Consider the following 55,303-nt stretch of genomic DNA (forward strand, 5'->3'; position numbering starts at 1 on the left):
CAGGCGCGGATCCCGAAAGGGAGATGCCGATGGTCACGGTATCCGGATCGGCAACGGCCGCCGTCATCTGCTGCATCTGCCCGTCGATGTGGGCGATAGCGGGAATGGAGAAGCGGAACAACCGGTTCTGCAGTTCGATCGCGCCGAGCGACGAGATGCCGCCCGAACCGTAGATGTAGACCTGCCGGGCCTTCGACAGTCGCTCGCCGGCCGTCATGATCGTTCCCATGCTGACATCCTTGCGGACAGCGACGATGGTTTCGATCGCGGCGTCGCAGACGGCCGCGGCGATCCGCTCCTCCGGCGAGTTGGTGCTGGGCGGCGGCGGCACGAGATAAAACTCGCCGATGGCCAAAGCCTGGGCGAGCCGCAGCTTGAAGTCGCGCAGGCCGGTGCAGTTCAGCGCCCGGCACAGCCGGGTGATGCTCGGCTCGCTGACGCCTGCCTTGTCTGCGAGAACGGCGATCGATGCGCTGCAGGCAAAATGAAGATCGGAAAGAAAAACCTCTGCGATCTTCCGCTCGACCTTGCTTCCATTTCGCGCAATATTGCGAATATCCATAATAATATCAGGCGTCACGCTCATTTCCTGAATCCCCTCAGTCAAACGCTGCTCCAATCCATGATTTACTTGACGCGCACCGCAGTATCGGCGGACAGTGCGTCGGGAAGCCGGCCTTGTCCATAGTCCCGGGCGGTGACGGGCGCGCCACGCCGGCGGATGATTGCGACGGGGCGGTATCATCGATTTTCTGTTTTGCCGATAGTCTCGCAATGTCGATGCAATGCGCGGCGATTGGGCCCGGCCAGGCCGGACCTGGGTGGCGGGCTTGGTCCAATATGTAATTTAGACACATTTTGAACGAGATGTCGCACTTGCGATTTGAAAAATGTTGCTATATTTCTCGCGGTGACATTCCAATGGTCATGGACTTCAGGAGGAGCACACGGTGAGCGAGCATCAGGCGCAGAACGACGGATCGCATACGGCGGAAGAACTGCTGCGCATGCCCTACCAGAAGCAGCAGTGCGCGGAGATGCTGCCCGACCTGGTTGTTCCGAATGCGATTCCCCTCGACGAGCGTATCTGGGTCCCGCAGAACGAGAACGTCTGGTTTCGGCCGCTGTGCCTCAGCCGTTCGGGCGGATACTGGATGAACCTGCTGCGCGTGCGCCGTTCGGGCGTGGTCAGCCGGCATCGCCATCCCGGCCCCGTGCACGCCATGGTCCTAAAGGGGCGCTGGCGCTATCTGGAGCACGACTGGGAGGCGACCGAAGGCAGCTACGCGTTCGAGCCTCCGGGCGAGGTCCACACGCTGGTCGTCGACGAGGGCGTGCAGGAAATGATCACCTACTTCCAGGTCAACGGCTGCATGTACTACGTCGACCCCTGGGGCAACCACGTCGGCTACGAGGACGTCTTCACGAAGATCGACATGTGCCGCAAGCACTACGGTTCGGTCGGTCTCGGCGAGGACTACGTCGACCAGTTCATCCGCTGAGCGTCGAGCGGGTCCAGCGAAGGTTTGTCCGCCGACACGCTCCGTGTCGCGGCAGGTGCAGGCGACAGGGGGGATCGGTGAGCTTTCAACCGGATTTGTTCAAGGGCAAGATGGCCGTCGTGACCGGCGGCACGACCGGCATCGGCGCGGCGGCCGCGGAGGCGCTGGCGGTTCTTGGTGCGACCGTCCATGCGGTCGGGCTCGGGGCGGATGCCTGCGCGCCGGTTGCCGGCGTCGTCTTCAGCGAACTGGACGTCGCCGACAATGACGGCGTCCGTGCGTTCATCGGGAAGCTGGACGGGTTGGACATCCTCGTCAATTGCGCCGGCATCATCAAGCGCGTCGAAGAGCACGAGATCGAGGTGTTCGAGCGCGTCGTCGACATCAATCTCAACGGAACAATGCGGTGTTGCGCGGCCGCGCGCACCAAGCTGGCGGAACGCCGTGGCTGCATCGTGAACATGGCCTCGATGCTGAGCTTCTTCGGCGGCGGGCTGGTGCCGGGCTACAGCGCCAGCAAGGGAGGCGTGGCGCAGCTCACGAAGTCGCTCGCCATCGCCTATGCCGCCGAAGGTATTCGGGTCAACGCGGTGGCACCCGGCTGGATTGCAACGCCGCTCACCAAGGCGCTGCAGGATGACGCGCAGCGCTCCGAGGCGATCCTGTCGCGAACGCCGCTTCGCCGCTGGGGCGAGCCGAACGACGTGGCGCAGGCCATCGCGTTCCTGTGCAGCCCGGCAGCAGGGTTCGTGACCGGCGTCACCTTGCCCGTCGACGGCGGATATCTCGTCGCCTGACCGGTTTCGTCCGGCCGTTTCCGGACGGTCGGGCATGTAGCCCGGCGACATCCGTGTCGGGCGTCGAATTTCTGCGCCGTTCGCATGGCGGCCCGTCCTGACCCGGGGTCGGCGCGGGCGGAACCATGTTTGCGTCGTCCTTTCTCTCAAGTGCTGGAGATCTTGAAAATCCGGGATTTTTGACCGGTTGCGGACAGGAATGCTTGACACAAATGTAGGATAATGACATTGAATTTCGCGCATCACGTAAATGTCCTACACGATGCGCTGACACCATGCGGGAGGCGATATTCGGCAATGGCTGGCATTGCAAAACAAGCACCGAAACTGCGAATCGCCGGGGCCGGAATGGCCTATGGCCCGCGTGTCGCGTTGAAGGACTGCACCTTTGATGTCGAGCAGAACACGATCGTCTCGATCGTCGGCCCGTCCGGTTGCGGCAAGAGCACGCTTCTGTGGGCAATGTCGGGTCTGCGCGACCTGACCGAGGGCGAGATTTTCCTGGACGGGACGAAGATCAAGGGTCCGCATCCAGACATCGGCCTGGTCTTTCAGGAGCCCAACCTGCTGCCGTGGCGCAATCTCATGGACAACATCCTGTTTCCATTCGAGATAAGGCGCGAGAAGCCCGACATGGATTGGATCGGCCACCTGCTGGAGCGGTGCGGCCTGGTCGGCTTCGAGCGCAATTTCCCACGCGAGCTTTCGGGCGGAATGCAGCAGCGGGCATCGATCGTGCGCGCGCTTTCGCTGCGTCCGTCGGTGTTGCTGATGGACGAGCCGTTCGGGGCGCTCGACGCCTTCATCCGCGAAGAAATGAACCGGCTGGTCGAAGAGATCTGGCTGGAGACCAAGACGACGATCGTCTTCATCACGCACTCGATTGAAGAGGCGATCTTCCTGTCCGACCGCGTGCTGGTCATGGCCAACCGGCCCGGCCGCGTGCAGCAGGACCTGGCCGTCGACTTCGCGCGGCCGCGAAGCATGCAGGTCATGGCCAGCAAGGCGGCGTTCGACCTGTCGAACACGATCAAGGCGGGGATCTACGGCTTCGATCCGTCCGTCAACATGGCAGCGGAGTAGGCGCGTGAGTGTATCAGGTTCTGGCGTTTCCATGGCTGACGGCGCCGCGGGATTGACCAACATGTCGGCGCTCTCCGGCGGCGGAGCGCGCACGAGCGCCGAGGCGTTCACGATCGTCCTGACCGCGATCATTGTGATCGGCGCGCTCGAGACGTCGCTGCGCTGGTTCGAAGTGCCCGCCTACGTGCTTCCGACCCCATCGTCCGTGGCGGCCGCGCTGTGGACGGAGTTCCCGAGCATAGCGCCGCATCTGGGCTACACGCTGATCGAGCTGTTTTCCGGCTTTGCGATCGGCGCCGGCATCGGCCTGATCCTGGCGGCCGTAATCACCCAGTTTCCGTTCGCCGAAAAGATCATCGCGCCGTACATCCTCGTGCTGGTCACGACGCCGATGCTGGCGCTGGTGCCGCTTCTCATCCTGAGGTTCGGCTTTGGATTCGAGCCGCGCATCATCGCGGTCGCGCTGGCGGCCGGTCCGATGGTCATGATCAACGCCGCAACGGGTTTCCGGAGGGTCGACAGCGCGAAGATCGCGCTCGCCCGTTCCTATGGCGCCAGCACGCTGCAGATATTCTGGAAGATCCGCGCGCCGATGGCGCTGCCGATGATCCTGGTCGGCCTCATGATCGGGGCGATCTTCGGATTGTTGACGGCAGTCGGAGCCGAGATGGTCGGCGGCGGTTTCGGTCTCGGCAACCGGCTGACGACCTATTCCTCGATGATCGACATGCCGGAGTTTTTCGCGGTGATCCTCATCCTCTCGGCGCTGGGGATCCTCATCTACAGTTTCTTTGTCCTGGTCGGCAAGAAATGGGCGAGTTGGGAGTTGTGAGGTCGGACTCGCCCAAACTGAAATCGGTTTTCTCAACATTTTAGGGGAGTGAAATAATGACGTTTTCCTTGAATCGCCGGCATTTCCTGCAGGCAACTGCGACCGGCGTGGCGGTCATGGGCATGGGCCTGCGTCCGTCGATGGCAGCTCCGTATCAGCGTGCCTTCACGTGGATTTCGCCGCGCGGCAGCCTCGAGGTCGCCGGCGACTTTCCGTACTGGGTGGCCAAGAAGATGGGCTATTTCGGGGATCTGAACATCGACATTCAGCCCGGCCCGTCGGATGGAACCGCCACCGTCAAGTTCGTCGACGTCGGCCAGGCCGACATGGGCTTTCCGTCCCCCGGCGTCTTCTCCTTCGGCCTGCAGGCCGGCATGAAGCTGAAGTCGGTGTTCCACATGTGCCCGCGCGACTCCTTCAGCTTCGCCTTCCGCAAGGGCGAGGGCCCGAAGGACATCAAGGAGATGGCCGGCAAGACGATCCTGCTGGGTTCGGCGGCATGGCAGCCGATCGTGGAGCCGATGCTCGCCGCGCAGGGCGTCGACATTTCTTCGGTCAAGTATCTCGAGGCGGGCTGGCCCACCTGGGGCACGGCGCTTGCGGCCGGCGAAGGCGACGCGGCGCTTGCATGGGAAGGCCTGCGCGCCGAGTGGACCGCGAAGGGGCTGCCGTTCGAATACTGGCTCGGCGTGCAGAAGTCGCCGCTGCCCGGAAACACGTTCTCGGTGCGGGCGGCCGATGTCGACGACGCCGACAAGAAGGCGTTCCTGGAGCAGTACCTGCGCGGCTGGGCGATGGGGCTCGAGTTTTCCGAGCACAATCCCCGGGCCGCCGTGGACGCGGTGTTCGAGCAGTTCCCGACCCTGGCCGCGAACATGGGACCGGAGCTCGGCGTCACCTCTGTGCTGCAGGAAGCCAACGTGTTCCGCGGCGACTGGGACAAGCGCCAGGGCTGGGGATGGCACGACATGCAGTCGTGGCAGACATTCTTCGACCTGTCGGCTTCGACCTCCAAGGAAAAGAAGGATCCGCTGCAGGCCGCGGACGTCTGCACGAATGATCTCGTCCCGGCGATCAACGACTTCGACTTCGCCAAGGTCAAGGCGGATGCGCTGGCAGCGCCGGTTTCGGACGCCCTGGCCGGCGTCGACGTCGACGCGATCCGCGCCTCGCTGTTCAAGCAGGCCATCTGATCGATCGAACCAACGGGTGGCGGGCGTCCAACCGCCGCCACCAATGAAACGACACAGGGGAGAGCCACCGTGGCGGCACCAGTCAAAATTCTAGTCGTAGGCCTGGGTTTCATGGGCGCGTCGCATGCCAGCGCCTATCACCGCAATCCCGGTTTCGAGATCGTCGGCCTGTGCACGCGCACGGTCAAATCCAAGACCCTCCCGGAAGAACTGCAGGGCTATCCGCTCTACGAGGACTACGATGAGGCGCTGCGCGAATCCAAGCCGGATGCGGTGTCGATCAACACCTATGCCAACACGCATGCCGACTACGCCATCAAGGCGATGGAAGCCGGCGCGCATGTGTTCATGGAAAAGCCGATCGCGACGAACAACGAAGACGCACAACGCGTCGTCGACGTGGCCAAGGCGAAGAACCGCAAGCTCGTCCTCGGGTACATCCTGCGGGTGCATCCGAGCTGGATGAAATTCATCGAGCACGGAAAGACGCTGGGCAAGCCGCTCGTGATGCGTCTCAACCTCAACCAGCAGTCCTCTGGCGAGGCATGGTTCTGGCACAAGAACCTGCTCGACAGCCTGACGCCTCTGGTCGATTGCGGCGTGCACTATGTCGACGTCATGTGCCAGCTGACCGGGGCCAAGCCCGTGCGGGTGCACGGCATCGGGGCGGCGCTGTGGGAGGGGGCGGCCAAGCAGAACTACGGTCACCTGCACGTCACGTTCGACGACGGCTCGGTCGGCTGGTACGAAGCCGGTTGGGGACCAATGATGTCCGAGACGGCCTTCTTCGTGAAGGACATCGTCGGGCCGAAGGGGTCGGTCTCGCTTGTGCCGAACGAGAAGATTCGCTCCGAGGCGACCGATCTGTCCGGCAGCGCCGACATCGACGAGCACACCAAGACTGGCTCGATCCGGCATCACCATGCCGACGTGGGAGAGGACAAGAAGTTCACGCGCTCCGACGACATGATTTCGATGGACAATGAGCCCAGCCACCAGGAGCTCTGCGACCTCGAGCAGGCGTTTTTCCTGCGAACCATCGTCGAGGACCTTGACCTGACGGATTCGATGGAAGCGGCGCTGAATTCCCTGCGCATCGTGCTGGCGGCGGATCAGAGCATCGCCGAGGAACGCGCGATCAGGCTCGATTGACGATCAACGCCTGTCTCCCAAGGCAAATGGCCCGCCAGGTGACGCGTTCACCTGGCGGGTTTATGTTTTCAGGCGGAGCCAAAATTCCGGCAGGCTCGACCGAGGGAATGGCAAGGCGGGCCTTCGCAGACCAGCGCCGCAACCCTTGCCACTGCGGCGAGACTTTTCTCCGTGGAGGAGAACCATTTCGGGACCGGCTTTGTGGTCGTTGGATCAGCGTGTATAGGTACGCCGCAACCGATCGACGCGCCGCTTTGGGCGCATTGTCGCGAGATGGGGTGCACCCCGAACCGTGCAGCGTCCCGATACCAGGCAAGATGTACAGAAATCGATCTCCTAGGCTCGCCATCGCACCGATGATGGACTGGACGGACCGGCATTGCCGCTTCTTCCACCGGCAGCTGACGCGCGAGGCGCTGCTCTACACGGAGATGGTGGTGGCGGACGCCGTCATCCACGGGCAGCGCGACAGGCTGCTTGGCTTCGATGCGCAGGAGCATCCGGTGGCGCTGCAGCTCGGCGGTTCCGACCCCGCGAAGCTTGCCGAGGCGGCGGCCGTCGGAGCAGAGTTCGGCTACGACGAGATCAACCTGAACGTCGGGTGCCCATCCGACCGCGTGCAGTCGGGGACGTTCGGCGCCTGCCTGATGAAGACGCCGTCGCTGGTCGCCGAATGCGTCGCGGCGATGAAGGCGGCCGTGGCGATCCCGGTCACCGTCAAGTGCCGCATCGGCGTCGACGACCAGGATCCCGAGCCGGCGCTCGGCACGCTGGCCGACAAGGTCTTCGCCGCCGGCGCCGATGCGCTCTGGGTGCATGCCCGCAAGGCCTGGCTCGAGGGGCTTTCGCCGAAGGAGAATCGCGAGATACCGCCGCTGGACTACGCGCGCGTCTACCGGTTGAAGCAGGCCTATCCGGACCGTTTCATCGGCATTAACGGCGGGATTGGAACGCTCGCCGAGGCGGCCCGGCATCTCGTGCATGTCGACGGGGCGATGCTCGGCCGCGCCGCCTACCACACGCCCGGTATCCTGGCGGAGGCCGATGCGGCTCTCTACGGCGCACCCGCGACCCCGTTCGACCATGGTGAGCTGCTCCAGACGATGTGCGCCTACGCCGAGCGCCACATTGCCGCCGGTGGCCGGCTTGGGCATGTCACCAGGCACATGGTGGGGTTGTTCCACGGCCTGCCAGGCGCGCGCCGCTACCGGCAAATCCTGTCGGCCGAAGCGAACCGGCCGGGCGCCGGGTCGGACGTGCTTCGCGACGCTTTCGCGGCCGTCGACATGAACGCCGAGCGCGCCGCGGCCTAGCCGATTGAACCCAGGGAACTGATCTAGTCCCGCAGGACGAGGCGGTCGCCGCGCACGTCGAAGCCCGACAGCGTGCCGATGAAATTCATGCCGAGCAGGCTCTGGTCGAGGCGGCCGGCCTCAGCCACCAGGAGCGGCAGGCGGCGCCGCACGATCCCGCCGACCGCGACGTCGTCGGCGACCACGCGGGCGGCGGTTGTCACGCCGTTGGCGGTGGACACCGGGATGTTGAAGTGAAGCGTGGCGGGGTCGAACCCCACGCGCTCGGCGTCGGCGCGTGACAGCACGGTCGAGGTTGCGCCGGTATCGATCACCGCGCGGATCGGACGGCCGTTGATCTCGACCTCGGCGTCGAAATGCCCGTTCATGCCCTTCTGCAGCGTGACGATGGCGCGACCGTCGCCGTCCTGGGCGGAGAGCGGGCTGCCCGGGATCAGCCCGCCACTGACGCGGCTCGCCACGTCCTGCAACTCGTAGCGGTATTCGTATCCGGTCATCAGCGCGAGCACGATGAGCATCCAGATTGCCAGCGTCCGCACCGTCTGGCCGAAGCGTTGCCCGGAGAAGAGCACGCCGGACCCGACCACCGCGCCAAGCGCAACGAGGTAGACGAGGTTACCGAAACGGTCGGTGCTGAGGCCGAGGACTTCGCCATGCGGATCCGACAGCAGAAGCACGACCAGGCCGATCGCGAGAATGGCGATGCCGATCCAGAGGATGCGCATGGCGGCTACGCCAGCCCGCGTTCGCGCGCGATGCGGGCGCGGCGGGTCTCGCGGCGCGGCTTGCGCTCGACCGTTTCCAGCCGAGCGGGAAGAAGCTCCATGATCTCGCGCCGACGCTGCGGGGTCATGTCGAGCCAGCCTGCGATCTCGTCGCGGGTGCGCCCGCAGCCGAAGCAATAGCCTGTCTTCATGTCGACGGAGCAGACGAGGATGCAGGGGGATTCGATTGCCATCAAGGGTTCCGCTTGCTGCATCTCACATGGGACAGGCCGCGTCCGGATGCAAGCCTGACGCCGACGCGATCCGTCGCAGCGGGTCGGGCATGCCGGGCATTGTGCCGGCGCAGCTTCGCGTCTATGCCCAGCCAAACCGGAGAGGCAGGTATTTCATGACGAGTTCCACGAGCGCGCTTCCGTTCGATGATTTTCGCAACCTGATGCGGGAGCTTCCGGCCGGCGATGCGGCAGCCGCGGCGCGCGTGCGCGAACTTTTCGGCAGGGCCGACAAGCCCGCGGGTTCGCTCGGGCGGATGGAAGGCCTCGCCGTCTGGCTCGCCGAATGGTCGGGAGGTGCGCCGCCGGCGGTCAACAGGCCGCTCGTCGCCATCTTCGCCGGGACGCACGGCGTCGCCGGACGTGCCGTGTCGCCGAGGCCCATCGAAGCGACGGCGCGGGCCGTGGAACTCTGCGCGGCCGGCGGCGCCGCCATCAACCAGGTCTGTCTGGCCCATGACCTCGGCTTGAAGGTATTCGACCTCGCGCTCGACCTGCCGACGCAGGACATCACGCGGGACGCGGCGCTCGACGAGCGGGCATGCGCCGCGACCATGGCGTTCGGGATGGAAGCGGTCGGCGGCGGCGTCGACCTGCTTTGCCTCGGCGACATCGGCGTCGGAGGCTCCACCGTCGCGTCCGCGATCCTGTGCCTGCTGCATGGCGGCGCCGGAGCAGACTGGGTGGGAAAGGGTTCGGGCGCCGACGCGGATATGCTGCGCCGCAAGGCCGAGGCTGTCGACGCGGCGGTCGCGCTGCACGGCGCGCACCGACGCGACCCCTTCGAGGTGTTGCGGCGCGTCGGCGGACGCGAATGCGCGGCCATCGCCGGGGCGATCATCGCGGCGCGCGCCGAGAAGGTGCCGGTCATCCTTGACGGGCACGCGTCCATCGCCGCCGCCAGCGTCCTCCACGCCGTCAATCCGGCGATCCTCGGCCATTGCATCGTCGCCGCGCGTCCGGTCGATGCCGGGCTTGCCCGCGCCGCCGAGACGCTCGGCCTTGCTCCGCTGCTCGACCTCCAACTCGCTCACGACGAAGCCGTCGGCGCGGCGCTCGCGGCGGGCCTCGTCAGGGCGGCGGCAATGCTGAGCTCCGGTATGGCGGCGGCAGTCCCTGCCTGACGTCAGCGCCGGGCGGCGATTTTCGGTGCCGGCAGGGCGGGCAGCGCCTCCATGACCCGGGACGGCGGGAAGATGACGATCGCCTCCGTGCCCTCGCGCAGGCGCGAGTGCAGCTCGAACTCGCCGCCATGCAGCGCGACCAGCCCCTGGACGATGGGCAGGCCGAGGCCGGTTCCCTGCTCGGCGCTCTTGATCGCGATGGAACCCTGGCCGAACGCCGAGAGCACGACCGGGATCTCGTCTTCCGGGATGCCGGGCCCGGCGTCCTTGACCGAGATGTACTGGCCGCCGCCCGCCGTCCACCCGACCCGTACGAGTACGTCGGTGCCGGGCGTCGCGAACTTCACCGCGTTCGACAACAGGTTGAGCGCGATCTGGCGCACGGCCCGTTCGTCCGCCATAAGCCGCGGCAGGTCGGGCTCGAAGCGGTGCTCGATGCGGATGTCCTTGTTGCGCGCCTTCAGTTCCATCAGGTGGCAGCAGTCCTCGACGATTTCGGTAACCACCACCGGCTCCTCGTTGAGCTGGTAGCGGCCAGCCTCGATCCTGGAGAGGTCGAGGATCTCGTTGATGAGTTCGAGCAGGTGCTGTCCCGACGTGTGGATGTCGCGGGCGTAGTCGCGGTAGGTCTTGTTCTCGATCGGGCCGAGCACCTCGTCGCCCATCACCTCCGAGAAGCCGAGGATCGCATTGAGCGGTGTCCTGAGCTCGTGGCTCATCGACGCCAGGAAGCGCGACTTGGCGAGATTGGCTTCCTCGGCCCGGCGGCGCGCTTCGTCGGACATCGACTTGGCCGTATCCAGTTCGGCGATCAACGCATCCTTTTCGGACCTGAAGGAGAGCAGCGTCAGCGCGGCCCGGTTCATGTGGCCGGCGACATAGCCGAAGAAGGGAAGCGACGCGGCGAGCAGGCCGGCGACCAGAGCTTCCAGCGGCGTCCAGAGGTGCTGGGCAAACAGGATATAGGCGGCGACCGGTGGCACGAAAGTGACGGCGAGCGCGCCGCGCAGCAGCGAAGCGATCAGCGCGGTGGCGGCGATCGCCAGCAGCAGCACGATCGCCTTCATCACAGCCAACTGGTCAGGCACGCAGGCGCTGCAATCGACCAGCACGAAATAGATCCAGCCGAAACCGCTCAGGAAATGCGCGACCAGGAAATTGCGATGCGTCGTCGCGACATTCAGGCGGGATGTCTCGGTTCGGTCCGCATGGCGCGCGACCAGCGCCAGCACGGCATATCCGGAAAGCGTTACGACGGTCCAGGCCAGCATCTGTTCGCGGATGCCGGCGTATAGGCCGATGGCGGCAATGACGAGCACCATGGCCGGTATGGCCAACGCCACGCGCGCCATCGCCCTGGCGTGCAGTTTGAGCAGTTCGCGGTCGAAGCTCAGGTTTCCTGGCTGATGGGCAAGCTGGTCGCGCGTCTTGCGCACCGCGCGGGCCACGTCGCTGTTGCGATGCGGTTTCCTGCGGTCCACGATGATCTTGTCTGCCGTGTTCAAGCCTGGCAACGGCATTGGACCTTCAACTTCCGAAAGCGCTATACATCAGCCTGCGCAGGCTATTGCGGAATGATTAACGGACTGTTTGCCATATGCTGAGAATGCGCCGCGCCCGGCGCGCATCGGTGCGGCGCCGCAACGGCTGGCGGCGCGTCGGCGATGGGTTTCTGGCGGTCGCGCTCCTCGCACTGCTGGTACTCCTGGCCGCCCGTCTCGACCTTGCCGGGATGCGTACCCTCGAGGGCTCCGCCGTCGTCAACGACGGCGACACGATCACGCTCGGCGCGGAGCGCATCAGGCTGCGCGGGATCGACGCGCCGGAATACGACCAGATCTGCATGCGCGACGGGGCGGACTACCCCTGCGGCCGCATGGCGCGCCAGGCGCTGGTTGCGCTGGTCGGCAAAGGCGCGGTCGCCTGCAAGGGCAGCGAGCGCGACAAGTATGATCGGCTGCTCGCCACCTGTTCGGTCGGCGGCGTCGACCTCAACCGCAGCCAGGTGGCGGCCGGCTGGGCGGTCTCCTATGGCGACTACCGCGCCGAGGAGGACGCCGCGCGCGCCAAGGGCGCCGGCCTGTGGGCCGGCAGCTTCGACCGGCCGCGCGACTGGCGCCAGGCGCATGGCGGCATGGTCGAAATCGAGCACGCCGCGTCCGGTTTGCTCGGCTGGCTGAAACGCCTGTTTCGATTTTCGTGACGATGGGATTAAATCATCGCCATGAAGCTGTTTGACGGGGGCAGGGCGCCCAACCCGCGCCGCGTGCGCATCTTTCTCGCCGAGAAGGGCATTTCCGTTCCGCTCGTGCCGGTCGATATGGCGGCGATGGAGCACAGGGGCGACGCGATCGCCGCGCGCAATCCGTTGCGACGGTTGCCGGTTCTCGAACTCGACGACGGGTCGGTGCTGACGGAGTCGGTGGCCATCTGCCGATATTTCGAGGAGATCCAACCGGAACCGGCCCTGTTCGGGCGGGGAGCGCTCGGCAAGGCGCAGGTCGAGATGTGGCAGCGCCGCATCGAGATGAACCTCTTCTGGCCGGTCGCCCAGGCCTTCCGCCACATCCATCCGGCCATGAAGGAGTGGGAGGTTCCACAGATTGCCGAATGGGGCGAGGCCAACAAGCCCAAGGCGCTGGAGTTCCTGGCCATGCTCGACGCAGAACTCGCGCAGCGCGAGTTCGTCGCCGGCGACGCCTATTCGATCGCCGACATCACCGGGTTGGTGGCGATCGACTTCATGAAGCCGGCACGCCTGGCAGTGCCGGCCGAACTCGCCAACGTGGTCAGGTGGCACGCCGCGCTCGCCGCCCGCCCGAGCGCCTCGGCCTGATGTGGCGGGAGATCTTGCCCGCCTGACGCGGCAGATCCGCGCGTGCCGGATCTGCGTCGACGAGCCGATCGGGCCGCCGCTGCCGCACGAACCGCGCCCGGTGGTCGTGCCGTCGGCCAGGGCGCGCATCCTGATCGCCGGCCAGGCGCCAGGAACCAGGGTACACCTGTCAGGCAAGCCATTCACCGACCCGTCGGGCGACCGCCTGCGCGACTGGCTCGGCGTAACCGCCGCCGAGTTTTACGACACCGACAATTTCGCCATCGTGCCGATGGGGTTCTGCTTCCCGGGACAGGACGCGAAGGGCGGCGACCTGCCGCCGCGGCGGGAATGTGCACAGGCATGGCGGGCGCGGCTGATCGAGAAGATGCCGCAGGTCGAGCTGGTCCTGACGATTGGCCTCTATGCGCAGGCGTGGCACCTTGGCGCGGCGCGGCGGAGCTCCCTGACCGAGACGGTGGCCGGATGGCGCGAGATATTCGCAGAGCCACGGGTGCCCAAGGTGCTGCCGCTGCCCCACCCCTCCTGGCGCAACACCGCGTGGCTGAAGAAAAATCCCTGGTTTGAAATGGAATTCCTGCCTTTCCTGAAAACAGAAATCGTCCATCGCCTGTCCAATTGAGCGAGCAAATCGTTCTCCTTAACCCAGGTAGTGGGGGAATGGATTTCTTGCGAAGCGCTGAAAAGGTCGGGTAAATAGGCGACCATTCCGCCCGGGAGCCTCAACGATGGACCGCCTCGACCGCAAGATCCTGCGCCTGCTGCAGGAAGACGCCACGCTCGCCGTCGCCGACGTCGCGAAGAAGGTGGGGCTGTCGACCACGCCCTGCTGGCGGCGCATCCAGAAACTCGAGGAAGAGGGCGTGATCCGGCGCCGGGTCGCCATCCTCGATCCCGTCAAGATCAACGCGCGGGTCACGGTCTTCGTGTCGATCCGCACCAACTCGCACAGCCACGAGTGGCTGCGCCGCTTCTCCGAGGTGATCCAGGATTTCCCCGAAGTCGTCGAATTCTATCGCATGAGCGGCGACATCGACTACCTGCTGCGCGTTGTCGTGCCCGACATCGCCGCCTACGACGCCTTCTACAAGAGGCTCATCGCCAAGATCGAGATTCGCGACGTTTCCTCGTCCTTCGCGATGGAGCAGATAAAGTACACAACCGAAATGCCGCTCGACTACATGTTGGTGGAAAAGGACGGCAACGTGAACGCGGGCGGCGGCATCTAGGGCGGTGCCGGCCGGCGTCTCGTAAGGTTGTAGCTTTGGGGGAACCGGGGCGGCCTGGGCCGCTGCGGAAGGGGGCGGGCGGTCGTGGCGAATCTGGCGAAGTTGCCCTATGCGGTAGGCCTTCGTTTCTTTGAAACGCCCCCGCTGATCTGGTCGAAGCGGATCGGTGAACTTTGCGACGTCGCCGGCACGGCGGCCTATCGCGCGGCGGCAACCGAAGACACGCAGCCCGAAGGGTTCTTCGAGCGCCATTACCGCAACGCGCACGGGCTCGTCTGGGTGCGCCTTGGCACGGTAGCCCGGGACGAACGGAACTGCGACCTCGACAGCTTTGTCCGGGGCGCGCTGTCCTCCATCGACAAGCCGTTCGTCCTCCTCACGACCGACGGCGATGCCGGTGTGCCCGGCGACCTCCGTCCCGACACGGTCGCAGCCTTGTTCGGCAACCCGCATCTCGTCGCGTGGTACAGTCAGAACATCGACGGCACCGATGCGCGGGTCAGGCCGTTTCCGATCGGCCTCGATTTTCATACGCGCCGGAAATGGACGACGCCGTCGCGGCTGACATCCCTGCTCGACCGGATCGGCCGCGAAGCGCCGCCGGCCGCCCGGCGTCCGCTCCGGATCTTCAGCGACCTGCATCTCAGTCCAACCGCCGCGCGGGACGAAGCCTTCGAGGCGCTGCGGGGTTGCGGGCATGTCGATATGGCGCGGGCGAGGGTGCCGCAGGCCGAAATCTGGCGGCAGTATGCGCGCTATCCGCTCGTTCTGTCGACGCACGGCAACGGTCTCGACTGCCACCGGACCTGGGAACTGCTCCTGCTCGGCTGCATCGCCGTGACGAAGACTTCGTCCCTCGATCCGCTGTACAAGGGGTTGCCGGTGGCCATCCTCGACGACTGGCGACAGGCGAGGGTGCCCAGGATGATGGAACGTTGGGTGGAGGAACTCGGCCCCTTGACCGACCCCGACTACATCAGGACCCGATTGCGGAGCGACGCATGGATCGCGCCCTTGCGCCAGCTCCTGGCGGAAGCCTAGTCGGCGCGGCCCGTCGCGCGGGCCAGCCTCTCCCGTACCTTGGGGCCCGCCAGTTCGCGCTCGGCATCCCTGCCGATCCAGCGTGCCGTCCTGTCTTCGGAGCGCGCCAGGCGTCCGGCCAGAGCCAGCGCCTCGGCATTGAGGTGTGCGTTGCGCTTGCCGATCGAGCGCAGCGCCCAGTTCACAGCCTTCTTCACGAAGTTGCGCTCGTCGCCGGCACGCGCCTCGATCAGCGGCAGCAAGGCCAGGAACGTCGCGTCCGGTTCCTTCTTCCGGTGCACCACGGACCAGGCCATCATGGCGAAGGCCGCGCGCCTGACGAACTCCCGCTCATCCGCGGCGAATTCGCCGATCAGGTCGCGCCAGTGATCGGTATCGACAAAGAAGTCGGAGACGCCGTCGACGATATCCCAGGAATCGAACGCGGCCGCCCAGCGACGCGCATCCTCCCTGGTGAAGCGCCGGGGATCGGCTGTCACCGACGCGATGAACTGCGCTTCGACGATGCCGGTTGCCCAGAGTTCGAAGGCGCGCTCGTGGTTGCGCTTGATCTTCCGGGCGATCGCGCGCTGCACGCCGTGCGAAATGCCGAGCGCACGCTCGATCCTGATGCCGTAGCGCTTCATGCCCTGCCGGTTGTCCTCGGACCCGAGCCGGCGCAGGCAGGCAATGATGTCGGCGGCCGTGGACGCGGGCGAAAGCTCGTCCACGGCCGTATCCGGCTCTAGCGTTCCAGCCGCGCCAGAAGCGATGACGTATCCCAGCGTCGGCCGCCAATCTGCTGGACTTCCTTGTAGAACTGGTCGACCAGGGCGGTGACGGGAAGCCTCGCGCCGTTGCGGTCTGCCTCCTCCAGGCAGATGCCGAGATCCTTGCGCATCCAGTCGACGGCGAAGCCAAAATCATACTTGCCGGCGATCATCGTCTTGTGGCGGTTTTCCATCTGCCAGGAGCCGGCCGCGCCCTTGGAGATGACTTCGACGACCTTCTCGAGGTCGAGGCCGGCCTTGCGTCCGAAATGCATGCCCTCGGCAAGCCCCTGCACGAGGCCTGCGATGGCAATCTGGTTGATCATCTTGGTAAGCTGCCCGGCGCCGGCCGGGCCCATCAGCCCGACCATCCGGGCGAAGGATTCGATGACCGGCCTGGCCTGCTCGAAGGTCTTCTCGTCGCCGCCTACCATGACGGTGAGGACGCCGTTCTCGGCCCCGGCCTGCCCACCGGAGACGGGCGCGTCGAGCGCGGCGAAGCCGCGGGCGCCGGCCTTTTCCGCCAACTCCCGGGCGACTTCGGCGGAAGCGGTGGTGTTGTCGATGTAGATCGAGCCCTTCTTCATTGCGCTGAAGCAGCCGTCGGGGCCGATCGTCACCGAGCGCAGATCGTCGTCGTTGCCTACGCAGGTGAACACGAAGTCCTTGCCTTCGGCCGCTTCGGCGGGCGTCCTGGCGAAGGCGCCGCCGTGTTCGGCGGCCCATTTCTCGGCCTTGGCGGTGGTCCGGTTGTAGACGGTGACGTCGTGGCCGCCCTTCCGTTTCAGGTGTCCGGCCATGGGATACCCCATGACGCCGAGGCCGAGAAATGCAACCGATGCCATCTTCAAAGTCCTTTCAGTCCGATGATGGGGTGTTCATACAGCGCTGGACGAAGGGTGTCAGCGTTCCAGATGAACCGTGATCCGGCGCTCGATCCAGGCCACGAGATTGCGCAGCGTCTCGACCAGCGCAAAATAGATCAGTGCGGCCCAGATGTAGGCCTGGAAGTCGTAGCTGCGCGAGAAGGCAAGGCGGGTAACGCCCATCAGGTCGGCGACCGTGATCAGGGAGACCACGGCCGAACCCTTGACCATCAGGATGACTTCGTTGCTGTAGGGGCGCAGCGCCACGATCATCGCCTGCGGCAGGATGACCTTCCGTAAGGTCTGCAGCTTGTGCAGGCCGAGCGAGGCCGCACCTTCCCATTGTCCCTTGGGAACGCTGTTGATCGCGCCGCGCAGGATCTCCGCCTGATAGGCCGAGGTGTTCAGGGAGAAGGCAAGGATCGCGCAGTACCAAGCTTCGCGGAAGAACGACCAGAGGCCGATCGCCTCCAGTTGCGGCCGAAACGAGCCGAAGCCGTAGTAGATCAGGAAAGTCTGGGCGAGCAGCGGCGTGCCTCGGAAGAAATAGACGTAGCCGTAGCCGATCGCCGACAGCACCTTGTTCCCGGACATCCGGGCGTAGGCGATGGGCAGGGACAGGATGGCGCCGAGGACCGTCGATATGACGACCAGCATCAGCGTCACCTTCAGGCCCGAGAAATAGGTCGGGATGTATTTTTCGAACCAGACCAGGTTCCAGGCCGCCGCCAGATATCCGACAAGCGCGAGGCCGGCCAGGATCCAAAGTCCCATCAGGCAATAGCCGACGATGCGGGCGCGCGGCCAGCCGCGCGGCGGGCGGGGCGGCGGGGCCATGTCGTCGGTCGTTTGCTGGGCGGCGCTCATCGGGCCGGCTCCTGCGGTCCGACGGCCCGCTCGATCTTGTTGATCCCGAACGAGGAGATGATCGTCAGGCAGAGATACATCAGCGCGGCGAAGCTGTAGAACAGGAACGGTTCGCGCTCGACGCGCGCGGCAATGCCGGACCAGCGCAGGATGTCGTTGAGGCCGATGGCCGAGACCAGCGCCGTTTCCTTGAGCAGGATCAGCCAGAGGTTGGCGAGGCCGGGTAGCGCGATGCGGATCAGCTGCGGAAGCACGACCAGTCGCATGGTCTGGCCCTTGGTCAGCCCGATCGCGTAGCCGCCTTCGTACTGGCCGCGCGGAATGGCGCGGAAGGCGGACAGGAATACCTCGCTGACATAGGCAGAGAACACCACGCCGAGGGCGACCATGCCGGAAATGAAGCTGTTGACGTCGACGGTTGCGCCTGGCTGGACCGTACGGATGACCGCCTGGATGCCGATCTGGGCGCCATAGTATACGAGGAAGAGGGTTACGAGTTCCGGCAGCCCGCGAAAGATCGTCGTGTAGATGTTGCCGGCCATGCGCACGGAGGCCTCGCTCGACTGCTTGGCGAGCGCGACGAAGAATCCGATCAGCAATCCGAGGGGAAGCGTGGCGACCGCGAGCGAGACGGTGACGAAGACACCGTATGCAATCTCGTCGAGCCACCCATCAGAGCCCCAGCTCAGCAGAGTCCCGATGCTCCCCATTAGGCTGGCCGGCTCCGTGGTCGTCGATCACGAGAACGCGGGCGGCCGCACAGCGACCGCCCGCAATTGTGCTTAGTTTTCAGATCCGTAGACGTCGAAGCTGAAGTACTTGTCGTTGATCTCCTTGTACTTCCCGTTCGCACGGATGGCCTTGATCGCGGCGTTCAGCTTGTTGACGAGGTCGGTCTCGCCCTTGCGGACCGCGATGCCCGCGCCCTGGCCGAAGATCTCGTCGGGCTGCGGCGACGGCTGGCCAAGCAGCTTGCAGCACGCGCCGTCCGGCGTCTTCAGCCATTCCTCGAGCACGCTGATGTCGTCTTCGACGGCATCAAGGCGTCCGTTGGACAGATCCAGCAGGAACTCCTGGCTCGTCGGGTAGCCCTTGATGGTGGAGTCCGTGTAGGTCTGCGAGGCGTAGTTGAAGTGGGTCGTCGATGTGGCGACGCCGATCGTCTTGCCGGCGAGGTCGGCCTTGGTGACGCCCGTCAGCGGGGAGTCCTTCGGACCGGCCAGTGCGGACGGCGTGTTGTAGTACTTCTGCGTGAAGTCGACCTTTTCCGCGCGTTCCGGCGTGATCGACATCGACGCGATGATCGCATCGAACTTGCCGGCCTGCAGGGCGGGAATGATGCCATCCCAGTCCTGGGTCACGAACTCGCAGGTCACCTTCATCTCGGCGCAAAGCGCGTTGGCGATGTCGATGTCGAAGCCGACCAACTGGCCGTCCGCGGTCAGGTTGTTGAAGGGCGGATAGGCGCCCTCGGTGCCGATCTTCAGCATTGCGGGAGCCGAACCCTGGGTCGCCGGCTCGGCCGGTGCGGGTGCAGGTTCCGCCGGTGCGGGCGCCGGCTCGGCGGCGGGCGCCGGGGCGGGTTCGGCAGGCGCTGGAGCAGGTTCTGCCGGCGCAGGTGCTGGTTCAGCCGGGGCCGCGGGCTCGGGCGCCGGTTCGGCTGCCTTTTCCTGCGAACATGCGGCGAGCGTCAGCGCCAAGGCTGCGACCGAAGCCGCCAGCGTCAAGCGTTTCATCGTAAACATAGGAGACCCCTCATGATCACTCGCAACCGGCCAAATGCCGGCTGTGTCGGCGGCGGTCCTGCCGCGCGCCGGTAGCCGATAATCCGCCACTTTTTCCCGAAAAATCAATCCCAACGAGGCGGACCCGACAAAGTTATTGTACCGGATCGCCCGGATCGCCCGGATTTGCATGGAGTCCGGTGTATTTTTCGATGAAATCCGCGATCTCGCTGACCGCGTCGATGTCGAAGACCGGTACTTGCTCGCCGGCCGCCGGATGATCAGCGGCGACGGCGACGATGGAGTTGTCGTCGGCGCTGAGAGGCGCCCTGTCTTTCGCAGTCACGCGCCGCGTCTCGATCTTGGCGTGGCCTTCGCGCTTGTAGCCCTCGACAAGCACGAGATCGCACGGCGCCAGCCGCGACAACACCGCTGCCAGCGGCGGCTCCTGCTCGGCGCCGCGTAGTTCGTGCATCAGCGCCCAGCGCCGCGATGAAACGATCGCCACCTCGCTCGCACCCGCCTGCCTGTGGCGGAAGCTGTCGGCGCCCTCCCTGTCGATGTCGAACTCGTGGTGGGCATGCTTCACGGTCGAGATTTTCCAGCCGCGCCGCGTCAATTCGCTGACGAGGCGTTCTGTCAGCGTCGTCTTGCCCGAGTTCTTCCAGCCAGTGATGCCGAAGACGCGCTGGGTCATGCGGCAAGCATCCTGGCGATGGCATCGGCCTCGGCAAGGTCGGCTGCGGTGTTGATGTTGAAGAAGGGGTCCAACGGCTTGCCTCCCACCGTCGTCACAGGAAAATCGACATCCACCGAGGCGCGCCCGTGGATGAACGCGAGGACGCTGAGCCGGTCGCCGTGGTAGATAAAGTGCGCCAGTTCGTCCTCCAGCGAAACCGGCCAAAGCGCGAAGACCGGGTGGCTGCGGCCGCCGGAGGTCGCGAAAGCGATGCGCGGCAAGCCCGCGGCAGCTTCGAGCAGCCTTTCGGCGAGGCTGTCCGGAAAGAACGGGGTGTCGCCCGCGACCGAAAGCAGGTTGCTGCAGCCGATGGATTTCGCCCAACGCAGGCCGGAATGGATGCCTGCAAGTGGCCCGTGGCGACCAGGCGGGCCGCTGTCCGCGAGGATTGGAAGTCCATGGCTGGAGAAGCGACTGGGATCGCCATTGGCGCTGATGGCGAGCACGCCCACCTGCGGTCGCAGACGCTCGACGATGCGGTCGAGGATCGATCGGCCGGCGATTTCCAGCAGGGTCTTGTCTCCGCCTCCGAGGCGCGTCGATAGGCCGCCGGCCAGCACGATCCCGGCGAGGTGAGGCTGCGCGGTCATCGCACCGCGTCCTCAACTTCGGCGATGTGCATGAGATAGAGTGTCGTTGCCACCGCGGCGACCGACGAGGCGAGCATTACCAGTAGCAAAGGCGAGGGACCCGACAGCGGCGTTATCAGCGCTCCCGCCAGCACCGAAACCGCAGCGCCAATGCCGATCTGCAGTGCCCCGCCGAGTCCCGAGGCCGAACCGGCAAGATGAGGCTTCACGCTGACCACGCCCGCATTCGCACTCGGCAGCGTCAGCCCATTGCCGACGCCGGTGAAGAACACTGGCCCGAACAGCGAAAGCGGATGGTGGAAGTCCAAAGCGAAGAGCGCGAGGGCCAGCACCATGCCGGCGACGGCGATGAGGTTGCCTGCGAGCATCATGCGGTTGATGCCGACGATCTGGGAAAACCGGCCCGAAAGGAAGTTGCCGAACATATAGCCGACCGAGACGATGCCGAAGTAGAGGCCGTATTGCGAAGGGCTGAGCGCCAGCATCTCGGTTGCGACATACGGGCCGCCGCCGAGGAAGGCGAAGAACGCGCCGGCGGAAAACGACGCCGTCAGCGCGTAGGCCCAGAAGCGGCCCGAACCGAGCAGCGCGGGATAGGCGCGAAACTGCGCCGCAAAACTGTCGGAGCGGAAAAGATTCGTCTCGCGCAGGTCGACCAGAACGATGGCGAACGCAACCATGCCGAACGCCAGGGTCAGCCAGAAACCGGCCTGCCAGCCAAAAAGCTCGTCGAGCAGGCCCCCGATCATCGGCCCGACCATCGGAACGACGCTCATGCCCATGGTGATGTAGCCGATCTGGCTCGCCGCCGCCGTCGTGTCGACCGTATCGCGCACGACGGCGCGGGAGATGACCATGCCGGCCGACGAGAATGCCTGCAGCAGGCGGCAGAGCAGCAGCACTTCGACCGTCGGCGCATAGACGGCGGCAATCGTGCCGACCAGGAAAACGCCGATGCACGCCAGCATGACGGGCCGGCGGCCGAACCGGTCGGAGGCGGGGCCGATCAGGAGTTGCAGCGCCGCGGTCGCCGCGAGGTAGAAGGAGACGGCAAGCTGCATGACCGCATAGTCGCTCTCGAAATGGCGCGCCATGCCGGGCAGCGACGGCAGGAACACGTTCATCGCGAGCGGGCCGATCGCGGCCGCCATGACGAGCGTCAGCAGGTGCGGAGCCGCCGGTCGGACCGTGGTGGTCATAGGCCGTCCGGCGTCATTCCCGGCCCGACGCTCTCCGAAGCGGCCTTCGAGCGGCCGACGACGCGTTCGCGGTAGAGCATGTAGAGGCCGGATGAGACGACGATAAGCGAGCCGACCGTCATCGGCAGGTCGGGCACGTCGCCGAACACCAGGAAGCCGAGCAGGATTGCGAAGACCAGGCTGGAATAGCGGAACGGCGCGACGAAGGAGACGTCGCCGGATCGCATCGCACGAATGATGAACTGGTATCCGACGAGAAGCAGTCCCGCCGCCAGCGCGATCATCACCAGGTCATGCGCGGCCGGAGGCGACCAGCCGCCCATCGGCTGCACCAGAACGACGCCGCACAGGGTCACGGCAGCCGCCGTCATCGTGGAGACCAGCAAGGTCGGGATGTTTTCCGGTATGCGCTTGGTGGCGAGATCGCGCACCGTGCAGAAGCCGACGCAGACCAGCACCGAAAGCGAATAGACGCTGAATCCCTCGAGGCCTGGCCGGACGATGATGGCGACGCCGACGAATCCGACGGCGATCGACAGCCAGCGCCGCCAGCCGACGGTTTCGCCGTAAAACAGCGCTGCGCCCATTGTCACGGCGAGCGGCAGCGCCTGCAGCACCGCCGAGACATTGGCGATGGGAAGGTGAGCAAGAGCGACCAAAAAGGTGATGGTCGCCATCGCCTCGCAGGCGACGCGCAGGAGAACGAGCGGCTGCAGGGCTTGCCGCATGTCGGCCAGCGCGCCGTGACGCCAGGCGAGCAGCGCGATCAGCAGCGTCGCGAAGGCGCCGCGGATCAGCATCACCTGGCCCATGTTCATTGCGTCCGAGACGTATTTCGTGATCGCGTCGTTGACGGTGAAACCCGCCATGGACACGGTCATGAAGAGCGCGGCGCGCATGTTGGGCGAAAGGGGCAAGGCTGCAATCCGACGTTGCGACCGCCCGGGTGTATCAGCGAAGGGCCAAAGCGCAAACGGAAAGCTTTGGGCCAGGTCTAGCCGCCGGTGACGCTCATGTGGCGAGACACCGCGGGCCGGCTGGTGCGGCGGTCGATGACGAAATCGTGGCCCTTGGGCTTGCGGCCGATCGCCTCGTCGATCGCGGCCGAAAGGGCGTCGTTTGCTTCCGATGCGCGCAGCGGCGCGCGAAGGTCCGCGGCGTCCTCTTGGCCGAGGCACATGTAGAGCGTGCCGGTGCACGTCAGCCGGACGCGGTTGCAGCTTTCGCAGAAATTATGGGTCATCGGCGTGATGAAGCCGAGCCTGCCGCCCGTTTCCTTCACGTCAACATAGCGAGCCGGCCCGCCGGTCCGGAACGGGATGTCGCTCAGGGTGAACTCGCGCTCCAGATCGGCCCGCAGCAGGGACAGTGGGAGGTACTGGTCGGTGCGGTCCTCGTCGATCTCGCCCATCGGCATGGTCTCGATCAGGGTCAGGTCCATGCCGCGAGCGTGCGCCCAACGCAGCATGCCGGGAATTTCGCCGTCGTTGAAACCCTTCAGCGCCACCGCGTTGATCTTGATCTTGAGGCCCGCCGCCTGCGCGGCGTCGATGCCCTGGAGCACCTTGTCGAGATTGCCCCATCGCGTCACCGCATGGAACTTTTCGGCGTCGAGCGTGTCGAGGGAGACGTTGATGCGCTTGACGCCCGCGTCGGCCAGTTCACCCGCAAAGCGCTGCAACTGCGATCCGTTGGTGGTGAGCGTCAGTTCCTCCAGCGCACCGCTTTTGAGGTGCCGCGACAACTGGCGCACGAGATGCATGACGTTCTTGCGCACGAGCGGCTCGCCGCCGGTGAGGCGGAGCTTTTTCACGCCCTTTTCGACAAACACGGTGCAGACGCGGTCCAGTTCCTCGAGCGACAGCAAATCCCGCTTCGGCAGGAACGTCATGTCCTCGGCCATGCAGTAAGTGCAGCGGAAATCGCAGCGGTCGGTGACCGAAACGCGCAGATAGCTGACCGTGCGGCCGAAGGGGTCGATCATGTCCATGTCCGCAATCCAACTCCGTTCTGCGGCTTTGCAAGCGTTATATACAGCCATGTGATGCGCTCTGGCTATCCGGTCAAGGTTTGGCTGTCGCCTTCCTGCCGTCCGGCGGGCTTTCCCCGGTCCGGGAACAGGGGTACAGAACCGGCTGCAATCGAGGATTATCCGGATGAGCGCGCCCAAAGAGCTTCGAGTGTCGAAGGACCGCAGGACGCTGACGGTCGTCTACCACGACCACGAACCGTTCGAGCTGCCAGCCGAACTGCTGCGGGTGACGTCGCCGTCCGCCGAGGTGCAGGGTCACGCGCCGGACCAGCGCGTCACCGTGCCCGGCAAGCGCAATGTCTCGATTGCGCGAATGGAGCCCGTGGGCAACTATGCCGTGCGCATCGTCTTCGACGATCTCCACGATACCGGCATCTTCACCTGGTCGTACCTGCACCGGCTCGGGCACGACAAGGAACAGGTCTGGAGCGACTATCTCGCTTCGCTCGAAAGCAAGGCGCTGTCGCGGGACTGACCCGTCAAGTCGCCGTCATGCTGGCAGGGCAGGGTGCGAGGCAAGATCAATGCGAGACGCGGACATGACTGAAATCGAGAGGCTGAGCGGGGCTGCCATCCAGACAGTCGAAGAACTCGAGGCGCTGTACGGCCTGCCTGGCGAGACCTCGCTGGTGAAGGAGCTCGACCATGTCATCCCCGAATATGCGGCCTTCATCGAGGCAGCTCCCTTTGTCGCGCTTGCCACCAGCGGCCCCGAGGGCCTCGACTGCTCGCCGCGCGGCGACCTGCCGGGCTTCGTGCGCCTGCACGACCCGCGCACGCTGCTGATGCCCGACCGGCGCGGGAACAATCGCGCCGATTCCCTGAAGAACATCGTTCGCGACCCACGCGTGGCGCTGCTCTTTCTGGTCCCGGGATCCGGCACGACGCTGCGGGTGAACGGACGCGCGTTCATCAGCGTCGACCGCGATCTCTGCGCCTCATTCACGGTGGAGGGGAAGCCGGCGCGATCGGTGACCGTGATCTCGGTCGAGGCCGTCTATTTCCAGTGCGCGCGGGCGATCCGCCGTTCCGACCTGTGGAATCAGGACAAGCACGTCGATCCGTCGACCTTGCCGACGCCCGGTCGCATCCTGGAAATCACCAGCAGGAAGTCGATCGACGGCGAGGCCTACGACCGCGAATGGCCGGAGCGCGCCAAGGCGTCCATGTGGTAGGCTCGCCCGGTTCCGCAGGCTCGCCTCAAATTGATGTGATGTCTCTGCTGTAACAAGTCCGGCCATCTGACCGTACTTTGCCAACATGCACCGGAAACGCCTCATGTCGCCCTGGACCGACCGCTCGGGAAAATTCTCGCCGCTCAAGGCTGCGGTGCTGGCCGCAGCCTGCCTGCCCGCGCTGATGCTGGCGTGGTCGGCCTTCAGCGGGACGCTGGCTGCGTCCGCTCCGGTCGGCCCGCTCGGACCGCGGCCGATCACCGAGGCGATCCACGAGACCGGCGAATGGGCGATCCGCTTCCTGTGGCTGTCGCTGGCCGTGACGCCGCTTCGGCGCATCGCCGACTGGCCGAAGCTGATCCTCGTGCGCCGCATGCTGGGAGTGACGGCGCTCGCCTATGCGCTGGCGCATTTCGCGCTGTATGCGGTCGACCTTAAGCTGGATGTCGCGCGCATCGCATCGGAGATCGCCTTGCGCTTCTACCTGACCATTGGCTTTGTTGCGCTGGTGGCGCTGATCGCGCTCGGGTCGACCTCCACCGACGCGGCGATCAAGCGTCTTGGCCGCAACTGGGTACGGCTGCACAAGATCGTCTACGCGATCGGCCTGCTGGCGGCGCTGCACTTCTTCATCCAGTCGAAAGCCGACGTCTACCAGCCCACGCTGATGGCGGGGCTGTTCCTGCTCATGATGCTCTACAGGCTGGCGCACTGGCGCGGCTTCGCGATCAACTCGCCGCTCGTGCTTGCTGCGATTGCCGTGCTCGCCGCACTTTGCACAGTTGCGGTGGAATATGCCTGGTACGCCCTCGCTACCGGCGTTCCGCCGGGCCGTGTACTCGCCGCCAACCTGCAGTTTTCCTATTCCATCCGCCCGGCCTGGTGGGTGCTGGCAGTCGGCGCCGGCATGGCGGTCGTCGCCGGGGTGCGACGTTCGGGGGGGCGTCGCGAACCGTCGCGCGGTGCACGGGCGTCGAGGGTGCCGGCACAATGATGCCGGTAGGCTGACGTCTAGTCGGTCTTCAGCGCTTCCGCGATCCGCCTCATCTGGTCGCCCAGCATGTCGCATTCGGCCGGTGTGGACTGGCCCATCACCTGCTCGATCAGGGCCGTATGCACCTTCAGCGCCTTCATCAGCAGCTTTTCGCCTGCAGATGTCAGCTTCAGGCGCATGATGCGCTTGTCGTTGAGGTCGGCCTCGCGCTTCAGGAGATCCCGCTTCTCCATCTGCGGCAGCAGCATGGTGATGTTCGAGCGGCCGACCAGAAGCTTGCGCGCAAGCTCGTGCTGCGACATGCCCGGGTGCCGGAAGAGGTTCATCAGCACGTCGAGTTGCGCAGGCTTCAGATCCAGCGGGACAAGCGCCGCCGCCACGGCCCGCTCGACGGCATGGCAGGCGCGCGCCACCGCGACCCAGTTGCGGAAGCGGGGGTTGTCCCAGGGGAGTTCTTGTTTTTTGTTCATCCTTGAACTATTATGTTCACGCTTGAACTATTTGTCGGATAGCTATCATGTCATCAATCGGCGTCAAGGTCATCCGCAGCCTGTTTGGCGCGGCCGAGCGGATCGCGCCCGGACTGGGCGGGCGCGCGGCGTTCGAGCTGTTCTGCCGGACACCCAATCCGCGCCGGCTGACCGATGGCGAGAAGAAGGCCGTGGCGCGCGCGTCCAACTTCATGGACGAAGCGCGGCACCACCGGCTTGACGTCGCCGGCCGCTGCGTCGTCGTCCACGAATTCCGGCCGAGGGAAGGGCGGCCGCGCGCCGGAACCGTGCTCGTCCTGCACGGCTGGCGCTCGCGCACCGAATACATGAAGTCGCTGATCGAGACCTACCGGGACGCCGGTTTCCGCGTGATGGCGCTCGACCTGCCGGGACATGGCGGTTCCCAGGGGCGGCGCCTGACCATGGTCAGCGCCGTTCGGGCGGCGCATGCGGCTGGCCAGTGGTTCGGTCCCTTCGCCGCCGTGATCGGCCATTCCTTCGGCGGCGCCGTCGCGGTAAACGCGGTCGTCGGTTCGGTTGCCGGCATCCCGCCGCTCGCCGCGTCGAGACTGGTGCTGATCGCCGCGCCGGATTCGCTGCCGGAAGTCTTCGAACGGTTCGGGCACTACCTGAAGCTTGGTCCCAGGACGCGATCGGCCGCGGCCGAGCAGGTCCGCCGCATCGCCGGCCGCCCGCTCGACGATTTCGTCGGATCGCGCTTCCTGGCCCATACGCCGGTACCGACCCTGGTGGTGCACGCACCCGACGACCGCGAGGTTTCGCCGGAAAATGCCGAGATGTACGCGTCGGCCGGCGGCCATGTCCGTCTGCACTGGGCGCCGGGTCTCGGCCATCGGCGCATCCTTGCCGATCCGGCCATTGCAGCGGAGGCCCTGGACTTCGTTGCGCGACAGGGCGTGACCCTGCACTAGGTCGCCGCCGTATCCGCCCTGTTGGTTGAAAGGCGTCGGCCGGAAAGCCGAGCCGCTACCCGGACTCAGCCGTGCGGGGGCTTGGCGTCGGCAGACGGTGCCAGCGGCTCGGAGGGGTGCATGACCAACGTCACGTCGGCCGGTGCGGCGAGCGACCAGCGCACATGCCCGGGCCGATGCTCGAGCACGGCCGACCCGCTCAGCGATTGCGGCGTGACGCGCTGCAGGACGACGCTGCCGAATCCCTTCTTCGGGTCACCCTCTTCATCGCGTCCGGCGATCGACGCGGAGGTTTCGTCCCAGACCATCTGGAATTCGCGGTGGCCCTTTGGGGAGCCGACGAGCTTCCACTCGATGGTGATCCGGCCGTCGCCGGTCGACAGCGCGCCGTACTTGGACGAGTTGGTGCCGAGTTCGTGGATCGCCATGCCGAGATGCTGGACGGCGTTGGCCTGCAGCGTCAGCAGCGGGCCGGAAAGCGAAATCTGCTCGTCGTGGCCGAACGGCTTCAGATGTTCCTGCAACAGGTCGAGCAGGCTGGTTCCCGACCATTCCGACGAGACCAGAAGATCATGCGAGCGCGACAGCGCCATGATGCGGTCGCGCACCTGTTCCTCGAACTCCAGCGGGTCCTTGGCGCGCCGGCTGGTTTCGCGGATCACCGACAGGATCACGGCGAACTGGTTCTTCACCCGGTGATTGACTTCGCGCATCAGGAGCTTGATGCGGCGCTCGCTCTCCTTCGCGGCGGAGATGTCGCGGGCGATCTTGGATGCCCCGATGATCGTGCCGTCGGCATCCTTGATCGGCGAGATCGTCAGCGAGACCGAAATGAAGGTTCCGTCCTTGCGCCGACGCGTCGTTTCATAGCTCGCCACGCGTTCGCCGCGGCGGATTCGCTCGATGATGTCGACTTCCTCGCCGTGCAGGCCATCGGGGATCAGCATCAGCACGGAGTGCCCGATCGCCTCTTCGGCGGTGTAGCCGAACAGTCGTTCTGCCGCGCCGTTCCAGTCGGTGATGATGCTGTTGAGGTCCTTGCCGATGATCGCGTCGAACGACGAATCGACGATTGCGGCCAGACGTGCGGCGGCGAGCGGGTCCAGCGTATTCGGTTCGACCTTGGTCACGGGCGATAGCTAGCAGCGGCCTTCGGCCGGCACAATCGGTTTGGCGTCGACGCCGGGAACGAAATTCATGCTGCAGATTTGCGGCGAGCCGCCGGTTTCTTCGCCTTGTCGGCCTTGATGCCTTCCTTTTCGAGGCTCTTGCGCAGCACTTCGGCGAGATTGACGACGTTCTCCTTGGGCGCCGCCGCCGGCTTCGGCAGTTTCTTGCCGGCCTTCTTGGCCCCGATCATCTCGACCAGCGCGTTCTCGTACCGGTCCTCGAAGGTCGACGGATCGAACTTCCCGATCTTCTTGTCGATCAGCATCGTCGCGATCTCGACCATCTCGGGATCGGTCTTCGGAACCTTGATGCCGTCGAAGATCGATTTTTCGGAAACGACGTCCTTCGCGTTGCGCAGCGTCGTCATCATGAGTCCGTCGCCATGCGGGCGGATGACGACCTCGCGGCCGCGCTGGTAGAGCACGATGTTTGCGCAGGCGGCCGCCTTCTTCCTCGAAAGCGCCTCGCGGATGACCGCAAGCGGCTCTTCCGACATGGCGTCGGCCGGCACGACGTAATAGGGCTTGTCCAGATAGCGCTGGTCGACCGCGGCGAGATCGACGGTCTCGTCGACCTCCAGCATATGCTCGGAGGTCGGCTTCAGCTTCTTGATGTCGTCCGGCTCGATCATCAGGTACTCGCCGCTGTCGAGCTGGTAGCCCTTGACCTGGTCTTCAGGGCCGACCACGTCGCCGGTGACCTCGTCGACATAGGCCGCCTTCACGGGCTGGCCGCTCTTCCGGTTGAGGATGCGGAAGTGGATCTTCTCGGAATCGCTGGCCGCGTTGATGAGCTTGATGCCGCAGGTAACCGCGCCGAATTTCAGAAAACCCTTCCAGACCGCACGCAACGCCATGGGGAAACTCCATACGCAAGGTACAAGGCGCGTTGGCTGCGCCATATCGACTGAACTCACCGATGGGCCATCGGTTCCACGGCCCGGCCATGGAGTGTCCGCCCTGGCTCCAGCAACGTCAAGGCCGCCGCCACGGGCTCCCGACAGCCGGCTGACATGGCGCCAGCGGACCGGCCTTTCAGCGGCTCCCGTCGCGGCCATCAATTCTGGGTCTCCAGCTTGTTCCGCAAAGACTTTCGAAGGCGCTAACATCTGCTACCATGGCAATGCTCGGGTGGAGGGACGGCTCGTGAACAAGATCGCTCTGACTGTACTTCTGGCGCTCGCGCCCCTGCAGGCGTCCGCCGCCGTGCGGTACATGGTTCAGGGCATGACCTGCGCGGAAGTGCAGGGGGCGGTGAAGCGCGACGGCGTCGCGATCCTCTACCGCAAGGGTTCCGGGTCCGGCGTGCCGCTCTATGACCGCTACGTCGCCGACAAGTCGTTCTGTCAGGCCGGCCAGGACACGATCGCGGAGGCCGTGCCGACGGCGGATACGCAGAACTGCCGGGTCTACAAGTGCCTTGATGGATCGCGCTTCGGTGGCGGCGGCGACAATCGATAGGCTTGTTTCGCCCACAAATTAGGCAGAACGGATTTCTGCATAAAATGTCGCCAGATATTTGTGCGGTGCGCAAAATTCCCGCACGCATTGCCCGGCGAGGCTGGAAGAATCCGCCACGCCGACATTCATACCGTCTCGCAATAGGCTGATTTTACGACAGAAACAGTCGCCTCGTCGAAGCGCATTTCCAACTGGCACGCCCGTTGCTTCGTTTTTTGCGGTGCAACGCCCAGTGGGAGATTTCCGTATGAGGGGTAGCTTTTCGACGATAACCCAATGCCTGTCCGCCGGCCTGATCGCCGCGGGCATCGGCATCACCGCGCCGGCAATGGCGCAGGAAGACACGATCAAGGTCGGCGTCCTGCATTCGCTTTCGGGGACGATGGCGATTTCGGAGACGACGCTCAAGGACACGATGCTGTTCCTGATCGACGAGCAGAACAAGAAGGGCGGCCTGCTCGGCAAGAAGCTGGAAGCGGTCGTCGTCGACCCCGCCTCCGACTGGCCGCTGTTCGCCGAAAAGGCCCGCGAACTGATCGCCGTAAACAAGGTGGCGGCGGTATTCGGTTGCTGGACCTCGGTGTCCCGCAAGTCCGTTCTTCCCGTCTTCGAGGAACTGAACGGGCTGCTGTTCTACCCCGTGCAGTATGAGGGCGAGGAGAGCCAGCGCAACGTCTTCTACACCGGCGCGGCGCCGAACCAGCAGGCCATTCCGGCCGTCGACTACCTGATGAACGAGGAAGGTGTAGAGCGCTGGGTCCTGGCCGGCACCGACTACGTCTATCCGCAGACCACCAACAAGATCCTTCAGGCCTACCTCGAGTCCAAGGGCGTGGCCAAGGACGACATCATGGTCAACTACACGCCGTTCGGTCATTCCGACTGGCAGACGATCGTGACCGACATCAAGAACTTTGGCTCGGCCGGCAAGAAGACCGCCGTCGTGTCGACCATCAACGGCGACGCCAACGTTCCCTTCTACAAGGAACTCGGCAACCAGGGCATCAAGGCCGAGGACATTCCGGTCGTAGCCTTTTCCGTCGGCGAAGAGGAACTGGCCGGCCTCGACACCGCCCCGCTGGTCGGCCACCTGACGGCCTGGAATTACTTCCAGTCGGTCGACGTGCCCGAGAACGCGGCCTTCATCGACGCATGGCGCGCCTTCATCAAGGACGACAAGCGCGTGACCAACGATCCCATGGAAGCGCACGTGATCGGCTTCAACATGTGGGTCAAGGCCGTCGAAAAGGCCGGCACCACCGACCCGGACGCGGTCATCGACGCGATCGTCGGCGTGTCCGTGCCTAACCTGTCGGGCGGCTATTCGACGATGATGCCGAACCACCACATCACCAAGCCGGTGCTGATCGGCGAAATCCAGGCCGACGGCCAGATGGAGACCGTTTGGCAGACCTCGGGCCTCGTCGTCGGCGACGAGTGGTCCGACTACCTGCCGGACTCCAAGGACCTGATCGCCGACTGGCGCGCTCCGATGTCGTGCGGCAACTTCAATGTTGCGACCGGAAAGTGCGGCGGCAAGGGCACCACGAACTGATGCGGGCGAGCTAACCTCCCGCATGTCGCTCCGGACGATACACCCTCCGTTTCGTCCGGAGCACTTCCTGATAACAAGGCCCGCCCGTCCAGTGACGATTCTTCTTCGACGGATTTTGATCACGCTCTTGCTGTCGCTTGCCCTGGTGGCGCAGGCTTCAGCGGACGATGCGTCGCTTCGCGCTATCGTCGCCAAGTTCGCGACCGCCAAGAACTTCCAGGCGACCGAGGCGATCGTGCGCGAACTGGCGGGGACAGGTGATCCCTCGGTTGAACGGCCGTTGGCAGCGCTGGCGGAAGGCGATCTCTACTTCCGCAAGTCCGACAACGCCGTCTTCATCGGCAAGGAGGCCGGCCAGTCGGTCAGGCTGTCGGATCCGCTGACCGGCGAGAGCGCCGGCGAGGAGCCGAAAGGCGCGCTGACCAAGGTCCGCGTGAACAACAGCCTGCGCCGCACCGTGCGCGACGTGACCGGCACGCTGACGCTGGGCTCCGAGGACCCGGCGGTCAGGCTGGCCGCCGCAGAGACGATGTTCGGCAATCCCGACCCCGAAGCGGTAGACGGGCTCGCCGCCGCCATCGCGAAGGAAACGGTTGCATCGGTGAAGGCGAAGCTCGAACAGGCACGCGCCGCGGCTGTATTGCGGTCCGACCTGCCCGAGGCCGACAAGCTCGCGGCGATCGAGCGCATCGCGGCGCGTGGCGACAGGGCCGCGCTGTCGCTTCTCATCGGCTACGAGAATGCCGCGCCCGAAGGGGCGGTGAAGGACGCGACGACGGCCGCCATCGCGGACGTCAATTCGAGGCTCGCCGTCTGGGCCGCGGCCCAGAATGTCTGGTACGGGCTTTCGCTCGGTTCGGTTCTGCTTCTCGCCGCGATCGGCCTTGCCATCACCTTCGGCGTCATGGGCGTCATCAACATGGCTCATGGCGAAATGGTTATGATCGGCGCCTACACCACCTTCGTCGTCCAGGATCTGATACGCGGCTCCTTCCCGGGCCTGTTCGACTGGTCCCTTGCGATCGCGCTGCCGCTTGCCTTCCTCGTCGCAGGCGCGGTCGGGCTGGCGATCGAACGCGGCATCATCCGCTTCCTTTATGGCCGACCGCTGGAGACGCTGCTCGCCACCTGGGGTGTGTCGCTGATCCTGCAGCAGGCCGTGCGCACGATCTTCGGCCCGACGAACCGCGAAGTCGGCAATCCCTCATGGATGTCGGGCGCGTTCAATCTCGGCGAGATGTCCATTACCTGGAACCGGCTGTGGATCATGGCCTTTGCGCTCGCCGTGTTCTTCCTGCTGCTGTTCGTCATGAAGCGTACGGCGTGGGGGCTGCAGATGCGCGCCGTGACGGCAAACCGGCGCATGGCCGCTTCGATGGGCATTCGGACGCCCTGGGTCGATGCGCTGACCTTCGCGCTGGGGTCCGGGATTGCCGGCATCGCGGGCGTGGCGCTCAGCCAGATCGACAACGTCTCGCCCAATCTCGGCCAGGGCTACATCATCGACAGCTTCATGGTCGTGGTGTTCGGCGGCGTCGGCAATCTCTGGGGCACGCTTGTCGGCGCCTTCTCGCTCGGCGTCCTCAACAAGTTCCTGGAACCCTACGCCGGCGCGGTGCTCGGCAAGATTCTCGTGCTCGTCCTGATCATCCTGTTCATCCAGAAGCGCCCGCGCGGCCTGTTCGCGCTGAAGGGCAGGGCGGTGGAAGCATGATCGCCCGACGCCTCTTCGGCTCGGACCGCCGTATCCTGGTCATCATCGCGATCCTCGTTGCCGTCGCGCTGCTTGTGCCCGTGCTGAACCTCGCCGTCCCGCAGACCAGCGCGTTCCACGTACCGCCCTACATGGTCGCGCTGATCGGCAAATACCTCTGCTACGCGCTGCTGGCGCTCTCTCTCGACCTGGTCTGGGGCTATTGCGGCATCCTCTCGCTCGGCCACGGCGCCTTCTTCGCGCTCGGCGGCTATGCGATGGGCATGTACCTGATGCGCCAGATCGGCGACCGCGGCGTCTATGGCAACCCTGTGCTGCCCGACTTCATGGTGTTCCTGAACTGGAAGGAACTGCCGTGGTTCTGGCACGGCTTCGACAGTTTCTGGTTCGCCGCCCTGATGGTCATGGCCGTCCCTGGATTGCTGGCTTTCGTGTTCGGCTGGTTCGCCTTCCGCAGCCGCGTCACCGGCGTCTATCTCTCGATCATTTCCCAGGCGATGACCTACGCGCTGCTGCTCGCCTTCTTCCGCAACGACATGGGTTTTGGCGGCAACAACGGGCTGACCGATTTCAAGGATATTCTCGGCTTCAACGTGCAGGCCGATGCAACCCGCTCGGCGCTCTTTTCCGCCAGCGCGCTGGCGCTGGCACTCGGCGTGTTCGTCACCTGGCTCATCGTCACGTCGAAATACGGCAAGCTGCTGATCGCCGTGCGCGACGCCGAGAGCCGCACACGGTTCCTCGGATGGCGGGCGGAGAACGTGAAGCTGTTCGCCTTCACCGTGTCGGCAGTGATGGCCGGCATCGCCGGCGCGCTCTACGTACCGCAGGTCGGCATCATCAATCCCGGCGAATTCGAGCCTGGCAACTCGATCGAGGTCGTCGTGTGGACGGCCGTTGGCGGTCGCGGCACGATCGTCGGACCGATCATCGGCGCGCTGCTGGTCAACGCCGGCAAGAGCTGGTTCACGGGCGCAATTCCCGAACTGTGGCTGTTTGCGCTCGGTGGCCTGTTCGTGGCGGTCACACTGTTCCTTCCAAAGGGCATCCTCGGTCTCTGGGACCAATGGCGCGCGGGCGGGGCCGAACGCGCCGTGTCCGTCGCCAAGGAGGAGGGGCGCGAGCCCGACGAAACGCCGCCCACGATCGTGCGCGCGCAGTCCGACGAGTGGGCGAAACCGGCTCGCGGCCCCGAGCCGCAGCCGGCGGAATAGGGGCGCGCAATGTCGAAATCCGGAACAATCCTCTATCTCGACGGCGTCTCGGTCGCCTTCGACGGCTTCCGCGCCATCAACAATTTGTCGCTGGTGCTCGACAGGGGCGAGATGCGGGCAATCATCGGTCCGAACGGGGCCGGCAAGACGACGATGATGGACATCGTGACCGGCAAGACACGGCCGGACGACGGCGAGGTGTTTTTCGACGGCGAGGTCGATCTCACCAAGCACGACGAGGCCGAGATCGCCATGATGGGCATTGGCCGAAAATTCCAGAAGCCGACCGTCTTCGAGAGCCATACGGTCGAGGACAACCTGCTCCTGTCGTTGAAGGGGCCACGCTCGATCGTGCCGGCGCTGTTCTATCGCCGGTCGACGGCAGACAGCCGGCGCATCGACGAAATCCTCGGGATCATCCGGCTCGGCGACAAGCGCGACGAACTCGCGGCCAACCTGTCGCACGGCCAGAAGCAGTGGCTGGAGATCGGCATGCTTCTGGCGCAGGACCCGAAGCTGCTGCTGGTCGACGAACCGGTGGCCGGCATGACCGACGCCGAGACGGAGGAGACGGCGCGCCTGCTGAAGGACATCGCCCGAGAGCACTCCGTCGTCGTGGTCGAACACGACATGCACTTCGTTCGCGAACTCGGGGTCAAGGTGACATGCCTGCACGAAGGCTCGGTGCTGTCGGAGGGCTCGCTCGATTTCGTCTCGGCCGACGAACGCGTCGTCGAAGTCTATCTGGGGCGCTGACGATGATCTGGCGCATCGATCTCGACAGGTTCATGGGCTTCGACAGGACGAGCGCGCCGACCCATCGGTCGGCATCCCACCCCAGGCGCGACGCGGGGGAGGCTGGTGGTCGCCTAGCCCGCCGCCTCATCAATTTCACGAACCCCCTCTGGCGCGTCGGAAGGCGCGCCACCCCCGCTTCGGCGGGGGCGCGGGGGGACCAGGACGCCGTCATGCGCGCCGTTGCGGGAGGCGGACATGCTTGAGGTCAGGGACGCAACGCTTCACTACGGCGCGGCACAGGCGCTGCGCGGCGTGTCGCTGACCGCGCAAGCGGCCAAGATCACCTGCGTACTTGGCCGCAACGGCGTCGGAAAGACCAGCTTGATGAGATCGATCGTCGGCCACCACCGGCTGACATCGGGAACGGTTGCCTTCGAGGGGAAGGCGCTCGACCGGAGCGCGGCGTACGATCGCGCCCGGTCGGGCATCGCCTTCGTGCCGCAGGGGCGGGAAATCTTCCCGCTGCTGACCGTCCGCGAGAACCTCGAATCCGGCTACGCGCCGCTGAGGCGCAGTGACCGCACGGTGCCCGAGCATGTGTACGAGCTGTTTCCGGTGCTGAAGCAGATGCTGTCGCGCCGCGGCGGCGACCTCTCCGGGGGGCAGCAGCAGCAGCTCGCCATCGGACGGGCGCTCGTGATGCGGCCCAAGATGCTGGTGCTCGACGAGCCGACCGAAGGCATCCAGCCCTCGATCATCAAGGACATCGGACGCGCCATCCGTTATCTGCGCGACACCGCGGGCATTGCGATCCTGCTGGTCGAGCAGTATCTCGACTTCTGCCGCGAACTCGCCGACGAGGTGAACATCATGGACCGCGGACTGATCGTGCATACCGGCCCGGCCGAAGACCTCGACCTCCCGGACGTGAAACGCCACCTGACCGTCTAGGCGCGCCGGTCCCGAACGGGTTCCAAAGCCGTCAGGCGGGACCGGGGAAGGGCCCGATGCGGCACGGGCGATGCTCGGTCTGGAAGAGGTTGCTGTCCAGGTTGGCGATCCACTGCTTGCCTTCGGTGGTCAGCTCCAGGTAGCGGATCGCTTCCTGGATGTAGGGCTCGACCTGTTCCTTGAAGAAGCGGGTGTACATCGAGGCAAGGTCGGCCGGGGTCTTGCAGCCGAGCTTCTCCGTCATTCCGGTTTCCGCCATCTCCGCAAACAGCGCATTCAGCTTGCGGTGATAGTAGGGGTCGGCAAGCTGGCCGATAAGGTCGGCTGCCCGCACGAGAGCGCCTTCGGTGTCGGTTCGGCGGTATTCGGGGTCGGAGGGAACCGGAAAGCGCGTCATCTCGATCGCCGCGGCAATGCGCTCCTGGTCGACGAACTGGGACGAGGTGAAGCGCTGGCGGGCGTAGATCTTTCCGCGGTCGACATGGTAGGGCGCGAGGATGGCGTCGGACGCCCCGCGGGCCGGCGTAAAGTTCCTGCCGCTCTCGTCGATGACCATGGTGCTGTCGGTGTCGCCGGCGCACACGCCCCGGACCATGCCGATGTCATGGACGAGCAGGGCGCAGGTGTAATGAAGCCAGTCGTCGGGCGTCAGGGATTCGGACAGCAGGCGGCCACGGATGATCTGCTGTCCGCACAGCGTCACCATGATCGTGTGCTCGACGTTGTGGTAGAGCGCGTTGGAGTTTCCGATGCGCTCCAGGACGAGGCGCGCCGCGCCCCCCATGTAGGCGGCGTATTCCGGCCGCCGGTGCGCAAAGTACTGGAGATACAGTTCGGACAGATAGTCGCCCAGTCGATCTGCCATGATGGAAATGGGATTCAGCATCGAAGCCACCGCCCACCGTTTGGAAGTCTGACCGCCGAACCATCGGCCTCGGACCGGGCCGAGTCAATGTGTATGCTATGTCCGGCGTGATGGACGGAGGTGGCGGCCGCTCGCAATCCCGACGCCATGCGGCCAAGACACACGGCGGGCTGCGCCCGTTTCGCGGAGCGATGCGCCCGCCCGATGCCGCGAACAGGCCTACCCGGCGATTTCGCCGGACTGGATCCGGTTGATGCGCTGGCGCATCAGCCTCAGAATGCGCTTCTCGAAATTTGCGCTTTCGATGCGATCAAACTTGGCCTGGGCGCGATCGTGTTTCTTCAGGACGGCGTCAGCTGTGGCCTTGGCCTTTCCGGCTGCGATTGCACAGGATTTCTGCCTGCCGATCCTCATGAGTTTCCGTTCGAGCTGGCGTGCATAGTCGCTGGCGATCCGGACGTGCTGTTCCTCATGGCGCTTGATGTCGATCGAGAGCGAATCCCAAACGAGGCGTGTGTCCTGATCGGCGCGGGCGCGTTGCCGCCACCGAGGCAGGATGACCGTTGCCTTCACCGTGACCGTTGCTTCCGCGACACGGCACGTTCCTTTCTGCTCGGCGTAGCCGATGCGGGTGTTGAACTGCATCTGCGTCGCGCCGGGATGGCGCTGCCCGGTGCTCTTTACCGTAGGGCCGCGACGGTTCAGTTCGGCCTCCAACTCCTCCAGCGTCCTGCCGCCGACGGAGAAGTAGCTGTAGGTCTTGGACACGTTTTCAGCCGAAGCAGGCAGGATTGCCAGCCCCATGAAGGCGACGGCGAGCAGGGTTCGGATCATGCGGGTGCCTTATTTTCCTGAACTTTGCGTCAGCCGGGAACGGCGCGCAACGGAAATCGTTTGCCTCGACGTTTTCGTGAACCTGACGGACAAAGTCGTTGATTTTCCGCCGCGCTGGCCGCATGGCATCGCGCGGATGGGACAACGGCCAGCGACGATGACCGGCAAACGATGGCAACTGGCGCACGGACGCCACCTGGACCTCGGCGCGAAGGCCGAGGTCATGGGCGTGCTCAACGTCACGCCGGACAGCTTTTCCGATGGCGGGCGCTTCGACGACCCAGAGCGCGCGCTGGCCCAGGCGCGGCGCATGGCGGAAGAGGGCGCTGCCATCATCGACGTCGGCGGGGAATCGACGCGGCCGGGAGCCGAGGCGGTGACGGCGCTGGAAGAGCAGCGCCGGGTATTGCCGGTCATCGAGGCGCTTGCCGCCGAAGGCGCCTGCCTGGTCTCGGTCGACACCTACCGCGTCGAGACGGCGCGGCTTGCGCTTGCTGCGGGCGCCCATATCGTCAATGACGTCTGGGGCCTGCAGCGCGAGCCCGACATCGCGCGTCTGGCGGCGGAACAGGGGGCGGGGCTGGTTATCATGCATACCGGCCGCGGCCGCGAGAAACTGCCGGATGTGATCGCCGACCAGTTCGCCTTCCTGAACCGGTCGCTGGAGATCGCCGCAGCCAGCGGCATCGCCCGCGGCAGCATCGTCCTCGACCCCGGCTTCGGTTTTGCCAAGGAGGCGGACGAAAATCTCGACCTGATGGCGCGGTTCGGCGAACTCTCCGCCTTAGGGCTGCCGCTGATGGCCGGCACGTCGCGCAAGCGCTTCATCGGCAACGTCACCGGACGCGACCCGGGGCACCGGGACGTGGGAACCGCAGCGACGAGCGTCATCCTTCGGCTGAAGGGCGCCGCGCTGTTCCGCGTCCATGATGTCGCAATCAACAGGGATGCGCTGGCCTTCGCCGATGCTATGCTCGCGCGCGACAAGTCCGGACGATAGCCATGTACCAGATCCGCATGAAGAACTGCGCCTTCTTCGCCCGCCACGGCGTCTACGACGAGGAGGAGATGCTCGGCCAGCGCTTCTACGTCGATGCGACGCTGACCGTCGATCCCGGGCAGGCGCTGGAGAACGACGCGATCGACGGGACGGTCGACTACGGCGTGGCGTTCCAGGTGATCGAGAAGATCGTCACCGGTGAGCGGCGCTTCTTGATCGAGGCGCTGGCGCTCGAAGTCGGCAAGGCGCTGACCCAGCGCTTTCCGCAGATCGGCCGCGCCGAGATCACGGTGCGCAAGCCCAATGCGCCGGTGCCCGGCGTCCTGGACCATGTCGAGGTGACCGTTGCCTGGCCGCAGTAGGGAAAGGGTCTATCTCAGCCTCGGCGGCAATCTCGGCGAGCCGGACAAGGCGATGGCGGCGGCGCTGCGCATGCTCGACGCCGACCCGGCGACGCAGGTGGTCGCCGTGTCGTCGCTCTATCGCACACCGCCGTGGGGCAATACCGACCAGCCGGATTTCCTGAACATCGCCGCGGAACTGGCGACCACGCTGCCGCCGCGCGGCCTGCTCGACGCCTGTCTCGACGCCGAGCGGAGGCTGAAGCGTGTCCGGCAGGAGCGCTGGGGACCAAGGCTGATCGACATCGATATCCTCGTCTTCGGCGACCGCACCGTCCATGAGAGTGGTCTCGAAATCCCGCACCCGCGCATGCTGGAACGCGCCTTCGTGCTTGCGCCGCTGGCTGAGGTCGCCCCCGCCTTCGAGGTGAAGGGGCGTTCGCTGGCCAACTGGCTTGCGCACATCGACGCGACCGGCATCGAAAAGCTGCCATCGGAAACCGGCTGGTGGCGGCGCCTGGGCGCCTGAAGGGGCAGGGGCGGCGAGGTGGTTCGACGACCCTGCCGTCCCAGATCAGTGTAGACCGCCGCCGAGGGCGGTCACTCCGACGAAGCGGTTTTCCTGGTCGAGCTGGCACGCATAGGCTCTCGTCCCTTCGGTGCCCTTGTCGATGGCGACGTCGATGGTGATCGAACCATCGGCTGCGATCTGGCGCTCGCCGGCCCTGGCCAACTGCGGCGTGGCTTCGTGCAAGAAGGCGACCTGGTCGATGCAGAAGGCAACCTGCAGGTTCGGCTTGATCGGGCTGGTTCCCGTGGCCATGACCTTTGGCGGGTCCTCTTCGGCTGCCTGAGCCGCCGACGCCACGGCGCCCGGCGGCAAAGGCTTGTCCTTTGAAACGTCGAGTGCCGCCGTCGGATTGCCCGAGGACGTGCAAGCCGCGAGAATAATAGTGGCGAATGCAACGCCGATCGCGATCTTCATCCTGCCGCCTTCAGAATAGCGCCCCGCAGCCACCGAAACAAATAGTACTCTTCCAGTCTCGCTGCCAATCCACACCGGCGCGCGGGTCGCGTCGCCGGTTGGAATTCAAAGGTATTGCGCGACCTTCTTGCCCGCCTTGATGAAGCGGACCGGATTCAGCGCCTCGCCGTCGCGACGAACTTCGTAATGCAGGTGCGGGCCAGTGGAGCGGCCGCTGCTGCCGACCTTGCCGACGATGTCGCCCGCGGTGATCGCCTGGCCTTCCTTGACGAGAATCTTGCTGAGATGGGCGTAGCGTGTCGAAAAGCCGTTGGCGTGCTGGACCTCGACCATGCGACCGTATCCGCCATTCCATCCGGCCTTGATCACGGTGCCGCCGGCCGTCGCGCGCGCTGGCGAGCCTGTCGGAGCCCGGAAATCCATGCCTGAATGCATCGCCGGCATGCCCAGCAGAGGATCCTGGCGCACGCCGAACGAACTTGAAATCGAATGCCCGGGCGACGGGTTCGCGATCGGCAGGCCGCGTGCGTGCGACTTTATTCTGTCAAGCAGATCAATTGCTTCGTCGAGGTCTTTCACCTTACTGTCGAAAAGGGCAGGGGTGTCGATCGGAACCAGCGGGCCACCCATCGCGCTCTTGCCAGGGTCGTCTTCGATGTCCAGGCCTGCGTCGTCGAGGGCGTTCGAAATCGCGTCTGCCGTCTCGTAAGCGTCTTCGGCAAGCGCGTTGATCCGGGTCACCTGCTCCGCCTCAATCGCCTGCAGCGACCGGTTTATGGCGACGAAGACCCGGTCGGCTCGATCGGCTGGCGTTTCCCCTGTCATGGAAGCGGTTCGCGTCGACCACAGCGAGAACGATGCCTGCGTAGCTGCGGCCAGCGCGACGTCGTGGCTTCCAAGCTCGGACAGGCTGGCGCGAAGATCCGGTTGTCCCGGGACGGCCGGCGTCGGCTCGGCAGCCGTCGTGGAGGCACCTTCGACCCTGTCGAGCAGCGGCCCCAGGCGTCCGTGGCGTTGCGACAGTTGCGACTGGCGCTCGATGAGCTCGCCGACCCGCGTCTCCATCAGCTGCTGGTCGAGCATCTGGCGGCTGGTGATGCGATCGACCTGAGCGCGAAGGGCGGAGATGCGGTCCTCGTAGGCCTGCTGCATGCGCGCCTGCCGCGCCGTGGTGGCGTCGATCAGATCGTCCCTGAGCACGAGGTAGGAGGTGGCGAGGAGATAACCGATGGCGATGGCGGCGAAGGCCGATCCCGCCAATGCCACGATCCATGGCCTGACCTGGAAATGGCGTATGTCGTCACCGCGGGCGATGATGACCGTGTGCGGCTCCCTGCGCCTGCCGAAGACCGTTGATCCTGCCTCTTTCACCCGAACGCGCGCCCCATTCCGCCAGGATTGCGATGGCGCCGATTACACATTGTTAGGGTTAATAAAGCCCTTCTCCGGGGCGCCCGGGCCAGGGGAACGGGCGCTAGAGACCTGCGACGGCTTCGAGCACCTCCTCGGCATGGCCGGGAACCCTCACCTTCGGCCAGATGCGAGCGATTTTGCCGTCGCGATCGATCAGCACCGTGGTGCGCACGACGCCCATGTACTTGCGGCCGTACATCGACTTCTCGGCCCACACGCCGTAGGCCTCGATGGCGTCGCGCGATTCGTCCGACGCCAACTGGGTCGTGAGCGCGTGCTTTGCGCGGAATTTCTCATGCTTCTGCAGGGTGTCGGGGGAGATCCCGACCACCACCGCTCCCGCCTTGTTGAAGGAGGCTTCCAGTCGGGAGAAATCGATGGCTTCGCGGGTGCAGGAGGCGGTATCGTCCTGCGGATAGAAGAACAGCACCACGATTTTGCCGCGAAGCTCTGTCAGCCGGATCGTTCCGCCGCCATCGACCGGCAGCGTGAACTGCGGCGCTTCGTCTCCAACTGCCAGTCCGGCCATGGCCATGTCCTTGATCGGGTTACATGAAAGCCGCACAGATATAGTCTGCGGCAAGAGTCGTCTACGTCGCGCGTATCAGAACGGAAGTTTGGGTGGAGCACGAAACACCTCCGCACGAGAAGATAAGGTTCAGGCGAAACGAGATCACCGATCTCGCGCGCTTTCCGTCGGCTGAGCCAGGCGCGAGGCCTGCCCGGCAATGGCTGCCGAAGCGGTTCGGCAGGATGCTGCTCCGTGTAGCGGCGGGCACGGCGGTGCTGATTGCCGTGGTCCTGCTTGCCGTCTATGCGCTGGGTGTCTCCGGTATCGGCTCGGAGCGTCTGCGCGTCGCCGCCGAAAAGGCGATCGAGGAAGCGGCAGGTTTCGATGTCGATGCCTCGGTCGGACCGGCCCGCTTTGCGTTTGACGGGATTCGACTGCTGGCAATCGATGTCCGTGAGGTCAGGCTGCGGCGTGCCGACGATGGCAAGGCCATCGCGGATGTCGGCAAGATCAGGCTGGGCGTTCGGCTGGCGCCGCTTCTCTCGGGCGACGTGCGCATCTCGACGGTTGGCCTGTCGGACGCGCGCATCATGCTCGCGGCCATTCGCAACGGCGCCGATACCGACTGGGCGGCAGCCTTGCGCAACGGGGTTGGCCTGATCGAACCCGACCTGGTCACCAGCGCCGTATTCGCCTCCGCCCATCATGCGCTGGACGCCATGGGGTCGAAGTCGCTGAGGCGGCTCGCGCTCGAGAACGTCGAACTGGTCCTGCCGGCAGGCGATGGCGTCGCCAGCATTAACGTTGTGGACGCCAGGCTTGCGGAGTCGCGCGGCGACAGCCTCACCTTTTCGGCAACGCTCGACCTCGGTGGCCGCATGATCGAGGCGACGGCCAGCGCGCGTCGCGACCGGACGAGCAGCCTGATTTCGGGACTGGAGATCAGCGCCACGTCGCCCGCCGTCGAAACCGCGTCGAGCACCGCCACGCGCATCGGCGCGGTTGACCTGACGCTGAACGGCGCAGAGACGGACGGCGCCGAACCGCCCCGGCTCAGCGCTTCGCTCAAGCTAGCGGAGTCCGCTCTCGACCTGGAGCGGCGGGGCGTGCTTTCGGGCAATATCGACCTCGACGTCCACTTCGTCAGCGGATCCGACCGCATCGAGATAGACAAGCTGCGGGCGCAGATCGGGCGGTCCGTGCTCGATTTCAGGGGCCGCATCGGTCCGCGCCCGCCGACGGGCGAACCCGGCGACCAGCCGGGCTACAGGTTCAACCTGGTCAGCACCCGCTCGACCATCGCGCCCGAAGGCTCCCCCGAACCGGCTATGGTCACCGCTTTGCAGCTGACGGGCGCCTACCAGACCGTGGACAAGGTGCTTTCGCTCGACGACATCATCGTCAAGGGCGGGCGAGGCGAGGCGCTCGGCACGGCCTCGATGCGTTTCGTGGAGGGGCAGGCGCCAGGGCTGTCGGTAGCCTTCAACGTGCATGAGATGTCGGTTTCCCAGGTCAAGCAACTCTGGCCCTGGTTCGCCGGGCGGGGCGCCAGGAACTGGGTGCTGAACAACGTCTTCGGCGGCAGGGTCACCGATGCGCAGTTGCAGTACCGCGTCGAACCCGGAAGGCCGAGCGGTGCGGAGCTTCCGCTCAGGGCGAACGAGTCGTTCGGCACATTCAACCTCACCGGTACGCGCTTCGACACCGCAGGGCTGATCCCCCCGGTGCGCGATGCGACTGGAGCGGTCAACTACCGCGGCAACGACGTCGATATCACGTTGTCGTCGGGCACGGTGTACCTGCCAAGCGGCCGTACGGTTGCGGCGAGCAACGGCATCCTTTCGGTCAAGGAGGCCAATGTGCAGCCGGTCATCGGCGCGCTCGACATCGATGTCGCGGGCACAGCGCCTGCCGTGGCGGAGCTCGCCTCGTACGATCCGATCAACGCGATGCGCCATGTCGGCCTGGTGGCCGACGATTTTACCGTCGGCGAGGTCTCCGGCAAAGTGAAGGCCGACATCCCGCTGCAGAAAGGCGTTGATCGGGACAGGCTGAACTGGCTGGTGTCGCTGAACTACAATGGTCTCGCCATCGCCAAGCCGGTCGATGGCCAGATGGTCTCGGAAGCTGAAGGCACAATTGTTGTCGAGAAGACCAAGGCGGTGATCGCCGCGACCGCAAAGCTGAGCGGGGTCCCGGCCAGGATCGACGCGGTCGAGCCCCTCGGCGACGGCGATGCCGAGCGCAAGCGACTGATCACCCTGACGCTCGACGCCAAGGCGCGCGAGGCGGTGGCGCCGGGCCTGGCAGGCCTGGTGGACGGGCCGATCGAGGTGAAGGTCGATGCGATCGGCGGCGGCAAGCGCATGGTGGACGCCGACCTGACTTCGGCGCAGTTGAACATCCCCTGGGCAGGGTGGAGCAAGGGCCCGGGCATTGCGGGGCGTGTGAGCTTCCAGATCGAGAACGCCGGCGACGTCGCGACACTCTCCGACTTCAACTTGAGCGGCGCCAGCTTCGGCATTGCGGGCTCGGCGGTGCTGTCGAAGGGGAGCCTGAGCGAAGCGAGCTTCTCGAGTGTCAAGCTGAACCGCGGCGACGACGTCGTGGTGGCGGTCAAGCAGTCCGGAAACGGATACCGGATCGACATCAAGGGCAAGTCCCTGGACGCCCGCTCCGTCATCCGGCAACTGACGGCGGACGCCGACACCGCTGCGAAGGCCGCCGACGGGGGATCGGTCTCCGTCACGGTCGACGTCGACCGCGTGTCGGGTTTCCACGACGAGAAGCTGGATGGCTTCAAGCTGGACTATCGCGGGACCGGAGAAAAGGTCGACCGGCTCGCGGTCGACGCCACGACCAGTTCGGGCGCGAAGGTCGAGCTGCGCAACGGCAGCGGCGAAGGCGGCCGGCGGACGATGCGCATGGCATCCTCCGACGCCGGAGCGGTGCTCAGGTTCCTCGACATCTATCCGCATATGCAAGGTGGCAGGATCGACCTCGCACTCGATGGCGCGGCGAACGGCCCGATGACCGGCAAGGTCGATGCGCGCGACTTCGTGCTTGTCAACGAACCGCGCCTTGGATCCATCGTCTCGACGACGCCTCCCGGCGGCGACCGCAGCCTGAACCAGGCGGTCAAGCGCGACATCGACACGTCGCGCGTCAACTTCGAACGCCTCTATTCGCAGATCGAGAAGGGAGCCGGCTATCTCAGCCTGTCCAACGGCATCCTGCGCGGCCCGCTCGTCGGCGCGTCGTTCCAGGGCATGCTCTACGACAAGCAGGGCAACATGGACATGACCGGCACCTTCATGCCGGCCTACGGCCTCAACCGCATCTTCGGCGAGATTCCGATCATCGGCGTGCTGCTCGGCAACGGCCGCGACCGGGGACTGATCGGCGTGACCTTCAAGCTGGCCGGCGATGCCGACGCGCCCGCCATCCAGATCAATCCGCTGTCGGTGATCGCGCCCGGAATTTTCCGCTCGATCTTCGAGTTCCGCTGAGCCTCAGCCCGGCCGCACCAGGACGTGCTTCTTCTTGCCCAGCGACAGCTTGACGGCGCCGTCGGCGGTCAAATCCGCCGCGGTCACGAGCCGGCGCTCGTCGGAAACGGGCTCGTCGTTGAGGCGCACCGCGCCGCCCTGCACGTGTCGCCTCGCTTCACCGTTGGACGATGCGAGGCCTGCCGACACGAACAGCGCGAGGATGCCGACGCCTTCGTCGAAACGCGCCGTATCGACGGTGACGGTGGGCAGGGTGTCGGCGGTAATCCTCTCCTCGAAAGTCTTGCGCGCCGTCTCCGCCGCCTGATCGGCCGCCGCGCGCCCGTGCAGCATCGCCGTGACTTCGGTCGCCAGCACCTTCTTGGCCTCGTTGATCTCCGAGCCGCCGAGCGCGGCCAGCCTGGCGATCTCGTCCAGCGGCATGGTCGTGTAGAGTTTGAGGAAGCGCTCGACGTCGGCGTCTTCCGTGTTTCGCCAGTATTGCCAGAAGTCGTAGACGCTGAGCATGTCGGCGTTCAGCCACACCGCGCCGTTCATCGACTTGCCCATCTTCGCGCCCGACGCTGTGGTCAGGAGCGGCGAGGTCAGCGCGTAGAGTTGCGGCGTGCCGAGACGATGGCCAAGGTCGATGCCGTTGATGATGTTGCCCCACTGGTCGGAGCCGCCCATCTGCAGGCGAAGGCCGTAGCGCTTGTTGAGCTCGACGAAGTCGTAGGCCTGCAGGATCATGTAGTTGAATTCGAGGAACGACAGCGACTGCTCCCGGTCGAGCCGCTGCTTGACGGAATCGAACGAGAGCATGCGGTTGACCGAAAAGTGCTGGCCGACGTCGCGCAGGAACTCGAGGTAGTTCAGCGGCATCAGCCACTCGGCGTTGTTGACCATCATCGCGTCGCGCTCGCCGTCGCCGAAGGTCAGGTAGTTGGCGAACACCTTCTTGATGCCGTCGATGTTCTGCTGGATCGTCTCGACGGTCATCAGCTTGCGAGCTTCCTCCTTGAAGGAGGGGTCGCCCACCATGCCGGTGCCGCCGCCCATCAGCGCGACCGGGCGATGGCCTGTCTGCTGCATCCAGTGCAGCATCATGATCTGGATGAGCCCGCCGGCATGCAGGCTCGACGCCGTCGGGTCGAAGCCGATATAGCCCGACACGATCTCCTTGCGGAACAGGTCGTCGAGGCCGGTCTCATCCGATATCTGGTGGATGAAGCCGCGCTCCGAAAGAATGCGCAGGAAATCGGACTTGAAGGCGGACATTTCGTAATCCCGAGAGAGTGCCGGCGCTCCGGCCACATGGCAAGTTGGTGGCGGGCGTGTAGCATTCGCAAGCGGTGAATCACAAGAACGGCGGCGAAAATGACGACAATGCGCGCGATCGGCCTGATGAGCGGCACGTCGATGGACGGCATCGACATTGCCGCGCTCGAAACCGACGGCGAGACGGTGACCACGCGGGGGCCGACCCGCTTTGCGCCTTACGAGGCGGCATTCCGCCGGCGCCTGGAGGCGGCGCTCGAAACCGCGAAGTCGATCGTCGATCGCCGCGACCGACCAGGCGACCTGGCCGATCTGGAGCGCGAGATCACGCGCCGCCACGTGCAGGCGGTGCGGGACTTCCTGGCGGCGGTCGGGGAGGAATGGCGCAGTCCCTCCGTGGTCGGGTTCCACGGCCAGACCGTGCTGCACAGGCCCGGCCTGGGCGTGACGGTTCAGTTGGGCGATGGAGCGCTGCTCGCTGACGAACTCGCCGTGCCCGTGGTTCACGACATGCGCGCAAACGACATGCTCCGCGGCGGGCAGGGCGCGCCGCTCGTGCCTGCCTATCATGCTGCCCTGGCCCGTTCGCTGCCCGACGCCTTCGTCGCGCAACTGCCGATGGTGTTCGTCAACATCGGCGGCATCTCCAACATCACCTACGTGCCGCGGGACGGCGATCCCATCGCGTTCGACACCGGCCCGGGGAACACGCTGATCGACCAGTGGGTGTCGCGCGAGGCTGGCGTGCCGTTCGACGCCGGGGGCGCCATCGCAAGCGAGGGGAGCGTGGTGCGTTCCGTCGTCGCGCGCTACCTCGACAATGCGTTCTTCGCGAAGGAGGGACCGAAGTCTCTCGACCGCAACGACTTCAATCTCGATCCTGCCGAAGGGCTCGAACTCGCCGACGGCTCGCGCACGCTTGCCGCCGTTTCGGCCGAAGCAATCCTGAAGTCGGTCGAGCACCTGCCCGAGATGCCGAAGCTCTGGATCGTTTGCGGCGGAGGGCGCAAGAACGCGCGGATCGTCGACGACCTGCGCGCCGGCGCCGAGAGGATGCGGGCGAGCGTGGCGGTGGCCGAGGATGCGGGTCTTGACGGCGATGCGACCGAGGCCGAGGCGTGGGCGTTCCTGGCTGCGCGTTCGCTGCGCGGCCTGCCGCTGACTTTTCCGACGACGACGGGATGCAAAGAGCCTGCGACCGGCGGTGTGCTGAACAAGCCAAAGGGCGCGCGGTAGAACCACGCGCCCTTTAAAAAAACACAGCCGAAGCTGCGTCCTGTTACTTCTTGGCTGGAGCCTTCTTTGCCGGAGCCTTCTTGGCGGCAGGCTTGGCCGTAGCCTTGGCGGCGGGCTTCGCAGCAGCCTTGGCGGCAGGCTTCTTTGCCGGAGCCTTCTTCGCGGCCGGCTTGGCAGCGGCCTTCGCAGCAGGCTTCTTTGCAGCAGGCTTCGCGGCCGCCTTGGCAGCCGGCTTCTTTGCAGCGGGCTTTGCCGCAGCCTTGGCCGGGGCCTTCTTCGCGGCAGGCTTGGCAGCGGCCTTGGCGGCCGGCTTCGCAGCAGCTTTCGCGGCGGGCTTGGCAGCAGCCTTGGCGGCGGGCTTCGCCGTCTTCTTCACTGCAGGTTTCGCAGCAGCCTTCGCAGCCGGCTTTTTCGCGGCGGGCTTCGCCGTCGCCTTCGGCTTGGAAGCTACCGCAGCTATGGCACGCTTCTTGGTAGTTTCAGTCTTGCTCACGTGAGTTCCCCCTCGTCTAGGGATTGTGATTCGTCACCATCGGAGCGTGACACGCAGTAAGTCGGCTGTCGAGTATCTGTAATGCGCACGGCATAACTTTCCACCGCGCCCCTGTCGCCAAGGTCACGGCAGTCGATCGACGGGGATTATTGCCGCGCGCGCCGAAGCGCGCGATCAGCGCAGCCGCTTCGGTCGCGGATCGGACAGTTCGCCCGCCAGCCGGCGGTCGAGATAGTCGGCGCATTCCTCGATCAGCACATCGGTGTCGTTCGAGAAGAAATGGTTCGCACCGGCGAGCGTCTTCTGCGTGATCGTTATGCCCTTCTGCGTGTGCAGCTTGTCGACGAGCGCCTGCACGTCCTTCGGCGGCGCGACCTTGTCGGCGTCGCCGTGGATGATGAGGCCCGACGACGGGCAGGGCGCGAGGAAGGAGAAGTCGTAGGTGTTCGGTTGCGGCGCGATCGAGATGAAGCCTTCGATTTCCGGACGACGCATCAGGAGCTGCATGCCGATCCACGCGCCGAACGAATATCCGGCGACCCAGCAGTTCTTGGAGTCGGGATGCAGCGACTGGATCCAGTCGAGCGCGGCGGCCGCGTCGGAGAGCTCGCCCGTGCCGTGGTCGAACTCGCCCTGGCTGCGGCCGATGCCGCGAAAATTGAAACGCAGGGTGGTGAAGTTCCTCTTCTGGAACATGTAGAACAGGTCGTAGACGATCTTGTTGTTCATCGTCCCGCCGAACTGCGGATGCGGATGAAGGATGATCGCGATCGGCGCGTTCTTTTCCTTCGAAGGCTGGTACCGCCCCTCGAGGCGACCGGACGGACCCGCAAAAATGACCTCAGGCATGAAAACTCCATCACCGCTTCAGTACTGCCGTCTGGATCAATTCCTCCCGCAGCCTTGACGCGGGTTGTTCGCCTGCCTAGAAGCTAGTTTAGAATTGTTCAAAAGTGGGCGGCGTTACGCACCCAACCGGCAAAGCGCGTAAATAGGACGGCTGCGCTTGCAAATTCAAGGAAATAACGCGTCCTTCATCGATATTGCGCCGTGAGGCGACGGACCTCGACGACATGACCGGGCATCGCGCCTATCTCGACTACAATGCGAGCGCGCCGCTGCTTCCCGAAGCGCGGTCGGCGATGCTGACCGCGCTCGACGCGGCGGCAAACCCGTCGTCGGTCCACCGCGAGGGTCGCGCTGCGCGCGGCATCGTCGAGGCGTCCCGGCGCGACGTCGCCGCGCTGGTCAATGCGAGTGCGGAGCACGTCGTGTTCACCTCCGGCGCGACGGAAGCCGCGACAACGCTGCTGACGCCCAACTGGCGTATGGGGCGCGGCGACCTGCGGATGTCGAAGCTCTACGTATCGGCTGCCGACCATCCTTGTCTGCTGAACGGCGGACGGTTCCCCGCAGATGACATCGTGCGCGTCGGCGTCGGGCGTGACGGCGTGTGCGACCTCGATGCGCTTTCCGCCGCGCTCGCTGCCCACGACCGCACCGATGGCCTGCCGCTGGTCGCCATCCATCTCGCCAACAACGAGACGGGCGTCATCCAGCCTGTTCCTGCGATTTCGGCGATCGTGAAAGCCGCAGGCGGCGTGCTGGTGCTCGACGCCGTGCAGGCGGCCGGGCGCATCGCGCTCGACATCGCCGTTGGGGCGGCGGACTTCGTCATTCTCTCCTCGCACAAGATCGGCGGCCCAACGGGCGCCGGGGCGTTCGTCGCAGCGTCAGACCTCATGATGCCGAAGCCGCTCGTCACCGGCGGCGGGCAGGAGAAGGGCCATCGCGCCGGAACGGAAAATCTCGCCAGCATCGCCGGCTTCGGCGCGGCCGCCCGCGCCGCACGCGAAGCGCTGTCGCGCATCGACGGAATCGCAGCCCTGCGCGACGGGATCGAAAATACAATCCAGTCGCTCGCCCCGGACGCCGAGATCTTTGGACAGGGCGCCGAGCGTCTTGCCAACACGACATTCTTCGCCATACCGGGCGTGAAAGCCGAGACGGCGCAGATCGGATTCGATCTCGCCGGCGTCGCGGTGTCGGCGGGGTCGGCCTGTTCCTCGGGCCGGGTCGGGCCGAGCCATGTCCTCAAGGCGATGGGCAGGGAGAACGATGGCGGTCTGCGCGTGTCGATCGGGCACGGCACGACGCCGGACGATATCGAGCTATTCGCCTCCGCGCTGTCCGGCTTGCTGGCGCGCCGCGGCGGCAGGGCGAGCGAAGCCGCGTAGGCGGAGTTGAAGTTTCGGCCGATAGGCCGTGAGCCGGTGCGTTTTCGGGACGGTGTCATGCCGTCCGCCGGGGTGAATTCCCGGGAAGAGCGTACTATATTGAACTTACGCCGTTCCAGCGGCGCCATAGTTTGAAAACGGCCGGGCCTTGAACCCGGCATGGATGGAGAACGCGATGCCTGCCGTGCAGGAGACGATCGATCGAGTCCGCAAGATCGATGTCGATCAATACAAATATGGCTTCGAGACAGAGATCGAGACGGACAAGGCTCCCAAGGGCCTGTCGGAGGACACGATCCGCCTTATCTCTGCGAAGAAGGGCGAGCCCGAATGGATGCTCGAGTGGCGGCTCGACGCATTCCGCCGCTGGCTGACCCTCGATGAGCCGACCTGGGCGCGCGTCGACTATCCCAGGATCGATTTCCAGGACATTCACTATTATGCGGCACCCAAGTCGACGCCCGGGCCGAAGTCGCTCGACGAAGTCGATCCGGAGTTGCTGAAGGTCTACGCCAAGCTCGGCATTCCGCTGAGCGAGCAGGAGATACTCGCCGGCGTGCAGAAGCCGACCAGTGACGACGGGCTGGGCGAGGCGAACGACAACGCCGCGCCACGCCGGGTCGCGGTCGATGCCGTCTTCGATTCCGTATCCGTCGTAACGACCTTCAAGGACGAGTTGGCCAAGGCCGGCGTCATCTTCTGCTCGATATCAGAGGCCATCCGTGAGCATCCCGAACTGGTGAAGAAGTATATCGGCACGGTCGTGCCGACATCAGACAATTTTTATGCGACGCTGAATTCCGCCGTGTTCACCGACGGCTCCTTCGTCTTCGTGCCGAAGGGCGTGCGTTGCCCGATGGAGCTGTCGACCTACTTCCGCATCAACGAGAAGAACACCGGCCAGTTCGAGCGCACGCTGATCATCGCGGAGGAGGGCGCCTACGTCTCCTACCTCGAGGGTTGCACGGCGCCGCAGCGCGACGAAAACCAGCTGCACGCCGCCGTGGTCGAACTGATCGCGCTCGACGACGCCGAGATCAAATATTCGACCGTGCAGAACTGGTATCCGGGCGATGCCGAGGGCAAGGGCGGCATCTACAACTTCGTCACCAAGCGCGGCGACTGCCGCGGCGACCGCTCCAAGATCTCCTGGACGCAGGTCGAGACCGGCTCGGCGATTACCTGGAAATACCCGTCCTGCATCCTGCGCGGCGACGACAGCCAGGGCGAGTTCTATTCGATCGCGGTTTCGAACGGCTACCAGCAGGTCGACAGCGGCACCAAGATGATCCACCTCGGCAAGAACACCAGGAGCCGGATCATCTCCAAGGGCATCGCCGCCGGCTTCAGCCAGAACACCTATCGCGGCCAGGTCTCTGCGCATCGCAAGGCGACCGGGGCGAGAAACTTCACCAACTGCGACAGCTTGCTGATCGGCGACCAGTGCGGCGCGCACACCGTGCCCTACATGGAAGCCAAGAACGCGACCGCCAAGTTCGAGCACGAGGCGACGACGTCGAAGATTTCCGAAGACCAGAAGTTCTACGTCATGCAGCGCGGCGTTCCCGAGGAGGAGGCCATCGCGCTCATCGTCAACGGCTTCGTCAAGGAAGTCATCCAGGAATTGCCGATGGAGTTCGCCGTCGAGGCGCAGAAGCTGATCGGCATCAGCCTTGAAGGATCGGTCGGCTAGGCCACCCACCAGATACAGGCCTATGGCCGCAACGAGACAGAGACGGACTACAATGCTTGAAATCAGAAACCTCCATGCCCGCATCGCCGAAGACGGCACGGAAATCATCCGCGGCCTGAACCTCACGGTGAACAAGGGCGAGGTCGCCGCCATCATGGGCCCGAACGGCTCCGGCAAGTCGACGCTTTCCTACGTGCTCGCGGGACGCGAGGACTATGAGGTCACCGAGGGCGACATCCTCTACGACGGCGAGTCGATCCTCGAACTCGATCCGGCCGAGCGCGCGGCGAAGGGCATCTTCCTCGCCTTCCAGTACCCGATGGAAATACCGGGCGTGGCGACGATGGAGTTCCTCAAGGTGGCGATGAACGCGCAGCGCAAGGCGCGCGGCGAGGAGCCGCTGTCGATCCCGGAGTTCATCAGGCGCGTGAAGGAAGCCTCGGGCGATCTCTCGATGGACATGGCCATGCTCAAGCGCCCGCTCAATGTCGGTTTCTCCGGCGGCGAGAAGAAGCGCGCCGAGATCCTGCAGATGAAGCTGCTGGAGCCGAGGCTCTGCGTGCTCGACGAGACCGATTCCGGCCTTGACATCGACGCGCTGAAGATCGTCTCCGACGGCGTCAACGCGCTACGTTCGCCGGACCGTGCGTTCCTGGTGATCACCCACTACCAGCGCCTTCTGGAGCACATCGTGCCTGATAGCGTGCACGTGCTCTACAAGGGCCAGGTGATCAAGTCCGGCGACAAGAGCCTGGCGCTGGAACTGGAAGAAAACGGCTATGCCGGCGTCGTCGGCGAGGCGGCCTGAGGCCGGAGGTGAAGTCATGAACGTTCATGCTGCCCCTCAGCTGACGCCGGCCGAAACGGCCCTCGTCAGCGCGTTCGGCGAGCGCCTGTCGCTGCTGCCCGGCGACGGCCACATCATGGCGCGGCGCGACAGCGCCATCGAGGCGATCAAGGCCGGCCTGCCGACCAAGCGCGTCGAAGCCTGGCACTATACCGACCTGCGCCGTCTTCTGACCGACGTGCCTGCCTTCGACCAGACTGCGAGGGCCGCGGCGGTCGCGCCCGTGCTCAAGGGTTCGGTCGTCCTGCCGTTGCTGAACGGCGTCTCCTCGGCGAAGACCGACGCGCTCGAAGGCGTAACCGTCCGACGCGTCGCCGCCAGCCTGGAAGACGGCGGCCTGGCCGCAACGCTGGAGCCGCGCGGCTCCGACGACGCGGTCGGCATGCTCAACGCCGCATTCGTGGCCGACGGCTACCACGTCGATGTCGCCGACGGCGCCGAAGTCAACCAGCCGATCGAACTGCAGAACGTGCAGGCGGGCGGTCAGGCGCATGTGCGTCTGCCGGTGCGCGTCGGCGACGGCGCGAAGGCCGTCATCATCGAGCGCCAGACCGGAACCGGCAACGGCTTCGTCAGCTCGGTCGCCGACGTGACTGTCGGCGACGGCGCCGAACTGACCTGGCTGATCGTGCAGGAACAGCCCGAGACGGCCACGCACCTCGGCCAGTTCAACGCTTCGATCGGCAAGGATGCCAAGCTGACCGTGTTCGTCATGAACGCCGGCGGCAAGCTGGTGCGCCAGGAGATCAACGTGCAGGCGAGGGGCGAAGGCTCGACCTTCACCCTGCGCGGCATCAATCTTCTGGCCGGCGACACACACACGGACATGACCATGGTGCTGGACCATGCCGTGCCGCACACGGACTCCACCGAGGTCATCCGCAACGTGGTGACCGGCAAGGCGCGCGGCGTCTTCCAGGGGCGCATCAACGTGCACCAGTATGCGCAGAAGACCGACGCCAAGATGGCCTGCAACACGCTGTTGCTGTCCGACGACGGCGAGTTCTCGACCAAGCCGGAACTGGAGATCTTCGCCGACGACGTGCAGTGCGGCCACGGCGCGACCGTCACCGAGATCGACCGCAACCACCTGTTCTACCTGATGGCGCGCGGGGTCGACGAGAAGTCGGCGCGCGGCCTGCTGGTGAAGGCGTTCGTGGCCGAGGTCATCGAGGAACTCGAGGACGAGACGATCGTCGATGCGCTCGAGGCCAGGCTCGACGCGTGGTTCGCGGAGCACGGGTGAGGGGCAGTGACAGGCTGACGATGGACCAGAAAGTCGAAAACGCCCCCTACGACGTCGAGGCGATCCGCCGTGACTTCCCGATCCTTGCGCGCGAAGTCTACGGCAAGCCGCTCGTCTATCTCGACAACGGCGCCTCGGCGCAGAAGCCGCAGGTGGTGCTGGACGCCATCCAGCACGCCTATGCCAGCGAATACGCCAACGTGCACCGCGGCCTGCATTTCCTCTCCAACGCCTCGACCGACGCCTATGAAAAGGCGCGGGAAACGGTGCGCCGCTTCCTGAACGCGCCCAGCACCGACAACATCGTCTTCACCTCCAACACGACCGCCGCGATCAACACCGTCGCTTATGGCTTCGGCATGCCGAACATCGGCGCCGGCGACGAGATCGTTCTGTCGATCATGGAGCATCACTCCAACATCGTGCCCTGGCACTTCATCCGGGAGCGGCAGGGCGCCAAGCTGGTCTGGGTGCCGGTCGACGACCAGGGCGCGTTCCACATCGAGGAATTCGAGAAGCGGCTGACCTCGCGCACGAAACTCGTCGCGATCACGCAGATGTCCAACGCGCTGGGCAC

At 65.3% G+C, this 55,303-nt stretch carries 57 protein-coding genes and 1 pseudogene (2 of these 58 running past the window's edge); 34 read left to right on the plus strand and 24 right to left on the minus strand.

Annotated features, from left to right (window positions below):
• A protein-coding gene (locus ABUE31_RS20010) for a MurR/RpiR family transcriptional regulator (protein ID WP_367725502.1) crosses the window boundary here: on the minus strand, positions 1-775 show its 5' portion. Its footprint begins 296 nt before the window's first position; only the first 775 of its 1,071 coding nucleotides appear in the window; its start codon is at positions 773-775; the stop codon falls past the left edge of the window.
• A gap of 232 nt (positions 776-1,007) precedes the next feature.
• Here ABUE31_RS20010 and ABUE31_RS20015 point away from each other — a divergent pair, with 232 nt between their 5' ends.
• The 7 genes from ABUE31_RS20015 to dusA all read left to right on the plus strand — a co-directional run bounded on the left by ABUE31_RS20015 (position 1,008) and on the right by dusA (position 7,872).
• Positions 1,008-1,502: a 2,4'-dihydroxyacetophenone dioxygenase family protein gene (locus ABUE31_RS20015; protein ID WP_367725594.1), complete on the plus strand. Its 495-nt coding sequence runs from the start codon at positions 1,008-1,010 to the stop codon at positions 1,500-1,502.
• Between the two features lie 77 nt (positions 1,503-1,579).
• Positions 1,580-2,299 (plus strand): SDR family NAD(P)-dependent oxidoreductase, encoded by a 720-nt coding sequence (locus tag ABUE31_RS20020; protein WP_437344159.1) that lies wholly within the window; start codon positions 1,580-1,582, stop codon positions 2,297-2,299.
• A 348-nt stretch (positions 2,300-2,647) separates the two neighbouring features.
• The gene (locus ABUE31_RS20025) at positions 2,648-3,382 is read left to right on the plus strand and encodes an ABC transporter ATP-binding protein (RefSeq protein WP_367725503.1); all 735 of its coding nucleotides are present in this window, start codon (positions 2,648-2,650) and stop codon (positions 3,380-3,382) included.
• A 31-nt stretch (positions 3,383-3,413) separates the two neighbouring features.
• The gene (locus tag ABUE31_RS20030) at positions 3,414-4,214 is read left to right on the plus strand and encodes an ABC transporter permease (protein ID WP_367725504.1); all 801 of its coding nucleotides are present in this window, start codon (positions 3,414-3,416) and stop codon (positions 4,212-4,214) included.
• Between the two features lie 56 nt (positions 4,215-4,270).
• Entirely contained in the window at positions 4,271-5,407 is a 1,137-nt protein-coding gene (locus tag ABUE31_RS20035) for an ABC transporter substrate-binding protein (RefSeq protein ID WP_367725505.1), read from the plus strand.
• A 69-nt stretch (positions 5,408-5,476) separates the two neighbouring features.
• Positions 5,477-6,559 carry a Gfo/Idh/MocA family protein gene (locus ABUE31_RS20040; protein ID WP_367725506.1) on the plus strand — a complete coding sequence of 361 codons (1,083 nt, stop codon included), beginning with the start codon at positions 5,477-5,479 and terminating at the stop codon, positions 6,557-6,559.
• Positions 6,560-6,876: 317 nt separating this feature from the next.
• Positions 6,877-7,872, plus strand: a complete 996-nt coding sequence (dusA, locus tag ABUE31_RS20045) for a tRNA dihydrouridine(20/20a) synthase DusA (protein WP_367725507.1) — start codon at positions 6,877-6,879, stop codon at positions 7,870-7,872.
• Between the two features lie 23 nt (positions 7,873-7,895).
• On the opposite strand, the gene ABUE31_RS20050 is transcribed toward dusA, so the two are convergent.
• On the minus strand, positions 7,896-8,597 hold the full coding sequence (locus ABUE31_RS20050; RefSeq protein WP_367725508.1) for a TIGR02281 family clan AA aspartic protease: 702 nt from the start codon (positions 8,595-8,597) through the stop codon (positions 7,896-7,898).
• A 5-nt stretch (positions 8,598-8,602) separates the two neighbouring features.
• The gene (locus ABUE31_RS20055; protein ID WP_367725509.1) at positions 8,603-8,833 is read right to left on the minus strand and encodes a DUF1289 domain-containing protein; all 231 of its coding nucleotides are present in this window, start codon (positions 8,831-8,833) and stop codon (positions 8,603-8,605) included.
• A 152-nt stretch (positions 8,834-8,985) separates the two neighbouring features.
• Here ABUE31_RS20055 and ABUE31_RS20060 point away from each other — a divergent pair, with 152 nt between their 5' ends.
• Positions 8,986-9,993, plus strand: a complete 1,008-nt coding sequence (locus ABUE31_RS20060; protein WP_367725510.1) for a nicotinate-nucleotide--dimethylbenzimidazole phosphoribosyltransferase — start codon at positions 8,986-8,988, stop codon at positions 9,991-9,993.
• Positions 9,994-9,995: 2 nt separating this feature from the next.
• Here the strand turns inward: ABUE31_RS20060 and ABUE31_RS20065 are convergent, their stop codons facing one another.
• Entirely contained in the window at positions 9,996-11,513 is a 1,518-nt protein-coding gene (locus tag ABUE31_RS20065; protein WP_367725511.1) for a sensor histidine kinase, read from the minus strand.
• A gap of 77 nt (positions 11,514-11,590) precedes the next feature.
• Here ABUE31_RS20065 and ABUE31_RS20070 point away from each other — a divergent pair, with 77 nt between their 5' ends.
• The 5 genes from ABUE31_RS20070 to ABUE31_RS20090 all read left to right on the plus strand — a co-directional run bounded on the left by ABUE31_RS20070 (position 11,591) and on the right by ABUE31_RS20090 (position 15,099).
• On the plus strand, positions 11,591-12,196 hold the full coding sequence (locus tag ABUE31_RS20070) for a thermonuclease family protein (RefSeq protein ID WP_367725512.1): 606 nt from the start codon (positions 11,591-11,593) through the stop codon (positions 12,194-12,196).
• 21 nt (positions 12,197-12,217) lie between these two features.
• Positions 12,218-12,829, plus strand: a complete 612-nt coding sequence (locus ABUE31_RS20075; RefSeq protein ID WP_367725513.1) for a glutathione S-transferase — start codon at positions 12,218-12,220, stop codon at positions 12,827-12,829.
• Position 12,830: 1 nt separating this feature from the next.
• Positions 12,831-13,451, plus strand: a complete 621-nt coding sequence (locus ABUE31_RS20080; protein WP_367725514.1) for a uracil-DNA glycosylase family protein — start codon at positions 12,831-12,833, stop codon at positions 13,449-13,451.
• 106 nt (positions 13,452-13,557) lie between these two features.
• Positions 13,558-14,058, plus strand: coding sequence for an Lrp/AsnC family transcriptional regulator (locus ABUE31_RS20085; RefSeq protein WP_367725515.1), 501 nt, complete (start codon positions 13,558-13,560; stop codon positions 14,056-14,058).
• Between the two features lie 84 nt (positions 14,059-14,142).
• A complete protein-coding gene (locus ABUE31_RS20090; protein WP_367725516.1) occupies positions 14,143-15,099 on the plus strand; it encodes a hypothetical protein in 957 nt (318 codons plus the stop codon).
• On the opposite strand, the gene ABUE31_RS20095 is transcribed toward ABUE31_RS20090, so the two are convergent.
• From ABUE31_RS20095 to moaA, 10 genes and pseudogenes are all read right to left on the minus strand, one after another.
• Positions 15,096-15,809 carry a DNA alkylation repair protein gene (locus ABUE31_RS20095; protein ID WP_367725518.1) on the minus strand — a complete coding sequence of 238 codons (714 nt, stop codon included), beginning with the start codon at positions 15,807-15,809 and terminating at the stop codon, positions 15,096-15,098. The two genes, ABUE31_RS20090 and ABUE31_RS20095, sit on opposite strands and share 4 nt — an antisense overlap.
• A 14-nt stretch (positions 15,810-15,823) precedes the next feature.
• Positions 15,824-16,693 (minus strand): NAD(P)-dependent oxidoreductase, encoded by an 870-nt coding sequence (locus ABUE31_RS20100; protein ID WP_367725519.1) that lies wholly within the window; start codon positions 16,691-16,693, stop codon positions 15,824-15,826.
• Positions 16,694-16,750: 57 nt separating this feature from the next.
• Positions 16,751-17,581 (minus strand): ABC transporter permease, encoded by an 831-nt coding sequence (locus tag ABUE31_RS20105; RefSeq protein ID WP_367725520.1) that lies wholly within the window; start codon positions 17,579-17,581, stop codon positions 16,751-16,753.
• Positions 17,578-18,291, minus strand: a complete 714-nt coding sequence (locus ABUE31_RS20110; protein WP_367725521.1) for an ABC transporter permease — start codon at positions 18,289-18,291, stop codon at positions 17,578-17,580. The genes ABUE31_RS20105 and ABUE31_RS20110 overlap by 4 nt, the downstream gene beginning before the upstream one ends.
• 72 nt (positions 18,292-18,363) lie before the next feature.
• Positions 18,364-19,071 (minus strand): annotated as a pseudogene (locus ABUE31_RS20115) (ABC transporter substrate-binding protein); the annotation flags it as partial.
• A gap of 388 nt (positions 19,072-19,459) precedes the next feature.
• Positions 19,460-20,002, minus strand: coding sequence for a molybdopterin-guanine dinucleotide biosynthesis protein B (gene mobB, locus ABUE31_RS20120; RefSeq protein ID WP_367725523.1), 543 nt, complete (start codon positions 20,000-20,002; stop codon positions 19,460-19,462).
• Complete coding sequence (gene mobA, locus ABUE31_RS20125; protein ID WP_367725524.1) at positions 19,999-20,634, minus strand: molybdenum cofactor guanylyltransferase MobA; 636 nt, start codon at positions 20,632-20,634, stop codon at positions 19,999-20,001. The genes mobB and mobA overlap by 4 nt, the downstream gene beginning before the upstream one ends.
• Positions 20,631-21,833, minus strand: coding sequence for a multidrug effflux MFS transporter (locus ABUE31_RS20130; protein ID WP_367725525.1), 1,203 nt, complete (start codon positions 21,831-21,833; stop codon positions 20,631-20,633). The genes mobA and ABUE31_RS20130 overlap by 4 nt, the downstream gene beginning before the upstream one ends.
• Positions 21,830-22,750: a DMT family transporter gene (locus tag ABUE31_RS20135; RefSeq protein ID WP_367725526.1), complete on the minus strand. Its 921-nt coding sequence runs from the start codon at positions 22,748-22,750 to the stop codon at positions 21,830-21,832. The genes ABUE31_RS20130 and ABUE31_RS20135 overlap by 4 nt, the downstream gene beginning before the upstream one ends.
• A 77-nt stretch (positions 22,751-22,827) precedes the next feature.
• The gene (gene moaA, locus ABUE31_RS20140) at positions 22,828-23,823 is read right to left on the minus strand and encodes a GTP 3',8-cyclase MoaA (protein WP_367725527.1); all 996 of its coding nucleotides are present in this window, start codon (positions 23,821-23,823) and stop codon (positions 22,828-22,830) included.
• A gap of 166 nt (positions 23,824-23,989) precedes the next feature.
• Between moaA and ABUE31_RS20145 the strand changes: the two genes are divergently transcribed.
• The 3 genes from ABUE31_RS20145 (at position 23,990) to msrQ (ending at position 26,034) form a co-directional block, all read left to right on the plus strand.
• Positions 23,990-24,340, plus strand: a complete 351-nt coding sequence (locus ABUE31_RS20145) for a gamma-butyrobetaine hydroxylase family protein (RefSeq protein WP_367725528.1) — start codon at positions 23,990-23,992, stop codon at positions 24,338-24,340.
• A 64-nt stretch (positions 24,341-24,404) separates the two neighbouring features.
• Positions 24,405-25,040: a pyridoxamine 5'-phosphate oxidase family protein gene (locus ABUE31_RS20150; RefSeq protein WP_367725529.1), complete on the plus strand. Its 636-nt coding sequence runs from the start codon at positions 24,405-24,407 to the stop codon at positions 25,038-25,040.
• Positions 25,041-25,143: 103 nt separating this feature from the next.
• Positions 25,144-26,034 carry a protein-methionine-sulfoxide reductase heme-binding subunit MsrQ gene (gene msrQ, locus ABUE31_RS20155; RefSeq protein ID WP_367725530.1) on the plus strand — a complete coding sequence of 297 codons (891 nt, stop codon included), beginning with the start codon at positions 25,144-25,146 and terminating at the stop codon, positions 26,032-26,034.
• A gap of 17 nt (positions 26,035-26,051) precedes the next feature.
• Here the strand turns inward: msrQ and ABUE31_RS20160 are convergent, their stop codons facing one another.
• On the minus strand, positions 26,052-26,504 hold the full coding sequence (locus ABUE31_RS20160; RefSeq protein ID WP_367725531.1) for a MarR family winged helix-turn-helix transcriptional regulator: 453 nt from the start codon (positions 26,502-26,504) through the stop codon (positions 26,052-26,054).
• Between the two features lie 47 nt (positions 26,505-26,551).
• Here ABUE31_RS20160 and ABUE31_RS20165 point away from each other — a divergent pair, with 47 nt between their 5' ends.
• The gene (locus tag ABUE31_RS20165; RefSeq protein ID WP_367725532.1) at positions 26,552-27,457 is read left to right on the plus strand and encodes an alpha/beta fold hydrolase; all 906 of its coding nucleotides are present in this window, start codon (positions 26,552-26,554) and stop codon (positions 27,455-27,457) included.
• Positions 27,458-27,522: 65 nt separating this feature from the next.
• On the opposite strand, the gene ABUE31_RS20170 is transcribed toward ABUE31_RS20165, so the two are convergent.
• Positions 27,523-28,587 (minus strand): PAS domain S-box protein, encoded by a 1,065-nt coding sequence (locus ABUE31_RS20170; protein WP_367725533.1) that lies wholly within the window; start codon positions 28,585-28,587, stop codon positions 27,523-27,525.
• Positions 28,588-28,652: 65 nt separating this feature from the next.
• Positions 28,653-29,483 carry a non-homologous end joining protein Ku gene (gene ku, locus ABUE31_RS20175; protein ID WP_367725534.1) on the minus strand — a complete coding sequence of 277 codons (831 nt, stop codon included), beginning with the start codon at positions 29,481-29,483 and terminating at the stop codon, positions 28,653-28,655.
• Between the two features lie 289 nt (positions 29,484-29,772).
• Here ku and ABUE31_RS20180 point away from each other — a divergent pair, with 289 nt between their 5' ends.
• From ABUE31_RS20180 to urtE, 6 genes are all read left to right on the plus strand, one after another.
• Positions 29,773-30,087: a hypothetical protein gene (locus ABUE31_RS20180; RefSeq protein ID WP_367725535.1), complete on the plus strand. Its 315-nt coding sequence runs from the start codon at positions 29,773-29,775 to the stop codon at positions 30,085-30,087.
• Positions 30,088-30,334: 247 nt separating this feature from the next.
• Positions 30,335-31,642, plus strand: a complete 1,308-nt coding sequence (urtA, locus tag ABUE31_RS20185; protein ID WP_437344160.1) for an urea ABC transporter substrate-binding protein — start codon at positions 30,335-30,337, stop codon at positions 31,640-31,642.
• Positions 31,643-31,733: 91 nt separating this feature from the next.
• Positions 31,734-33,356, plus strand: coding sequence for an urea ABC transporter permease subunit UrtB (gene urtB, locus ABUE31_RS20190; protein WP_367725536.1), 1,623 nt, complete (start codon positions 31,734-31,736; stop codon positions 33,354-33,356).
• On the plus strand, positions 33,353-34,570 hold the full coding sequence (gene urtC, locus ABUE31_RS20195) for an urea ABC transporter permease subunit UrtC (protein WP_367725537.1): 1,218 nt from the start codon (positions 33,353-33,355) through the stop codon (positions 34,568-34,570). The genes urtB and urtC overlap by 4 nt, the downstream gene beginning before the upstream one ends.
• Before the next feature lie 9 nt (positions 34,571-34,579).
• Positions 34,580-35,326, plus strand: a complete 747-nt coding sequence (gene urtD, locus ABUE31_RS20200) for an urea ABC transporter ATP-binding protein UrtD (RefSeq protein ID WP_367725538.1) — start codon at positions 34,580-34,582, stop codon at positions 35,324-35,326.
• 237 nt (positions 35,327-35,563) lie between these two features.
• Positions 35,564-36,259 carry an urea ABC transporter ATP-binding subunit UrtE gene (gene urtE / locus ABUE31_RS20205; RefSeq protein WP_367725539.1) on the plus strand — a complete coding sequence of 232 codons (696 nt, stop codon included), beginning with the start codon at positions 35,564-35,566 and terminating at the stop codon, positions 36,257-36,259.
• A 31-nt stretch (positions 36,260-36,290) separates the two neighbouring features.
• Here urtE and ABUE31_RS20210 read toward each other — a convergent pair whose 3' ends face one another.
• Both ABUE31_RS20210 and ABUE31_RS20215 read right to left on the minus strand, forming a co-directional pair.
• A complete protein-coding gene (locus ABUE31_RS20210; RefSeq protein WP_367725540.1) occupies positions 36,291-37,145 on the minus strand; it encodes a metal-dependent phosphohydrolase in 855 nt (284 codons plus the stop codon).
• Positions 37,146-37,343: 198 nt separating this feature from the next.
• Positions 37,344-37,958, minus strand: a complete 615-nt coding sequence (locus ABUE31_RS20215) for a DUF922 domain-containing Zn-dependent protease (protein WP_367725541.1) — start codon at positions 37,956-37,958, stop codon at positions 37,344-37,346.
• Positions 37,959-38,115: 157 nt separating this feature from the next.
• Here ABUE31_RS20215 and folP point away from each other — a divergent pair, with 157 nt between their 5' ends.
• From folP to folK, 3 genes are read left to right on the plus strand one after another with little or no spacing between them, the layout of a single operon-like run.
• On the plus strand, positions 38,116-38,958 hold the full coding sequence (folP, locus tag ABUE31_RS20220; protein ID WP_367725542.1) for a dihydropteroate synthase: 843 nt from the start codon (positions 38,116-38,118) through the stop codon (positions 38,956-38,958).
• Between the two features lie 2 nt (positions 38,959-38,960).
• Positions 38,961-39,320, plus strand: a complete 360-nt coding sequence (folB, locus tag ABUE31_RS20225; RefSeq protein WP_367725543.1) for a dihydroneopterin aldolase — start codon at positions 38,961-38,963, stop codon at positions 39,318-39,320.
• Positions 39,304-39,828 carry a 2-amino-4-hydroxy-6-hydroxymethyldihydropteridine diphosphokinase gene (gene folK, locus ABUE31_RS20230; RefSeq protein ID WP_367725544.1) on the plus strand — a complete coding sequence of 175 codons (525 nt, stop codon included), beginning with the start codon at positions 39,304-39,306 and terminating at the stop codon, positions 39,826-39,828. The genes folB and folK overlap by 17 nt, the downstream gene beginning before the upstream one ends.
• Before the next feature lie 45 nt (positions 39,829-39,873).
• Here folK and ABUE31_RS20235 read toward each other — a convergent pair whose 3' ends face one another.
• The 3 genes from ABUE31_RS20235 to ABUE31_RS20245 form a co-directional block, all read right to left on the minus strand.
• Positions 39,874-40,284, minus strand: a complete 411-nt coding sequence (locus tag ABUE31_RS20235) for a hypothetical protein (RefSeq protein ID WP_367725545.1) — start codon at positions 40,282-40,284, stop codon at positions 39,874-39,876.
• A gap of 105 nt (positions 40,285-40,389) precedes the next feature.
• Entirely contained in the window at positions 40,390-41,655 is a 1,266-nt protein-coding gene (locus ABUE31_RS20240) for a M23 family metallopeptidase (protein WP_367725546.1), read from the minus strand.
• 103 nt (positions 41,656-41,758) lie between these two features.
• Entirely contained in the window at positions 41,759-42,226 is a 468-nt protein-coding gene (locus ABUE31_RS20245) for a peroxiredoxin (protein WP_367725547.1), read from the minus strand.
• A 92-nt stretch (positions 42,227-42,318) separates the two neighbouring features.
• Here ABUE31_RS20245 and ABUE31_RS20250 point away from each other — a divergent pair, with 92 nt between their 5' ends.
• A complete protein-coding gene (locus ABUE31_RS20250) occupies positions 42,319-45,717 on the plus strand; it encodes an AsmA-like C-terminal region-containing protein (RefSeq protein ID WP_367725548.1) in 3,399 nt (1,132 codons plus the stop codon).
• Between the two features lie 3 nt (positions 45,718-45,720).
• Here ABUE31_RS20250 and tyrS read toward each other — a convergent pair whose 3' ends face one another.
• The gene (gene tyrS / locus ABUE31_RS20255) at positions 45,721-46,974 is read right to left on the minus strand and encodes a tyrosine--tRNA ligase (RefSeq protein ID WP_367725549.1); all 1,254 of its coding nucleotides are present in this window, start codon (positions 46,972-46,974) and stop codon (positions 45,721-45,723) included.
• Positions 46,975-47,073: 99 nt separating this feature from the next.
• Between tyrS and ABUE31_RS20260 the strand changes: the two genes are divergently transcribed.
• Positions 47,074-48,210, plus strand: a complete 1,137-nt coding sequence (locus ABUE31_RS20260; protein ID WP_367725550.1) for an anhydro-N-acetylmuramic acid kinase — start codon at positions 47,074-47,076, stop codon at positions 48,208-48,210.
• 92 nt (positions 48,211-48,302) lie between these two features.
• A complete protein-coding gene (locus ABUE31_RS20265; RefSeq protein WP_367725551.1) occupies positions 48,303-48,707 on the plus strand; it encodes a hypothetical protein in 405 nt (134 codons plus the stop codon).
• 170 nt (positions 48,708-48,877) lie between these two features.
• On the opposite strand, the gene ABUE31_RS20270 is transcribed toward ABUE31_RS20265, so the two are convergent.
• The gene (locus ABUE31_RS20270) at positions 48,878-49,552 is read right to left on the minus strand and encodes an alpha/beta hydrolase (RefSeq protein ID WP_367725552.1); all 675 of its coding nucleotides are present in this window, start codon (positions 49,550-49,552) and stop codon (positions 48,878-48,880) included.
• A gap of 224 nt (positions 49,553-49,776) precedes the next feature.
• Here ABUE31_RS20270 and ABUE31_RS20275 point away from each other — a divergent pair, with 224 nt between their 5' ends.
• The 5 genes from ABUE31_RS20275 to ABUE31_RS20295 form a co-directional block, all read left to right on the plus strand.
• Complete coding sequence (locus ABUE31_RS20275; RefSeq protein WP_367725553.1) at positions 49,777-50,940, plus strand: cysteine desulfurase family protein; 1,164 nt, start codon at positions 49,777-49,779, stop codon at positions 50,938-50,940.
• Between the two features lie 175 nt (positions 50,941-51,115).
• Positions 51,116-52,633 (plus strand): Fe-S cluster assembly protein SufB, encoded by a 1,518-nt coding sequence (gene sufB / locus ABUE31_RS20280; protein WP_367725554.1) that lies wholly within the window; start codon positions 51,116-51,118, stop codon positions 52,631-52,633.
• A gap of 52 nt (positions 52,634-52,685) precedes the next feature.
• Entirely contained in the window at positions 52,686-53,441 is a 756-nt protein-coding gene (sufC, locus tag ABUE31_RS20285) for a Fe-S cluster assembly ATPase SufC (protein WP_367725555.1), read from the plus strand.
• A 16-nt stretch (positions 53,442-53,457) separates the two neighbouring features.
• Positions 53,458-54,726 (plus strand): Fe-S cluster assembly protein SufD, encoded by a 1,269-nt coding sequence (gene sufD / locus ABUE31_RS20290; RefSeq protein WP_367725556.1) that lies wholly within the window; start codon positions 53,458-53,460, stop codon positions 54,724-54,726.
• 20 nt (positions 54,727-54,746) lie between these two features.
• On the plus strand, positions 54,747-55,303 hold the 5' end (the start) of the coding sequence (locus ABUE31_RS20295; RefSeq protein ID WP_367725597.1) for a cysteine desulfurase. It continues 685 nt past the right edge of the window; only the first 557 of its 1,242 coding nucleotides appear in the window; it begins with the start codon at positions 54,747-54,749; its stop codon lies beyond the right edge, outside the window.

The sequence above is a fragment of the Mesorhizobium marinum genome (assembly GCF_040813675.1).
GTDB lineage: Bacteria > Pseudomonadota > Alphaproteobacteria > Rhizobiales > Rhizobiaceae > Mesorhizobium_K > Mesorhizobium_K marinum.

Coding starts and splice junctions, on each gene's coding strand:
- ABUE31_RS20015 (WP_367725594.1), top strand. CDS start 1,008: ATGCCCTACCAGAAGCAGCAGTGCGCGGAGATGCTGCCCGACCTGGTT.
- ABUE31_RS20025 (WP_367725503.1), top strand. CDS start 2,648: ATGGCCTATGGCCCGCGTGTCGCGTTGAAGGACTGCACCTTTGATGTC.
- ABUE31_RS20030 (WP_367725504.1), top strand. CDS start 3,414: ATGGCTGACGGCGCCGCGGGATTGACCAACATGTCGGCGCTCTCCGGC.
- ABUE31_RS20035 (WP_367725505.1), top strand. CDS start 4,271: ATGACGTTTTCCTTGAATCGCCGGCATTTCCTGCAGGCAACTGCGACC.
- dusA (WP_367725507.1), top strand. CDS start 6,877: ATGTACAGAAATCGATCTCCTAGGCTCGCCATCGCACCGATGATGGAC.
- ABUE31_RS20050 (WP_367725508.1), bottom strand. CDS start 8,597: ATGCGCATCCTCTGGATCGGCATCGCCATTCTCGCGATCGGCCTGGTC.
- ABUE31_RS20060 (WP_367725510.1), top strand. CDS start 8,986: ATGACGAGTTCCACGAGCGCGCTTCCGTTCGATGATTTTCGCAACCTG.
- ABUE31_RS20065 (WP_367725511.1), bottom strand. CDS start 11,513: ATGCCGTTGCCAGGCTTGAACACGGCAGACAAGATCATCGTGGACCGC.
- ABUE31_RS20070 (WP_367725512.1), top strand. CDS start 11,591: ATGCTGAGAATGCGCCGCGCCCGGCGCGCATCGGTGCGGCGCCGCAAC.
- ABUE31_RS20075 (WP_367725513.1), top strand. CDS start 12,218: ATGAAGCTGTTTGACGGGGGCAGGGCGCCCAACCCGCGCCGCGTGCGC.
- ABUE31_RS20085 (WP_367725515.1), top strand. CDS start 13,558: ATGGACCGCCTCGACCGCAAGATCCTGCGCCTGCTGCAGGAAGACGCC.
- ABUE31_RS20100 (WP_367725519.1), bottom strand. CDS start 16,693: ATGGCATCGGTTGCATTTCTCGGCCTCGGCGTCATGGGGTATCCCATG.
- ABUE31_RS20105 (WP_367725520.1), bottom strand. CDS start 17,581: ATGAGCGCCGCCCAGCAAACGACCGACGACATGGCCCCGCCGCCCCGC.
- ABUE31_RS20110 (WP_367725521.1), bottom strand. CDS start 18,291: ATGGGGAGCATCGGGACTCTGCTGAGCTGGGGCTCTGATGGGTGGCTC.
- mobB (WP_367725523.1), bottom strand. CDS start 20,002: ATGACCCAGCGCGTCTTCGGCATCACTGGCTGGAAGAACTCGGGCAAG.
- mobA (WP_367725524.1), bottom strand. CDS start 20,634: ATGACCGCGCAGCCTCACCTCGCCGGGATCGTGCTGGCCGGCGGCCTA.
- ABUE31_RS20130 (WP_367725525.1), bottom strand. CDS start 21,833: ATGACCACCACGGTCCGACCGGCGGCTCCGCACCTGCTGACGCTCGTC.
- moaA (WP_367725527.1), bottom strand. CDS start 23,823: ATGGACATGATCGACCCCTTCGGCCGCACGGTCAGCTATCTGCGCGTT.
- ABUE31_RS20145 (WP_367725528.1), top strand. CDS start 23,990: ATGAGCGCGCCCAAAGAGCTTCGAGTGTCGAAGGACCGCAGGACGCTG.
- ABUE31_RS20150 (WP_367725529.1), top strand. CDS start 24,405: ATGACTGAAATCGAGAGGCTGAGCGGGGCTGCCATCCAGACAGTCGAA.
- msrQ (WP_367725530.1), top strand. CDS start 25,144: ATGTCGCCCTGGACCGACCGCTCGGGAAAATTCTCGCCGCTCAAGGCT.
- ABUE31_RS20160 (WP_367725531.1), bottom strand. CDS start 26,504: ATGAACAAAAAACAAGAACTCCCCTGGGACAACCCCCGCTTCCGCAAC.
- ABUE31_RS20165 (WP_367725532.1), top strand. CDS start 26,552: ATGTCATCAATCGGCGTCAAGGTCATCCGCAGCCTGTTTGGCGCGGCC.
- ku (WP_367725534.1), bottom strand. CDS start 29,483: ATGGCGTTGCGTGCGGTCTGGAAGGGTTTTCTGAAATTCGGCGCGGTT.
- urtA (WP_437344160.1), top strand. CDS start 30,335: ATGAGGGGTAGCTTTTCGACGATAACCCAATGCCTGTCCGCCGGCCTG.
- urtC (WP_367725537.1), top strand. CDS start 33,353: ATGATCGCCCGACGCCTCTTCGGCTCGGACCGCCGTATCCTGGTCATC.
- urtD (WP_367725538.1), top strand. CDS start 34,580: ATGTCGAAATCCGGAACAATCCTCTATCTCGACGGCGTCTCGGTCGCC.
- urtE (WP_367725539.1), top strand. CDS start 35,564: ATGCTTGAGGTCAGGGACGCAACGCTTCACTACGGCGCGGCACAGGCG.
- ABUE31_RS20210 (WP_367725540.1), bottom strand. CDS start 37,145: ATGCTGAATCCCATTTCCATCATGGCAGATCGACTGGGCGACTATCTG.
- ABUE31_RS20215 (WP_367725541.1), bottom strand. CDS start 37,958: ATGATCCGAACCCTGCTCGCCGTCGCCTTCATGGGGCTGGCAATCCTG.
- folP (WP_367725542.1), top strand. CDS start 38,116: ATGACCGGCAAACGATGGCAACTGGCGCACGGACGCCACCTGGACCTC.
- folB (WP_367725543.1), top strand. CDS start 38,961: ATGTACCAGATCCGCATGAAGAACTGCGCCTTCTTCGCCCGCCACGGC.
- ABUE31_RS20235 (WP_367725545.1), bottom strand. CDS start 40,284: ATGAAGATCGCGATCGGCGTTGCATTCGCCACTATTATTCTCGCGGCT.
- ABUE31_RS20245 (WP_367725547.1), bottom strand. CDS start 42,226: ATGGCCGGACTGGCAGTTGGAGACGAAGCGCCGCAGTTCACGCTGCCG.
- tyrS (WP_367725549.1), bottom strand. CDS start 46,974: ATGTCCGCCTTCAAGTCCGATTTCCTGCGCATTCTTTCGGAGCGCGGC.
- ABUE31_RS20260 (WP_367725550.1), top strand. CDS start 47,074: ATGACGACAATGCGCGCGATCGGCCTGATGAGCGGCACGTCGATGGAC.
- ABUE31_RS20270 (WP_367725552.1), bottom strand. CDS start 49,552: ATGCCTGAGGTCATTTTTGCGGGTCCGTCCGGTCGCCTCGAGGGGCGG.
- ABUE31_RS20275 (WP_367725553.1), top strand. CDS start 49,777: ATGACCGGGCATCGCGCCTATCTCGACTACAATGCGAGCGCGCCGCTG.
- sufB (WP_367725554.1), top strand. CDS start 51,116: ATGCCTGCCGTGCAGGAGACGATCGATCGAGTCCGCAAGATCGATGTC.
- sufC (WP_367725555.1), top strand. CDS start 52,686: ATGCTTGAAATCAGAAACCTCCATGCCCGCATCGCCGAAGACGGCACG.
- sufD (WP_367725556.1), top strand. CDS start 53,458: ATGAACGTTCATGCTGCCCCTCAGCTGACGCCGGCCGAAACGGCCCTC.